Genomic DNA, 57671 nt, shown 5'->3' on the forward strand with positions numbered 1-57671 from the left:
AGCTGATCATCGGCGCCATGATGCGCAAGCTGGTGCACGTGGCATTCGGCGTGCTCAGGTCGGGAAAAATATTTGATCCGGCCTTGCACGCCGCTTGACGGGGATAACAGTATCTACCCTTTACGCCACCACCACCGCCGCCGCACCCGCCGTGACCGTCGCCGTCGTCACGCGCGCAATCACGTTGCCTGGCGCCGCCGTGCCGATCAGTTTATTCACCTGCTTGAACTGCGCCACCAGCTTGCCCGGCGTCAAGGTCACCACCGTGTAACCCTGCGCATCCGTGTTCAGATGCTTGATCCACGGGTTGTTGCCCAGGCCGGACAATTGCTGCGCCAGGCCCAGCAGGGTCGTATTGAAGTCAGCGCTCGCTTTCAAGCCAGCCTGCACGGCCGCCACCGTCGCGTCGAGCTGTGCTTCCGGCACGCCCTTGGCGGCCAGGGCGCCGCGCAGTTGCACGCGCAACTGTTCCAGCAGGCTGTCGACGGTGGGCGCCGCCTTGCCCATGGTGTAGTCGAGCAGGTTGACGTCCAGGTTGACCGTGCCCAGGCCCGTGACGGGAATAGCCAGCGGGTAGCTGACGAGGGTGCCGATATCGCCCATGCTGCCGGCGGCCGACTTCAGGTAGCTGAAGAAGGAATCGGAACTCACGCCGGCCGACACCAGGTCCACCATGACGGGCGTGCCGCCGCCGGCCGCGTCGAAATCATCGCTGACCGTGCCGGCAAAAAACGAGTGGATATCGCCGGTAATCGCCACCACATTGCCGATGGCGTTGTTTTTCAGGTGCGCCATCAGGTTCTTGCGTTCGCTGTTGTAGCCATCCCACTGGTCACAATTGAGCAGGAAGCGCGTGAAGAACGGCGCCAGCGCCGCTTGCTGGCCGGAAGCGGCGACAAAGCTGGACGCGGCGCCCTTGGCCTGCACGTCGGGCTTGATCCAGCCGAAGGCGATCACCTGCGCGGCGGCGGCCGGCGAAGCGCTGTTATAGGCGGCCACCGTGATGCCGGCCTGGGCCGCGCTCAAGCCCGCGCCCACGGCAGCGGCGCCCTGCGCGCCGGCGTTCGCTGCCGCGCCGGCAATGGCCATGGCGGCGGCCTGCGCCAGGGTCGAGGACGCGCCCGCCGTCGAGGCAGCGACGATGGCGGACGCCAGCGGCACGCTGCCGCCCACCAAAGGCAGGGTGCTGGCGATGGCCTGGCCTACGTTCGCCATCGCGCCCAGCGCCAGCAAGGTGGCGATCGCATCCGTGCCATTCAAGCCCATGCGCAGCAGCGACACTTCATTGCCCCACAGCTTCCAGGTGGACGTGGCCGCCTTCATCTTGCTTTTCCACCAGTCGCGCTGCGTGCTGCCCAGCATGCCGACGGCGGCCAGCGGATCCGCGCCGGCCTTGGTGGCGGCCGCCATTTTCTGCCCTTCCACGCTGTCGAACAGCGCTTGCGGCACCAGGTAGCGGCTGCCGATGCTGCCCAGCGGCTTGCCCGTGGCCGGGTTGACGGTCGATTCGGCGATCGCGTGGTCGGCGCGGTACAGGCGCTCGTCCGTCATCACCAGCTGCATCAGTTTGCCGAACTGGAAATCGCGGTAGATCTGGATGTTCTGGAACGTCGTCGCGCCCGCGTCAAAGGTGACGTCGGCCGGCATGTACTCGAACCACGCCTGGTTGGCGCTGCGGCGGCGGGCCGGCTGGTGCAGATCGCTGCCATCAAGCGCCACGATGCCCTCGTAGGTGGAGGCATCCTGCCAGGCGTCGTCCGTGAATTCATGGTCGTCCCAGATGGCGATGAAGGCAAAGCGCTCGTGCACGGCTTGCAGGCGCGTATCGGTGCGGTATTTCTTGTACAGGTAGCGGTAATCGGCCACCGTGGTCGCGTATTTCGCGCCGGACGTGCCGCTTTTATAGGTGCCGTCGGGCAATTTCAGCTGGTCGTGGCGGCTTTCCACGGCGCCGCTCTGGAAGGCCTCACCCACCGTTTCATAGATGTAATCGCCCAGGTGGACGATGAAATCGAGCGATTCGTTGGCGGCGATGTGCGACAGCGCGCCCCAGTGGTTGATGCTCCAGTCCTGGCACGTCAGGTAGGCGAATTGCAGCTGCGATACGTCAGCCGTGGCGGCGGGCGCCGTCTTGAAGCGGGCCACGTTCGAGCGCACGTCGCCGGCGATGAACTGGTAAAAGTACACTTGGCCAGGCTGCAAGCCCGTCACCTTGTGGCGCAGCGTGTTGTCGAAATCGGCCTTCAGCGGCAATTTCGCATCGACGATGGGCGTGCCGGCCAGGGCCGTATTGCCGCCCAGGGCGGCCGTATTGTCGCTGGCGCTGACGATCAGGCGCACGGCCACGTCCGACTTGCCGGCCACGGCGGGCGCGACGGCGTCGAAACTGGCGGGCACGACGCGCGTCCACAGCATGGCGCTGTCGGCGCGCGGGTCGCCCGAGGCCACGCTTTGCGGGAATTTCCAGTCGCTGCCCGACGCCAGGGGCACGCCAGGATCGCTGTGATCGGTGCTGCCGCAGGCGGCAAGGCCGACAGTAGCCACGGAGACGGTGATAAAGCCGCCCAATTTCAGAAATTGCCGCCTGTCCATTTGACTTGCCATGATGTCGCGCCCTCGATATGGTGAAAGCGCGTCACTTTAGCAACAGATTGTGTCATCCTGATGACGGGGCCATGCCGCTTCGCGGGGAGCCGATATGCTAAAATGTCGGCCACAATTGAACACCCGTCTAAGGAAGATTCGACATGGCAGGACATAGCAAATGGGCCAATATCAAGCATAAAAAGGCTGCCACCGATGCCAAGCGCGGCAAAATCTGGACGCGCCTGATCAAGGAAATCACGGTCGCGGCCCGCATGGGCGGCGCCGACGCCATCACCAATCCGCGCCTGCGCCTGGCCGTCGACAAGGCGGCTGACGCCAATATGCCGAAAGACAACGTCCAGCGCGCGATCAACCGCGGCAGCGGCGGCGTCGATGGCGCCAACTACGAAGAAGTGCGCTACGAAGGCTACGGCGTGGGCGGCGCGGCCGTCATCGTCGAATGCATGACCGACAATAAGGTGCGCACGGTAGCCGAAGTGCGCAACGCCTTCAACAAGAACGGCGGCAACATGGGCAACGAAGGCTCCGTCGCCTTCATGTTCCAGCATTGCGGCCAGTTGCTGTTCGCGCCGGGCACCGACGAAGACAAGCTGATGGAAGCGGCCCTGGAAGCGGGCGCCGACGACGTCATCGCCGATGAAGAAGGCGGCTTCGAAGTGGTCACGCCCGTGCACGATTTCGCCGCCGTCAAGGAAGCGCTGGAAGCGGCCGGCTTCAAGGCCGAAGTGGCCGAAGTCATCATGAAACCGGCGACGGAAACCGTGTACACAGGCGACGACGCCGTCAAGATGCAAAAACTGATCGATGCGCTGGAACTGCTGGACGATGTCCAGGAAGTGTTCACCAACGCCCTCATCGAGAATTAATCACTCTGCACACAAGGGCGGCACCGCCGCCCTGCAACCCACACTGAACGAACGGTCCCTATGAAAATTCTGGTAGTCGGCTCTGGCGGCCGCGAACACGCCCTGGCCTGGAAACTGGCCCAGTCCGAACGCATACAGATGGTGTATGTCGCACCGGGCAACGGCGGCACCGCGCGCGATGCGCGCCTGGTCAATCTCGACATCAGCGACCCGCAATTGCTGGCCGACTTCGTTCAGCAGGAACATATCGGCCTGACCGTCGTCGGCCCGGAAGTGCCGCTGGCGGCCGGCATCGTCAACCTGTTCCGCTCGCGCGGCCTGAAAATCTTCGGCCCGACCAAGGAAGCGGCACAGCTGGAGTCGTCGAAGGACTTCGCCAAGGCCTTCATGCAGCGCCACGGCATCCCGACGGCCGCCTACCAGACGTTTTCCGACGTCGCTCCCGCGCATGCCTACGTCGACGCCATGGGCGCGCCCATCGTCATCAAGGCCGACGGCCTGGCCGCCGGCAAGGGCGTGGTCGTTGCCATGACCCTGGAAGAAGCGCACCAGGCGGTCGACATGATGCTGTCCGATAACCAGTTCGGCGACGCCGGCGCGCGCATCGTCATCGAGGAATTCCTCGCCGGCGAAGAAGCGAGCTTCATCGTCATGTGCGACGGCAAGAACATTTTGCCGCTGGCCACCAGCCAGGATCATAAACGCCTGAAGGACCACGACCAGGGTCCGAACACGGGCGGCATGGGCGCGTATTCGCCGGCGCCCATCGTCACACCGGCCATGCATGCGCGCGTCATGCGCGAGATCATCGTGCCGACCATCCAGGGCATGGCCAAGGACGGCATCACGTTTACGGGCTTCCTGTATGCGGGCCTGATGATCGACGACAAGGGCACGCCGAAGACCTTGGAATTCAACTGCCGCATGGGCGACCCGGAAACGCAGCCCATCATGGCGCGCCTGAAAACCGACCTGGTCACCGTCATGGAACACGCCGTCAACGGCACGCTCGACGCCGTGGAACTGGAATGGGACCGCCGCACTGCCGTTGGCGTCGTCATGGCCGCCGCCGGCTACCCGGACGATCCAGTGAAAGGCACGGCGATCGGCGACATCCCGGCCGAAACGCCAGACGCCGTCACCTTCCATGCGGGCACCCGCATCGACGGCGAACGCCTGGTCACCAACGGCGGACGCGTGCTGTGCGTGGTCGGCCTGGGCGACAGCATCAAGATGGCGCAGAAGCAGGCGTATGAGACCGTGGAAAAAATCCATTTCGACGGCGCGCAGTACCGCCGCGACATCGGCTGGCGCGGTTTGAAGCACTAAGCACCCAGCACGCCGCTTTGCGGCAAACGGCGGGGCCGGCGCGGAAGTCATCCGCCCCGGCCCCGTTCATATTGGCGCACCGGGAAAACCGGCTTTGCGCTAAGATGCAGCCATGCCCAGTCCCAGCCAACTCCACCCCGCCCTCGCCCAGGTGCGCCAGCTCGGCCTGATCACGGACGATGAACTCGACGACGCCATCGCCGAACTGGACATTATCGAACTGCAACGCAGCCATAACGAAGACGAGGATATCGACGTGCCGGAGCTGGCCGCTGACGCGGGGCTAGCCGACACCCTGGCATGGCTGCTGCGCACGGACCTGCTGCCGCAGCACGGCTTCCTGCAGCGGGTGCGCGACCTGCCGCGCCAGCATGGCGGCGCGGCCCTGCTCGAGCGCCAGCAACTGGCCGCCGACGCGCTCAAGCTGGTCAACCGCCAGGCCATCGACACCCTGTACGACGTGGACCTGATCGACCAGTGGCAGCGCGACGCCGCGCACGCCAGCTTGCCCACTGACCGCCTGCTCGCCTCGCCGGTTGCCGCCCTGTGCGACATGCTCCGGCAAGGCACCTTGTCCGCGTCCCAATTCGAAGCGCTGCGCCTGCGCGCCCGCCAGCGCGGCTCGGAACTGGCCGTCGTCATCATCGACGCCGCCGCGCGCCAGGCCCGCCGCGAGCTGCCCGCCTATGCGCGCCCGGGAACGTGGCTGAAAGCCGCACTGCTACTGCTGGCATTGGCCTTTGCGGCCAGCGCCATGATCAGCAAGCAGGCGCCCTCTCCCGCCGCTATCGCCGGGCCGGGCGTCGAGCGCAGCGACCTGCAGCCGCGCGCCGCGCAGGCCGTGGAAAGTGCGCGCCTGCCTGGCGCCGGACCAGACCTGTCCGTCACTGTGGTGCAGGACAACGCCGCGCCGCCGGCGCGCTGAACCACAGCGCACTTCCCGCGCCGGCGGTCATGATGGCATACTGCCGTTTTGCCACCAATGCGGGGAAGCCATGGCCTGGAATGAAGGATACGTGTCGGATATCGAGTACACCAACGGTTTTTACAGCGACCTGAGTCCGCATCACCTCAATTTCAGCTGCATCCTCAACGGCATCGAACCGGTCCCCCTGGATCAACCCTACACCTACTTTGAACTGGGCTTCGGCCGCGGCCAGACGCTCAACGTGCTGGCGGCGGCCAATGCCAACGGCCGGTTCTACGGCAACGATTTCAATCCGGCCCATGTCGCCGGCGCACGCGCGCTGGCGGCAAAGGCCCAGTCCAGCAATCTGACCCTGCTGGAACACAGCTTTGAAGAATTGGCGCAGGGCCGCGTGCCCGATCTGCCGCAGTTCGACTTCATTACGCTGCATGGCATCTACACCTGGGTCAACCGGGAGAACCGCCAGCATATCGTCGACTTCATCGCGCGCTACCTGAAACCGGGCGGCATCGTTTCGCTCAGCTATAACGCCATGCCTGGATGGAGTTCCGCCCTGCCGCTGCAACGCCTGCTGCTGGAGTTTGCCGCCAGCTTTCCCGGCCGCAGCGACATGCAAATGCAAGCTGGCATCGCCTACGTGCAACAGCTGCAGAACCTGCAGGCTGGCTACATCGCGGACAATCCCGCACTCGCGCCGCGCCTCAATGCGCTCATCAACAGCGATCCCCATTACAGCGTGCATGAGTATCTGAACCAGGACTGGGAACCGCTGTACCACGCCGACGTGATGCGCGATGTGGCGCGCGCCAAGCTCGATTTTGCCGGCTCCTCCGACCTGCCTTTTGCCTTTCCCGAGCTGTATCTGAACGCCGACCAGCAAGCCACCATCGACTTGCTGCCCGACGCGGCCATGCGCGAAACGATGAAGGATTATTTTCTCAATACCAGCTTCCGCAAGGATGTGCTGGTACGGGGCGCGCGCCGCATGGGGGCCGTGCGCCAGGCCGAATGTTACGCCGAGGTGCACCTGGCCATGCTGGTACCGCGCGCAAAAATGACCTTTACCTTCCAGACCAAGGCGGGCGTAGTGACAGGTAACGAGCAGGTCTACGGCGCCGTCTGCGACGCGCTGGCCAACGGCCCGCATAGCCTGGCCGAATTGGCCGCACTGCCCTCCTTGCCCGGACAGAGCGTGCAAAGCCTGGCGGAGGTGGCGGCCATGCTCGTCACCGGCAGCCAGGTCGTGATGTATTTCCCGAGTCAGGCGCACGCCGGCAGCGGCGACGCAGCCGCGCGCCGCCTGAACCAGACCATCGGCGCGCAGCTGCGCTACGGCGACGATTACCGCATCCTGTGCTCGCCATTGACAGGCAGCGGTATCGATACGGAATTCATCGACCGGCTGCTGTTTTCGCTGCTGACCCAGGAGCGGGAGCAGCCGGACCTGGCCACCCTGCAGGCGCAGGCGGCCACCGCCATGGCGCGCTGCGGGCGCCGCCTGCTCAAGGATGGCGCTGCATGCGCCGACGAGGCGGCGCACCAGCAGCTGCTCAACGCGGCCATCGATGAATTCATGCGGGACACGCTGCCCGTGCTGCAGCAATTGCGCGTGCTGTAGAAGGCGCTGGCCGCGGATGGTGCGCGCGGCCAGCCCAAAACCACAGCGCAAGCGCCGCCCTATCACAAAAACGCGTAACAGGGTACAATCCGTCCTTACTTTTTTATTTCGGCCTCGTCGGCCCACGCGATGTCGTCAACTCCCTCTCCTTCGGCCGTCAAGGCTTATTTGCTCGATTTGCAAAGCCGTATCGTGCAGGCGCTCGAAGCGCAGGACGGCAAGCCCTTCCTGACCGATGCCTGGCAGCGCCCCGAGGGCGGCGGCGGCATTTCGCGGCTGATCGAGGAAGGCAATGTGTTCGAGCGTGGCGGCGTGAATTTTTCGCACGTCACCGGCGCCGCATTGCCGCCATCGGCCGCGGCCGCGCGCCCTGAACTCGGCGGCAAGGCATGGGAAGCGATGGGCGTGTCGCTGGTGCTGCATCCGCGCAATCCCTACGCGCCCACGGTGCACATGAATGTGCGCTTTTTCAGCACCGTGAATACCGATGGCGAACCCGTATGGTGGTTCGGCGGCGGCATGGACCTGACGCCGTACTACGGCGACGCGGGCGACGTGAAGCACTTCCACCAGGTGTGCCATGACGCGCTGGCGCCGTTCGGCGGCGAACTGCATCCGAAGTTCAAGCAGTGGTGCGACGATTATTTCTACCTGAAGCACCGGCGCGAAGCGCGCGGCGCAGGCGGGATCTTCTTCGACGATTTCAACGCCCTGGGCTTTGACGACAGCTTTGCCATGATGCGCAGTGCAGGCGACGCCTTCATCGACGCCTATGTGCCGATCCTGGCGCGCCGCAAGGACACGCCGTACGGCGAACGCGAACGCGATTTCCAGTGCTACCGGCGCGGACGCTATGTCGAGTTCAACCTGGTGTTCGACCGCGGCACCCTGTTCGGCCTGCAATCGGGCGGACGCACCGAGGCGATCCTGATGTCGATGCCGCCCGTGGTCAAGTGGCGCTACGACTGGCACCCGGAAGCGGGCAGTCCCGAAGCGGCGTTGTATACTGACTTCCTCGTGCATCGCGACTGGCTGCAGGCGTGACGGAAATCGGCACGGCGGGCAGTACGGCGCGCAATACCCCATGCGTGACGCTGTTGGGCGGCAGCTACGATCCGGTGCACATGGGCCACGTCGCGCTGGGCACGCATTTTTCCCGCCTGCTGCACGCCGACGAACTGCGCGTGATTCCGGCCGGCGCGCCCTGGCAAAAGAGCAAGCTGGGCGCCACCGGCCAGCAGCGCGCCGAGATGGCCAGCCTGGCCTTTGCCGGCCTGCCCCTGCCTGTGGTGATCGACCGCCAGGAAATCGAGCGCAGCGAACATGGCCAGGCCAGCTACACCATCGATACCTTGCGCCAGGTACGCGCCGAGCTGGGACCGCGCGCCTCCATCGTTTTCCTGATGGGCGCCGACCAGCTGCAGCGGCTCGCGACATGGCGCGAATGGCAGCAATTATTTGAATACGCGCATATCTGCGTCGCGGCCCGCCCCGGCTTCGCGCTGAATGACACAGCAGTACCGCAAGTGGTCGCCGACGAATTTTCGCGCCGCCTGGGGTCTCTGGAAAGCATCCGCAACACGCCGCACGGTCTGACTTATCTGGCACAGGACTTCGCGGTGGATATCTCCGCCACCGAAATACGTGCGGCATTACAACGGGGGAATCGGGCAAACTCGCTTCTTTCCCCGCTAGTGCTAGACTATATTGAACAACATAATTTATACAAAAGCTAAATGGACATCAAAAAACTGCAAACCCTCGTCGTTGACGCCCTGGAAGACGTCAAAGGCCAAGACATCGCCGTCTTCGAAACGAGTCATCTGACCAGCCTGTTCGACCGCATCGCGATCGTCTCCGGCACCTCGAACCGTCAAACCAAGGCGCTAGCCGCCTCGGTGCGCGACAAGGTCAAGGACGCCGGCGGCCAAATCATCGGCATGGAAGGCGAGGAAACCGGTGAATGGGTGCTGGTCGATCTGGGCGACATGATCGTCCACATCATGCAAGCGCCTATCCGCGCCTACTACCGCCTGGAAGAAATCTGGGGCGACACCCCGGTCAAGCTGGGTGCCGCCAAGCGCGCGCCGAAAAAAGCGGCCGGCGACGAGCCGAAAAAGGTCAGCGGCCATCTGGCGGCAAGCAAGGCCAATGTGGAAGCGACGCCCGTGATCGAGAAAAAGGCGCCTGCGAAGAAAGCTGCGGCAACCACCGCCGCCAAGAAAGCACCGGCGAAAAAAACCACCGCTTCCAAAGCTGTCGGCAAGACCGTGAAAGTCGCGCCTACGAAAACCGAAGCGGCTGCCGTGAAAGCCTTGAAAGCGCTGCCGGAGAAAAAAGTACGCGCCCCACGCGCGGCCAAGCCGGCAGCCGATGCTGCACCGGCAAAAACCGTGATCAAGCGTATCAAAAAAGTCGAAGCGTAAGCCTCGATGCAGCTCATCATCGCTGCGGTCGGCCATAAAATGCCGGCCTGGATAGAGACGGGCTTCGCGGAATACGCGAAGCGCATGCCGCCGGAATTGCGCATCGTGCTGAAAGAAATCAAGCCGGTGGAGCGCTCCGGCAGCAAGACCGCCGCCACGGCGATGGCGCTGGAACGCGAGCGCATCGAAGCCGTCCTGCCCAAGGGCGTGCGCATCATCGCCCTCGACGAACGCGGCAAGGACCTGACCAGCGTCGGCCTGTCGCAGCAATTGATGGCGTGGCAGCAGGATGGCCGCGACACGGCTTTCCTGATCGGCGGGGCCGACGGCCTCGATCCGCAACTCAAGGCGCGTGCCGAAGGCATGCTGCGCATTTCCAGCATGACCCTGCCGCACGGCGTGGTGCGCGTGATCCTCGCCGAGCAGCTCTATCGTGCCTGGTCGATCACGCAAAACCACCCTTACCACCGCGTCTGAACTCCCCCATGAAAACGGCTGATCACAAGATCTACCTCGCTTCCAAAAGCCCGCGCCGGCGCGAACTGCTGCGCCAGATCGGCATCGATTTCGAATTGCTGCTGCTGCGCAGCGATGGCCCGCGCGGCGCAGACGTCACCGAGGAAATCCTCCCCGGCGAGTCGGCGCTCGATTACGTGGCCCGCGTGTCGAATGAAAAAGCCGCCTTCGCGTGGGATCTGGTGCGCCGCCGCCACCTGACCCCGCGCCCCGTGCTGGCGGCCGACACCACCGTCACCATCGACGGCGTCATCCTCGGCAAGCCGGCCGACCGGGCGGAAGCTGTGGCGATGCTGCAGCAGCTGTCGGGCCGCACGCACGAGGTGCTGACCTCGATCGCCGTGCACTACAAGGATTTCGCCGAACAGCGCACGCAAGTGTCGCAAGTGCGCTTCGGCGTGCTTTCTCCCGCCTCGATCGCCGCCTATTGCGCCACGCCGGAACCCTACGACAAGGCCGGCGGCTACGGCATCCAGGGCAGCGCCGCGCTGTTCGTCGAGCATATCGAAGGCAGCCATTCCGGCATCATGGGCCTGCCCCTGTACGAAACCGCACAGTTGCTGCGACTGGCAGGTTTGCCCCTGCCCTGATCGGGTATGATGTCATTCGTTGCCTCCACTCCCGCGCCTCCATGAACGAAGACATCCTGATCAATATCACGCCGCAAGAAACGCGCGTCGCCCTCATCCTGCAGGGCGCCGTGCAGGAATTGCACATCGAGCGCACGCTCACGCGCGGCCTGGCCGGCAATGTGTATTCCGGCAAAGTGGTGCGGGTGTTGCCGGGCATGCAGTCGGCTTTCATCGACATCGGCCTCGAGCGCGCCGCCTTCCTGCACGTGGCCGACATCTGGGAAGCGCGCGGCCACGACGGCCAGAACGCGACACCGGCGCCGATCGAGAAAATCCTCTTCGACGGCCAGGTGCTGACGGTGCAAGTGATCAAGGACCCGATCGGCACCAAGGGTGCGCGCCTGTCGACGCAGATTTCCATTGCCGGGCGCATGCTGGTGTACCTGCCGCAAGACAAGCACATCGGCATCTCGCAGAAAATCGAAAAGGAAGCGGAACGCGAACAGCTGCGCGTGCGCCTGCAAAGCCTGCTGCCGCCCGATGAAAAAGGCGGCTACATCGTGCGCACCATGGCCGAGGACGCGTCCGACGCGGACCTGAAGGCGGACGTCGACTACCTGAGAAAAACCTGGAGCACGATCACGCACGGCGCGCGCACGCGCCCGGCCACCAGCCTGCTGCACCAGGACTTGAGCCTGGCGCAGCGCGTGCTGCGCGACTTCGTCGGCGATGAAACGGCCACCATCCAGGTCGATTCGCGCGAAAACTATGTGAAACTGCGCGAATTCGCGGAAATCTACACACCCAGCGAACTGACGCGCCTGCAGCACTACACGGGCGAGCGCCCCCTGTTCGACCTGTACGGCGTGGAAGAAGAGATCTTGCGCGCGCTGGGCCGCCGCGTCGACCTGAAATCGGGCGGCTACCTGATCGTCGACCAGACGGAAGCGATGACCACCATCGACGTCAACACGGGCGGCTTTGTCGGCGGGCGCAATTTCGCCGACACCATCTTCAAGACCAACCTGGAAGCGGCGCACGCCATCGCGCGCCAGCTGCGCCTGCGCAATCTGGGCGGCATCATCATCCTCGACTTCATCGACATGGACAACGCCGAGCACCGCAACGCCGTGCTGGCCGAGCTGAAACGTACCTTGTCGCGCGACCGCACCAAGGTGTCGGTGAGCAACTTCTCGCCGCTGGGCCTGGTGGAAATGACGCGCAAGCGCACGCGCGAATCGCTGGCCCACATCCTGTGCGAACCGTGCCCGGCCTGCGCCGGCAAGGGTCAGGTCAAGACCTCGCGCACGATCTGCTATGAAATCCTGCGCGAACTGCTGCGCGAGGCAAAACAGTTCAACCCGCGCGAATTCCGCATTCTCGCCTCGCAGGAAGTGGTCGATCTGTTTTTGGAAGAAGAATCGCAGCACCTGGCCATGCTGGGCGACTTCATCGGCAAGAAAATCTCGCTGCAGGTGGAGAACGCCTACCACCAGGAGCAGTACGACGTGATTCTGATGTAGCCATGCCGGGCACCACCGCCTTCTGGCGCGACCCGTTTCTCCCCCATGTGGAGAGCCGGCGCGCCTGCCACAGCCGGGCATGCTACAAGCCGCACAGCCACCCCACGTTTTCCATCGGCGCCGTCGATTCTGGCGGCAGCATCTTTACGGGCAGCAAAGAGGGCAAGGTGGCCCTCGGCAATGGCAGCCTGGTGCTGGTGCCGGCCGGCTGCGTGCACGCCTGCAATCCCCTGCCTGACGCCGTCTGGAGCTACCAGATGCTGCATCTCGATGCGCAGTGGCTGCAGACGCACGCGCCGGCGCTCGATGGCGACACGGCGACGGTATTGCAGTGCCCGCTGCTGTACGCGCAGTTTTGCGCCATGCATGCGCTGCTGTTTTCAACGGCCAGTGCGGCGGAGAAAAATGCGGCGCTGCTGGCGTTCCTGGGCGCCTGCGCCAGCGCCCAGGCAGACCTGCTGCCCTCGGAACGCAAGCCGCTGCCGCAGCAGCTGGCGCCCGTGCTCGCAACGCTGCAGGCGCAGCCCTCGGCCAGCCTGCGGCAACTGGCGCAAGCGGCAGGCCTGAGTCCTTATCAATTGATCCGCGCCTTTCGCGCCGCCACCGGCATGACGCCGCATGCCTACCAGCTGAACGCGCACGTCAACCGCGCGCGCAGCCGCTTGCAGGCGGGGACGGCGTTGGCGCAGCTGGCGCATGAGCTCGGCTTTGCGGACCAGAGCCATCTGCAGCGCGTGTTCAAGGCGCATGCGGGCATCACGCCGGGACGCTATCGCGGCCAAGGCGGCTAAAGCGCCTGCAATTTTCTTCAATACGGGCCGCCGCCAGCCCCTGCATACTCGCGCATCGCCATTGCCCGAGCCGAACCCCATGCAGGATTTCCTCTTCATCGCCGCCGCCCACTTTCTTTCCCTGCTGTCGCCCGGTCCCGATTTTTTCCTGATCGCGCGCACCTCGCTGGCCCACGGCTGGCGCGGCGCCGCCGGCACGTGCGTAGGCATTACCGTGGCCAATGCGGTGTTTATCGTGGCGGCGTTTGCGGGACTATCGGTGCTGAGGGCGGGCAGTACGGCATTCATGCTGGTGCGGCTGGCGGGATGCGCCTATCTGCTGTACCTGGGCTGGCTATTCCTGCGCCATGCGGGCAAGAGCAGCCTGGAGGCAAAGCCCGCCACCGGCAAGGCACGCTGGCGCGGCGGTGTCGCGATGGGGTTTGTCTCCGCCATCCTGAACCCGAAGAATGCGCTGTTCTATGTCAGCCTGGCCACCGTACTGGCCGCCAGGCAGACGAGCCCCGCTGCAATGGCGGCGTATGGCGCGTGGATGGTCTTTGCCGTGCTGGCGTGGGATATGGCGGTGGCGCTGGCCATCGGCAGCGCCGCCCTGCGGCAGCGCTTTGCGCGCGCGCTGCCGTCGCTGGAACGGCTGTCGGGCGTGGTGCTGATCGTGCTGGCGCTGGTGCTGCTTGCGGATCAGGCTGGCAGCGGATCCAGGTAAAACACGGCATACACTTTCAAGGGCGTGGTTTCCGTCGCCTTTTCCGAGCGCACGACAGAGCAGTCGTCGGCGGCCAGGCTGCGCCAGTTCTGGATGCCCGCCTTGGCGAACATCGCGTGCGCGGGGGCGTTGGCGGCCAGGTCCAGCACCAGGCAGGCGTTGCGCGGGCCGGCGCCGTAGTTGACGGCGCGGATCTCGATGCCGAAGGTCGTCATCCACGGTTCCCACAAGCCTTTTTCCTTGCCTGCGGCCATGCGCTCGAGCATCTCGCCGAACGTCAAACCTTTCTTGACGGTATCGCGCAATGCTTGCAACGACGGCGCCAGGCGCGGATCGGGCTGCTTGTTGCCGGCGCGGATCTCGGCGATCGCCTTCAATTCCTTGATGATGGCCGCATCGCGCTCCGTGTAATCGCGCATGCGCGCGTAAAACTCGGCGTCGAGGAAGGGATTGACGGTCAGCTTGGCGACGCCCTCTTCGCGGCGTTTCGGGGAAGGCGTGTTGGTTTTGGTCATGGCGGTAGAGGGCAAGAGAAACGATGAGGGGCGCCAGTTTAACATCATGGCGCGCCGGCGGCGCCGTTAGCGCCGCTTTAATGTTGCGCCTGGCGGGTGCGGGGCCGCCACTGCGGCGCGCGCACCAGGGCGCATGAAGTCGCGCCGCGGCCCGAACAGGAAAACGGCGCCCGCATACAGTCGCGCCAGGGGGAAGCGCACCTCCCTGAGCAACTGGTGGAAAATGGCGATCGACTGCGCGCGGGTGACGGGAATCTCGGCGCGCCACTGGCACAGCACGTCATGCACGAGGCTGGCATGGTAGGTGGCGGGCAAGCCCAGGTGCTGCGCGCCATCGGGCGTGCCCACATAAAACAGGCCGAGCACACTGATACAGGGCGAACAGCCATCCCAGGCATAGCCGGCGCGGATGCGGATCGCCGATTCGCGTATCGTCACCCACTCGTTCTCGAACTCTATGCCGTCAAGCAAGGGCGAGCAATAGCCATAGTCGCTATCCAGCGCATAGCGCCAGGCGCTGCCGGGCATGCCGAAGTTTTTCGGCATCAGCGGCCTCCCTGCTGTGCTTGCTTTGCTCTCGTCGCCATGACGTTGCCTTGATAATTATCAATATCAAGATTTAAACATACTCGGACGAAAGAAGGGCAAGAAGGTATCAGGCGCGCGGCGCGGCCGTCGATTCGCGCACCACCAGTTCCGGTTTCAGGCGCACGTCGATCACCGGGGAGTCGGGCGAGGCGATGGTTTGCAGGATCAGCCGGGCCGCCTCCGTGCCGATGCCATGGTGGCGGATGCGGATGGTGGTCAGGGGCGGACGGATCATGTCCATGTAGGGCATGTCGTTGTGGCCCACCACGGAAATATCTTCGGGACAGCTCAAACCCAGTTCGCGGATGGCGTCGTAGCAGCCGAGGGCCACCAGGTCGCTGCCCGTCACCACGGCCGTCGTGCGTGGCGACTGGCGCAGCAGTTCCAGCAGGGCCGCCTTGCCGCACTCGCGCGAATAGCCGCTGCTTTCAAACACGAACGCTTGCGAGCGGTCCAGTTCGCTGGCCTGGATGGCGGCCAGGAAACCGAGACGGCGCACATGGCCTGTGGACAGGTTTTCCGGGCCGGCAATGTGCGCGATATGGCGGTGGCCCAGCGCCAGCAAGTGTTCCACAGCCAGGCGCATGCCCACCACGTCGTCGCTGACGACGCAGGAAGCGACGCCCGTCTCGTCGCTGCGGTTGACGGTGACGACGGGCACATTCTGATCGATGCACATCTTGATGACGGGATCGTCGCGCCGTGCCGTGGCCAAAATCAGGCCGTCAACCTGCTGCCCCAGCAGGCGGTTGATGACGAACAGCTGCTCTTCCTCGTCGGCGCCCACGTTGGCGACGATGGCCAGGTAGCCGTGCTTGCGCAAGCCTTCCTCGATGCCCAGCAAAATCGGCGGGAAAACGGCGTTGGTGATGTCGGGCAAGACCACGCCGATGATGCGCGACTTGCGCGTGACGAGGGTCGAGGCGGCGCGGTTCGGCCGGTAGCCGAGGCGGCCCGCTTCGGCCAGCACGCGCGCGGCCACCTCGGCGCTGACCATTTGCCGCGTTGCCGGGTTCATCACGCGCGACACGGTGGAAAAGTGCACGCCGCTGGCCCGCGCAACGTCGCTTAAGGTGGGGTTCTTGTTTGTCATGGGCTTCCCGGATCGCAATACGGTGATTTTATCGTAAAAATTCCCCATTTCGTCAAAAACCGAGCAAACGCTTGCATTGAAATAAGGCCGTTCCCCAAAGCGGTTTTGGTACACTTAAGTACATTCCAGCCTTGACAGCGTGCAAACGCTTGCATACCATGGCTCGGACTTACCACTCGGGCCTGGTTGCCCCTCCCAGAATTCCTATGTCTACTTCGCACAGCAAGCATGCCGAACAGAACGGCGAAACCTTCAACCTGAAAGAAGCCGCCCTCGCCTATCACGCGGAACCCCGCGCAGGCAAGATTTCCGTCACGCCAACCAAACCCCTGGGCGACGCCCGCGCCCTGACCCTGGCGTACTCGCCGGGCGTGGCCTTCGCCTGCGAAGCCATCGTGGAAGATCCGCGCGCGGCCGGCACCTACACGTCGCGCAGCAACCTGGTGGCCGTGATCACGAATGGCACGGCCGTGCTGGGCCTTGGCGATATCGGCCCGCTGGCCAGCAAACCGGTCATGGAAGGCAAGGCCTGCCTGTTCAAGCAGTTCGCCGACGTCGACGTGTTCGACATCGAACTGGCCGAGAACGATCCCGACCTGTTCATCGACACCGTGGTGCGCATGGAGCCGACCTTCGGCGGCATCAACCTGGAAGACATCAAGGCGCCCGACTGCTTCTACATCGAACAGCAATTGCGCAAGCGCATGAACATTCCCGTCTTCCATGACGACCAGCACGGCACGGCCATCATCGTCGCGGCCGGCATCCTGAACGGCCTGGAACTGGTGGGCAAGGATATCGGCAACGTCAAGGTGGCCGTCTCGGGCGCGGGCGCGGCCTCGATCGCCTGCCTGGACCTGCTCGTCTCGCTGGGCCTGAACAAGTCGCTGCTGAAAGTGTGCGACAGCCAGGGCGTGATCTACCCGGGCCGCGATGCCAGCATGGAAGAGAACAAGGCGCGCTACGCGAACGATACGAGCGACCGCGACCTGGCCGAGGCCATGGTCGGCGCCGACATCTTCATCGGCGTGTCGAAGGGCGGCGTGGTCAGCGCGCAGATGGTCGAATCGATGGCCGCCAAGCCGTTGATCTTCGCCCTGGCCAATCCGCATCCGGAAATCGCCCCGGAAAAAGTGCACGCCGTGCGCGACGACGCCATCGTGGCCACGGGCCGCTCGGATTATCCGAACCAGATCAACAACGTGCTGTGCTTCCCCTACATCTTCCGCGGCGCGCTCGACGTGGGCGCCACCACCATCAACGAAGAAATGAAGCTGGCCTGCGTGCGCGCCATCGCCGCGCTGGCAAAAGAACCGTTGCCGGGCCACGAAACCAGCGCCTTGAGCCCGCTGCAACTGATACCGTCGCCGTTCGACGAGCGCCTGCGCAGCTGGGTCGCGCCTGCCGTGTCGCAAGCGGCCATCGCCACCGGCGTGGCCACGCGCGTGCCAGCGGGCGCCTGATCCACAAGGCAGGGACTTTCTGCCTTGCCAAAATAACAGCAAGTTACCATTGCTTACAAAAAAACCATGGGTCAAAACCATGGTTTTTTCGTTTATACCCTTGGGTTTGGCTAATTGCTTTCCAAAAAGCAATTTTTACGTCGGCGTTTTTGCATGAACCTTCGATTACAATGACGCCTGCTTTATGTTGCTACAGTTGCCATCATGGCGACGACGTGCGTTACCAAGGATATTCATGCTCGGCTTGACCTCTGTTTGTGTTTTTCTCTTTTCGGCATTGGCGTTGGCTGTCACCAGCGGATATTCCCTTGGCGCGCTGGTTCTGCTGCTGGCCAGCAGCTGGTTGCTATGGAAACGTCCCCGCCTGAACCTGCAGCGCCGCGATTATCTGATACTCGGTACCCTGCTGCTGTACTTCGCCGTCTTTACCGCCAATATGCTGTATCACGGCGATCCGGCACGCGAACTCGACATGCCCCTGCGGGCACTGCTGGCCGTGCCCGTGCTGCTACTGCTGCTCGCCTATCCGCCGCGGCCCGCAGCCTGGTGGGGCGGTGTCGCCATTGGCGCCATTGCCGGAGCAGCATTGGCTTTTTGGCAATTCTTTGCCAATGATATTAGCCGCCCCCAAGCGGCAACGAGCAACGCCATCCATTATGGCAATGTAAGCATGCTGCTGGGTATGCTATCGCTGTGCGGCGTCACGTGGGCACGCGCTCAAGCGCACCAGCGCCTGTGGACAGTGCTGATGCTGTGCGGTTGCATCGCTGGAATTGCAGGTTCGATCATCAGCGGTAGCCGAGGTGGCTGGCTGGCGTTGCCGATCTGTGTGTGCATCATCACACTGCATCATGCTAAAAAACACGGCAATCGCTATCTTTTCAGCATCGCCGCCATTTTTGTGGTGCTGGGAACGCTGGTCTATACCCTGCCCAACTCGCCGGTGCGGGAGCGCAGCGTAGCCGCCATCAACGAACTCAACAGTTTTAAGGATTCCGGCAATATATACTCTTCAGTTGGCCAGCGCGTTGAAATGTGGCGTTCCGCGCTGCGCATGTCGGACGAAAACCTTTTGCTGGGCATCGGCCGTAATGGCTATCTGGAGCAAAAACAAGAGTTGGCAGCGGAAGGCAAGATGAATGCCGTGGCGCGCGATTTCACGAATGCTCACAACGACTATATCGATTCACTGGTCAAACGCGGCCTGCTTGGCCTGGCAGCATTGCTGGCGTTATTTTTCCTCCCACTGAAGCTATTTGGTCAGGCACTGAACAATACAGGGAGTGGAGAAACGGCTCAGCCCTATGCACTGGCCGGTGTCATTTTACTTTCCTGCTATATCACGTTCGGCTTGACGACGAACTCGCTCACCCTGAATATCGGCATCATCATGCTGGTGTTCCCGATGGTGATATTGTGGACCCTGTTGCGCCAGCAAGAGCGTACCGCTTGAGCTCGTTTTTCGCCTGACCGTTTTTGCTGCCCCCTGCAAGGAACCATACTGATGCTGACGCCCGACCTGAAGCGCCTCACCGCGCTGCACGCGCCGTATAAAAAACACCTGGCTCTGGCCCTGCTGGCGATGGTCGTCACGGCGGGCACGGAACCGCTGCTGCCGTATGCGCTCAAGTTGCTGCTCGACAATGGTTTTGGCGGCAAGGTGAGTTTTTCCTTCTGGCTGGTGCCACTGATCGTCATCGGCATCTTTGCCATCCGCGGCGCCTCGACGTTTGCCAGCAGCTACCTGATGAGCTATGTCTCCACGCGCATCCTCAACGAATTGCGGCGCCGGATGTTTGCCAGCATGCTGAACTTGCCCATCGACTTCTACAACACGCACACGGTGGGCAAGGTCATCAACTCCATCATGTTCGAGGTGCAGCAGATCATCGAGATGGTGACCAAGGTGTTTACCTCGATCGTGCGCTCCTCGCTGACCGTGCTGGGCTTGCTGGCATGGCTGCTGTACCTGAACTGGGCACTGACCCTGGTCACCCTGGTGCTGCTGCCCGTGCTGACCATCGTCGTGCGCACCACGGGCAAGCGCCTGAAAAAACTCAACCGCGACTCGCTGGCCGTCAATGCCGAGCTGACCCAAGTCATCGAGGAAACCACGCGCGCGCAGCAAGTGATCAAGATCTTCGGCGGCCAGGCCTACGAGAAAGCGCGCTTCGAAGAACGCGCCGAACAATTGCGCCGCTACAGCATGCGCATGACCACGACCTTTTCCGCCACCGTACCCATCACGCAGGTGATCACGGCCGCCGCCGTGGCCCTGGTCATCGTGATGGCACTGTTCCAGTCGGAGCAGGGACAGATCACGGTCGGCGGCTTTGTCTCCTTCATCACGGCCATGCTGATGCTGCTGACGCCCTTGAAGCAACTGGCCGAAGTCAACGGTCCCCTGCAGCGCGGCATGGCCGCCGCCGAGGAAGTCTTTTTGCTGATCGACAAAACGCCGGAACGCACGGGCGGCAAGCCGCTCGCTGGCCGCAGCAAAGGCTGCATCGAGTTCAAGGACGTGAGCTTTGCCTACCCCGGACATCCGGAACCGGCCCTGCGACACATCGACCTGCACATCGCGCCAGGACAAACGGTCGCCTTTGTCGGCATGTCCGGCGGCGGCAAATCGACCCTGGTCAGCCTGCTGCCCGGCTTTTACTCGGCCAGCAGCGGTGAAATCTTGCTCGATGGACAGAATATCGATGCCATCGCCCTGACCAGCCTGCGCAGCCAGATCGCCATGGTCAGCCAGCAGGTGGTGCTGTTCGACGATACCCTGGCCGCCAATATCGCGTATGGCGATGCGGTCCCGGACCGGCAGCGCATTGAGGCGGCCGCCGCGGCCGCCTTCTTGTCGGACGTCATCGACGGCTTGCCCGACGGCCTGGAAACGCGCCTGGGCGACAATGGCTCGCGCCTGTCCGGCGGCCAGCGCCAGCGCGTGGCCATTGCCCGCGCGATCTACAAGGATGCGCCCATCCTGATTCTCGATGAAGCCACCTCGGCACTGGATACGGAGGCGGAACGGGCCGTGCAAGCGGCACTGGAACACCTGATGCAAGGAAAAACCACCTTGGTTATTGCTCATCGCTTATCAACAATTGAACGTGCGGACCGTATCGTGGTATTGTCACATGGGAAAATAATGGAAACCGGCAGTCACCAGCAATTATTGGACGCCAACGGCGCCTATGCCAATCTGCATCGCCTGCAATTTTCCCAGCAAGTGGCATGACACCATTCCACCCAGTGGTATGACACCATCGAATGAATACCTGAAATCGTACTGATACATGACGCCCTTGATTCCCGCCGAACTGCTACAAAAGTCGGACAAAATTCTGTTCATCGCCCATCTGGCGCTGGGAGACTTCACCTACCTGCAAAACGGCTTCCGCGCCTTTGCCGTGGCCTACCCGCATATCCAGATCCACCTGTGGGTGGACGAAGTCCGACGCACGTCCGACGCCAAACAATGGGAAAGCTTGCGCACCTATTCGCTGTACGACTGGGTGGAACAGTCGGGCCTGTTCGCCAAGGTCTACCGCAAGACGTACAGCCCCGCGCTGTACGAAGAGTCGCTGCGCGAAGCCAAGGCGGAGCGCTATCCTGTCGTCGTGTCGCTGGCCCACGTACGGCCGCAACAATATGCGGACCTTGCCCGCGCGATCAGCCCGCACGGGCTGGTGATCGGCACGCGCAAGCCGTTCAGCCCCTTGCGCCCCTGGCATTACCTGGCCTACCGCAAGATCGATGCCGTGCTGGCCTCGTATGCGGGACAGGATGCCGGCGAACACCATATCAGCAGCGTGTATGCGGACTGGTTCCATCAATTGACGGGACTCGACATTCCCGTGGCCGAACGCTATCCCTTCGTGCACATTCCCGAACACGCATTGCAGCAGGCGCAGGCGCAGCTGGCCGCCTGGGGCTTTGCCCCGCGCCAGGGTCCGCTCGTGCTATTGAACCCGTTTGCCAAGTCGCACAAGCGCGGCTGGCCCCTGGAGCGCATTGCCGAGTTGATCATGCGCATGCAAGCGATGCCGAAATGGCAGCATGCCTGCTTCCTGATCAATGCCATGCCGCAGGAACTGGCCAAGGTGGATGCCGTCGTGCAGGCGCACAGCCTGCCACGCACGCAAGCCTTCAGTGCCGTCGACAACTTTTTCCAACTGCCGGCCATGCTGGCGCAATGCGACCTGATTATTTCGGTGGAAACATCGATCATGCATCTGGCGAACGCCGTGCATGTGCCCGTAGTGGCATTGATGCGCAAGAAGAATCCTGAATGGGCCCCCTTCGACAGCGCCAACAGCACCGTCATCACGGTGGCGCGGCGCAGCGACTGGGTCAAGGCGATTTCAAGCGATCAGGTATTGAAGGCCATCGCCTAGGGAACGCGTCAGCGGCTAGCCGGTGCCCAGCATGCTGATGCGCACCAGGTCGGCCACATTATCGACGCCCAGCTTGTCCATCAGGCGCGCCTTGTGCACTTCCACCGTGCGCACGGAAATACCGAGCGCCGGGGCGATATCGCGGTTGTGCTGGCCCGTCACCACCAACTGCATCACTTCGCGCTCGCGCGGCGTCAAGGCGCGCAGCAAGGCGAGCCCTTCCACCTGGCGCTGCAACTGGCCGCGCGCATGCGCCTCGCGCGAAAACGCTTCGTCGATGGCGGCCAGCAGCTTGTCGTGGTCAAATGGTTTTTCCAGGAAATCGCTGGCCTGCGCCTTGAATGCCTGGCGTGCCAGGGCCACGTCGCCGTGCCCCGTGATGATGATGATGGGCAGCATGCACTCAAGCTCCAGCAAGCGGCGCTGCAGGCTCAGGCCATCCATGCCCGACATGCGGATATCGATCAGCAGACAGCCGGCCCACTCGGTCCGCCAGCTGTGCAGGAAATCCTCGCCGCAGGAAAACAGCGCCGTGCGGTAGCCGCGTATGCCCAACAGCAAACCCAGCGCATCGCGCACGGCGGGATCGTCGTCCACGATAAACACCGTCAAATTACTTGTCACCATACTCTCCCTTGGCGCCTGCACTGGCGTGCGCCAGGGGCAGGATAAAACGAAAAATACCATGCTTGCCCACTTCGGCCCATAGCTGGCCGCCATGCGCTTCGACGATGCTGCGGCTCAGTACCAGCCCCAGCCCCAGGCCGCTGGCCTTGGTCGAGACGAACGGTTCGAACAGGCGCGCGGCCAGGCTGTTGGAAATACCGGGCCCGCTGTCTTCCACGGACAGGCGCAGCCGCCCGCCCTCGAGCGGCTCGGCCGACACCGTGATGCGGCGCTGGCCGCGCGGCTGTCCCATCACCGCATCCTGTGCATTGGCCAGCAAGTTACGCAATACCAATTCGATTTGCAGGCGGTCCGCATTGACGGCCAGCGGCGACGGCGGCGCCAGTGCCAGCTCGATGCCATGCTCATGGAACAGCGGCGCGAACTGGCGCGCCAGGCTCTCGATCAAGGCGCTCGCCTGCACCGCCTCGAGCTGCATCGCCCCCGTGCGGAAAAAATCGCGCAGGCGGCGCACCACGTCCGCGGCGCGTCCCGACTCAACGATCATGTGCCCGATGGCGTTTTGCAGCAAAGCACCGTTCTCGCCCCGTTCCAGCAGGTATTCGCACGCCTTGCCATAGGTCGACAAGGCCGTCAGCGGCTGGTTCAGCTCGTGCGCCAGCGCGGCCGCCATTTCGCCGGCGGCCGCCAGGCGCATCGTGTGCTTCAGTTCGTCGGCCACCTGTCGCATTTCATCGACGACGATGCCGATAAAAAAGCCCACCAGCGCCAGCACGGCGTCGAGCAGTTGCAATTCATAAAACTGGATATCGACCGCATGCGTCCATTTCACCAAGGTAATGATGCATAACTGCAATACAAACACGGCCAGCACGGCGCCATGCAAGCCCTGGCGCGAGGCGGCCCAGATGACGGGGAGAAACAGGAAATAGAAATGCTTGTATTCGGAACGCACGATGGAACCGAAGACGCTCCACAGCACGAAGCAGGCCAGGGCCAGGTACGCCAGGGTTTCCCAGCGCCAGACGGCGGCATGCAGGCGCTCACGCCCGCGTTCGCTGAACAGTACCCAGATCAGCGGCATCGACACCAGCATGCCGACCGTGTCGCCGATGCCGAAACGCCAGACGGCCGTGGCCCATTCGGCGGACGGTATGCGCCCCGTGAGCGACAGTAATGAAATATAGCCGATTGCATTGAGCGCGGTGCCTAGCAGCACGATGAGAACCCAGGCGCTCAGGCGGCGCCGGTTGTCGAAGATGTCGCTGCTGCTGAAACTGCGGCGCAAGACTACGCCGATACCGCCATAGCCGAGCACCAGCCACGCCGAACAGAGCAAGGTCAGGGGCAGGCCAGCCGGCATGCCGCGCACCAGCACCTCGCCGGCCACCAGGGCGATGAACCATGGCAGCGCCGCCTTGCGGCCGTGGATCAGCCAGAATACCAGGCCCAGCGCGGGATCTGGATTCCACGGGGTGATGTTCAGTCCGTACATCGGGTCGATATACGTGGCCCAGTCAAACAGCAGGTACAGGCCGACAAAGGCAGGATACGGCAGGTAGCGGGACAGGAAGGGGCGCATAACGGTGTTTTTTAAAACTGTTCCGCATTATGCATCGCAAGCGTGCGCCATGCCATGCCATCTTGCGTTATATGCACATGAAATAATTTTCAGGCAATATCGCATGGCCTGCCAGCGCGGTCAGGCTACGGCCAAGGGCAAGCGCACCTCCACCAGCAAACCCTGGCCACCGTTACCGCTGTGCAACTGAATCGTGCCGCCATGCTGGCGCACGACGGAAGCGACGATGGACAAGCCCAGGCCGCTGCCTGGCTGCGCCTGCTGCGGCGCGCGGAAGAAGCGGTCGAACACGCGGTCATACAGCGCCGGCGCGATGCCCGGTCCCTGATCGGCCACATGCAACACGGCCTGGCCCCGCTCCGCATGCAGCGACACCGTCACGCTGCTGCCGCGCGGGCTGTACTTGATGGCGTTTTCCACTAGGTTGTCGATCAGCGACACCAGACTCTCGCGCTGTCCGGGCACGCTGAGCGAGACGCCGGCTTGCAATTCAAGCTCGATATCGCCCGCCTGGGCCAGGCCGGACAGCGCCGCCAGACGATCTTGCAGCAAGGTATCGAGCGCCTGCCGCTGCGGCAACTCGCCCGCGCCCGCCTGCACTTCACTGCGCGTCAGCTGCAGCAGCTGGCCCACCAGACGCGCGGCCCGGTTGCCGCTGTTCAAGATACCGTCCAGCAGCTCTTGCTGGCGCGCATCATGTACCTGGCCCTGCAAGGCCTCGACATTCACGCGCATGGCCGCCAGCGGCGTGCGCAGCTCATGCGTGGCATCGGCGATGAAGCTGCGTTCGCGCGCAGCGCTGGCATCAACCCGCTGCAGCAGCGCATTGATATTGTCGACCAGTGCCGCCAGTTCGCCGTGCGGCGGCTTGAACGCCAGCGGACGCAAATCCTGCGGCCCGCGCGCCGCTACCTCCTGCGCCAGCTTGCGCCATGGGCGCATGGCAAGGCGGATCGACAGCCAGGCCGGCACCAGCAGGAACGGCAAGCTGATCAGCAACGGCAGCAGATAGTAACCGCGTGAATTGATAGTGATGAACAATTGCCAGGCGCCTCCAGCTTCCAGTACCGTCACGCGCGTGCCGCCCTCGGCCAGGCTGCGGCTGCGCCAGGCCTGGCCCTTGATATACACGACTTCCATCTGTTCCGGGCCGGCGCTGCGGATACCGCTGGGCGCATCGGGCGACTTGTAGACCAGCTTGCCTTCGCGCCAGACCAGGATGCGCGGCGCCAGTTCCGGCACCTGCCCCGTTTCAAACTCCTCGCGCAAGGCTTCGTCGATGGCGCGCAAGCTTTGTTCCTGACGCTGCGGCTGCTCGGCCAGGTTATCGGCCACGCTGATAATGGCGCGCAGCACGCCGCGGCTCACATTGCTCGCTTCATCCGCGCCCTCGACCAGCACATACGCCACGGCCAGGCTCCACACCATGGTCAGCATCAGCATTTGCGCCATCATCAGGCGGCGTACCAGGGTCGGCCGGCGCAGCATGGCCCAGAAACGCCCCATCATGCGCCGGCACCCGATTGGCTGGATGATTCGCCCTGCTGGTCGATGACATAGCCGACGCCGCGCACAGTACGGATATAGCCTTCGCCTATCTTGCGGCGCAGGTTGCCCATATGCACGTCAAGGGTATTGCTGGCATTGGCCAGCCCGCCGGGCAGGATATGTTCTTCCAGCACGCGGCGCGTGATGACCCGGTTGGCGCGCATCAGCAAGGTCTTCAGCAGGGCATATTCACTGGCCGTGAGCTCCACGGGCCGGCCATGCACGCTGACACGGCGGGTGGGCACCTGCAGCAGCAGGCCGCGCAACTCGATGGTGTCGCCATCGAAGCCATAGCTGCGGCGCGCCAGGGCGCGCACGCGCGACAGCAGCTCGGCCAGCACGAAGGGCTTCACCAGGTAATCGTCGGCGCCGCCGTCCAGGCCCCGCAAGCGCTGTTCCAGCGTGTCGCGGGCGCTGAGGATCAGCACCGGCAAGCGGGCCGCGCGCAGCCGGGCCAGCAAATCGAGGCCATCGCCATCGGGCAAGCCCAGGTCCAGCAGCACCAGCTCGCAACTGTCGTGCTCGATGCTGCGCGCCGCATCCTCCAGGCTGCGCACCCAGACCACTTGCATGCCCTGGTCGCGCAAGGCGATCCGCACGCCGTTGCCCAGGTCCATATCATCTTCAATCAGCAATATCTTCATGGTGAGTATTAAACCACCGCAAGCTGAAGAAAGGGTAAAGAAGCGCTCTTCATGCAATCTTAATAAAAGGCTCATTTTTCCTTCATGGCAAGCACAGATACTACCGGCAGTCAATCGAGCCACTCCGGACTCGGTTCTCCACCTGACGGAAAACTCCATGCACGCACCCACAACCCTGCTGACCTCGCTGGCACTCGCCAGCGGCATGATCCTCAACCCGCTGGCCGCCGCGGCGGCCGAACCGCCGGCAGAAAATGTCTTCACCATCGGCGGCGGCGTCGCCGCCGTGTCCAGCTATTCCGGCGCCGACAAGCTGTCGGCCTCGCCGCTGATCATCCTCGACTACGCCATGGCCAATGGCCTGTTCTTCAGCACGTCGCGCGGCATCGGCTATGGCGGCCAGGCCGGCCCCTTCAGCTACAGCGCCGCGCTGGGCTACCGCGGCAACCGCGAAGACCACAAGCGCAATGGCGCCAATGGCTGGGGCGGCAGCGATTACCTGAAGGGCATGGGCGAAGTCAAGGGCAATGCCAGCGCCCTGCTCAGTGCGGGTTATTCGCCCTTGCCGGGCCTGTCGCTGAGCGTCTCGAGCGACATCCCCTTGTCGAACCGTGAAAATGGCGCGAACGTGCATTTCGGCGCCACAGGACAGATCTATGGCCGGGCAGATGCCAAGGGCGTGCAGCAAGACAGCGTGACCATCGGCGGCCAGTTGGGCTGGGGCGAGCGCAAGTACGTGCAGACCATGTATGGCGTGACGGCCACCCAGGCCGCCAATACCTCGTTCAAGCAATACACGCCCAAGGGCGGTTTCTACGAAGCGCAAGCCACCGTCAACTGGGAACACCGCTTCGATGCACGCTGGGGCATCAACACGCTGGTGGGCGTCGAGAGCCGCCTGGGCGACGCGGCCAAGAGCCCCATCGTGCAGCGCAAGACATCGCCGATCGGCGCCGTGTATGTCACTTACCGCTATTAAAAACACGCGAACATAAGGGAAACCCGTACGCTGTTTCGCCAATTTACAGCGGATACGGGCATGGATAAGATGAGCTGGTTTTTCCACCATAGCCATCTTTTCCATGCATGCATCGCGCCTTGCCCCGCAAAGCCCCCGCGCCCCGGACAGCGCCGCGGGCGCCTGCGGCAAGCCGGGTCAGGATGTATTGCTGCTGCTCTTGCCCGTCAAGCGCGCCAGCGACATCATCTACGGCGCGCGCTACGCCAGGCGCCTGCAGGAATGGGGCATCAAAGTGTGCGTCAGCCTGTTGCACGTGACACCGGCGCCGCGACGCTGCGCCGATGGCCTGCCCCGGCAAAGCGCCAACGAATGCGATGCCCTTGACCTGGCCACGCAGCAAATGATGCACGAGGCGGGACTCTACCTGAGCCGCTCTCATATCGATTTCAGCACCCACATTTTCGCCGGCGAGCTGCTGTTTACGATCCTCGATACGGCTGAGCTATTGGGTTGCCACGAAGTGGTCTTGCCAGCGCATAAGCAAGGCGGCTGGCCGCGCCGTTTTTCCGGCGGACTGGCCGGCAAGCTGGCGCGCGGCAGCCGCGGCACCACCATCCTGCTGGCAAACCACGAGGGCGTCAGCAGCCCGGTACCCGTCTGAGCCGGAACGGCTTCGACGCTCCCCCCTTTATCATGGACATGCGCACGATGATGCCAACTATTACCCTGTCTGACGGCTTGATGGCGATGCCGAGCGGCATGCGCCGCTGGCGCGAACTGCTCAAGCTGCATCTGCGCGCCCGCGTGCAACAGCGCCAAACCCGGCTATGGCTGCAACTGCTGAACTCGCATCCGGTGTTTCATGATCTGGTACACGCCTATCCGCACATGATCCACAAGGTCTACCGGCCTTACCTGAGCCTGACCTTGAATTGCCACCAGCGCGTGGAATTGCTGGCCGAACACTATCATTTCGTCTTGCAGCAAGGCTGGGGCAAGCTGATGAGCCAAGCGGCGCACGGGCCCGTACGCCTGGGCACAGTGGCGGGCAAGTCGGGTGCGTCCTACCACCTGCAACTGTGTTCGCTGCATCCGATGGACCGCGAAGGCGAGATGGTGCTGCAACTGATGGATGACGACGACGTGCTCTATTCGATCGCCTTTTCCTTCTTCGGCAGCCAGCTGCGCGCCACCCTGGGCATGCGCATCGGCTGCCTGCAAGGCCCGAAGGGCGAGGAAAGCGCGCACCGCGTGCGCGAGGCAACGCGCGACTTGCACGGCATGCGTCCCAAGACCCTGATGGTGCGCCTGGTGCGCCAGCTGGGATACGAACACGGCTGCCGCAAGATGCTTCTTGTCGGCAATATCAACCGCGCCGTGCACCATTCCGCCAAGAAAGGTCGTTTGTTCGCCGACTACAATGCGCTATGGCAAGAACTGGGCGCGCAAGTGCGCCAGGATGGCGATTTTGAGTTAGCGTGCGAAAACCTGCCCTTGCCGGCGCTGCAAGAAATTCCTTCCAAAAAACGCTCGGAAGCACGCAAGCGCCACGAACTAACGCTGGCCATGATCGCCAGCCTGCTCAGCGGCCTCGACGCCCATCGCAGCCCGGTGCAAGCCGCCACGGCAGGTGCTGCGGCCGCCGCCAGCGAGGTGCGGCAAGCGGCCATGCTCGATGACGACGACTACGCTTCCGTTGTCGCCTGAGCGCCGCCCCCACCTGCGGCACACGCTACAACCCGTGCACGGCGCAATCCTGTTACGCTAGCGCTATCGGTACGCATTACGGTGCGCCGGTTTCCCCAACGCTTACTAGGAGGCATTCATGCGCGTAGACATCTACCGCCGGGCCGAGCACGACGGCATTTTTTCCTACCTCGCCGTGCCGGAAGGAAAACTCATTCCGGAAGAAGTGACCAATACCGACTGGCAGCTCGAAGTGCGCGCCAGCGAAGTGGCCGACGATGCCCAGATCTTGCCCGACTACCATATCGAACAGCCGCACCAGCAGATCGCCGCCAAGGGCTATGCGATCACGGGCCTGAAAGACATGTAAACGTAAAAAAAGCCAAACCAGCATGTCTGCGGTTTGGCTTTGTTGTCTGCGCCGGGCGGTGCCGGTCAGTATTCGACCGCCACCTCTTGCGCGCCCAGTACCTGCTCCAGCGCCATCTGCAATTCATCCGACGGCGCCACTTTCCACTCATCACCAAACTGCAGCACGCAACTGACGCCTTGCGGGCTGACCCGCGCGGCGATCGGCAAGCCCGTCTCGGCCCGGTGCGGCATGATCACATCACGGATGCGCTTGGCGTCCAGGGTGGCCGGCAAGGTCAGGCCCAGCTGGCGGCCATATTGCACGCGCGCGGCGATGATGTCGAAGGCGCTCTCGGCCGTGATCCGCAAGCCGCCCGAAAAACGGTCTTCCGACACCTTGCCCACGACGGCGAGAAACTCGTCTTCCTTGAAGATTTTCCGGTTGGCGTCGAACAGTTCGCCATACACCGTCACTTCCACCGTGCCGCTCTTGTCGTCGAGGGTGACGATGAGGATCTTGCCGCGCTGCGTCATCTGCGTGCGCAAGCCCGTGATGACGCCGGCCATCATGCGCGGCTCGCGCGACGGCGACAGTTCCGACAATTTCGTGCGCGCGAAACGGCGCGCCTCGGGCGCATACGAATCGAACAGGTGGCCGGACAGGTAAAAGCCCAGCGCGATCTTTTCTTCCGTCAGACGCTGTTTATCTGTCCACACGGGCACCTTGACGTACTCGGGCGGCGCCACCATGTCGCTGTCGTCGCCGCCGAACAGGCTCACCTGGTTGGCTGCCTTGGCGGCCTGGTCGGCGCATTCCATGGCGAACGCCACGGATGCGAGCAGGATGGCGCGGTCGACCTTCAGGCAGTCGAACGCGCCGCTGCGGATCAGCGACTCGATGGTGCGGCGGTTGATCTGCTTTTTATCCACGCGCTTGCAGAAATCGAACAGGCTCGTGAACGGCCCGCCCGCCTCGCGCGCGGCGATGATGGCTTCGATGGCGTTCTGGCCCGAGCCCTTTACGGCGCCCAGGCCGTAACGGATCTGCGTGACTTTCTTGCCGCTCACGGACGGCGGCGCGCCGCTCGGCGTGAAGCGGTAGTCCGATTCGTTGATATCGGGCGGCAACAAGGTCAGCTTGCAGATTTCCAGCGAGTCTTCCACAAGGATCTTGATCTTGTCCGTGTCGTCCATGGCCAGCGACAAGTTGGCGGCCATAAAGGCGGCCGTGTGGTGCGCTTTTAAATATGCCGTGTGGTAGGACAGCAAGGCGTAGGCGGCGGCGTGCGATTTGTTGAAACCGTAGCCGGCGAACTTTTCCATCAAGTCGAAGATCTCGTCGGCCTTTTCCGCCGTCAAGCCGTCTTTCGCCGCACCGGCGCGGAAGATCTCGCGGTGCTCGGCCATCTCTTCGGCCTTCTTTTTACCCATGGCGCGTCGCAGCATATCGGCGCCGCCCAGCGAGTAGCCGCCGACGATCTGCGCCATCTGCATCACCTGCTCCTGATACACCATGATGCCGTAGGTTTCGGACAGAATCGATTCCGTGCGCGGATCGGGATAGTCGAAGCGTTCGCCGTGCTTGCGCTTGCAGAAATCGGGGATCAGGTCCATCGGGCCTGGACGATACAGCGCCACGAGCGCGATAATGTCTTCGAAGCGGTCGGGACGCGCATCTTTCAGCATGCCCTGCATGCCGCGCGACTCGAGCTGGAACACGGCCACGGTCTTGGCCTTGGTCAGCAAGTCGTAGGACGGCTTGTCGTTCAACGGCAAGGTCGCCAGGTCGAAGTTCGCCTGCGCCGGGTCGAGCTGCTTGATGTAGCGTACGGCGCGGTCGAGAATCGTCAGCGTCGTCAAGCCCAAAAAGTCGAACTTCACGAGGCCGACGGCCTCCACGTCATCCTTGTCGTACTGCGACACGACGCCCGAGTCGCCGCCCTGCGTGTACAGCGGGCAGAAATCCGTCAGCTTGCCCGGGGCGATCAAGACGCCCCCCGCGTGCATGCCGATATTGCGCGTGATGCCTTCGACTTGCTGCGCCAGGTCCAGCAGCTGCTTGACCTCTTCCTCGTTTTCCAGGCGCTCCTTGAGCAGCGGTTCCTCTTCGATGGCGTCGGCGATCGACACGGGTTTACCGGGCTTGAACGGAATCAGCTTCGAGATGCCGTCGCAGAAGTTGTAGCCGAAGTCCATCACGCGGCCCACGTCGCGGATCGCGCCCTTGGCCGCCATGGTACCGAAGGTGGCAATCTGCGAGACTGCCTCCTTGCCATACAAATCCTTGACGTGCTGGATGACGCGGTCGCGCCCTTCCTGGCAAAAGTCGATATCGAAGTCGGGCATCGAGACGCGTTCGGGATTCAGGAAACGCTCGAACAGCAGGTTGTATTGCAATGGATCGAGGTCGGTAATGAGCAGCGAATACGCCACCAGCGAACCGGCGCCCGAGCCGCGGCCCGGACCGACGGGCACACCGTTTTCCTTGGCCCACTGGATAAACTCAGCCACGATCAGGAAGTAGCCGGGGAACTTCATGTTGCAAATCGTGTCCGTCTCGAACTTCAAGCGCGACTCGTAGCGCGGACGCTCCTTTTCGCGGCGCTCCGGGTCCGGATACAACTGGATCAAACGCTTTTCCAGGCCGGCCTGCGATTCGGCCACGAGGAACTGGTCGATCGTCATGCCGGGCGGCGTGGGGAAGTTCGGCAGTTGCGGCTTGCCCAGGGTCAAAGTCAGGTTGCAGCGCTTGGCGATTTCCACGGAATTGGCCAGCGCGGCCGGCAAGTCGGCAAACAGTTCGGCCATGTCGGCCTGCGACAGGAAGCGCTGGCTGTCATTGAAGCGCTTGACGCGCTTGGCGTTGGCCAGCATTTCGCCTTCGGCGATACAGGTGCGCGCTTCGTGGGCAATGAATTCCTCAGGAGAAATAAATTGCACGGGATGCGTGGCGACGACAGGCAAACCCAGCTTGGCCGCCAGCGCCACCGCATGGCGTACCTGCGCTTCCTGGTTGGCTTGGCCGCCGCGCTGGATCTCGATATAGAAATGGCCGGGGAAAATCTCGGCCCAGCGCTGCGCATTGCGTTCGGCCAGGGCCAGGTTGCCGTTCTCGATGGCGATACCGACGTCGCCGAAATGCGCGCCCGACAGCACGATCAGGCCATCGGCCGCGCTTTCGCCCGGGTACAGCTCGTAGGTATTCGTCGCCAGTGCCTGCAACCACTCGATGCGCAGCTCGGCGCGGCCCTTGTACTGGTTCGTCAGCCAGGCCGTCGACAACAGTTCGCACAGTTGCAGATAGCCCATGCGGTTCTTCGCCAGCAACAGCAGCCGCGACGGCTTTTCGCGGTTGTCGTCATTCGTGATCCACACATCGACGCCGACGATGGGTTTGATGCCCTTGCCGCGCGCTTCCTTGTAGAACTTGACCATGCCAAACAGGTTCGACAGGTCGGTGACGGCCAGCGCCACCTGCTTGTCCTTCGCGGCCGCCTTGACCACGTCGTCGATGCGCACCAGGCCATCGACGATCGAGTACTCCGAGTGCACGCGCAAGTGGACGAAAGCCGGACCGGGCTGCATCGCTTGCTGTGAACCTGCCGGAGCGCCGGCCTCTTGCATTACCATTTCCATCCTGTGTACCGTTTCGTGCAAAATTCAATGGGGTCTATTCTACCGCGTCGCGGGTGCGGACCGGGTATCCTGCCTGGCCTGTCGGGCTTATAATATCGGCTGTTCAGTCTAAACCGATCGCCATCATGCAAGCCATCACCCCAGCAACATCCGCCATTTCCGAAGCCGTCAGCCCGCCCGCCGCCACCTTTGTCAATATCGCCGCGTATAAATTCATCACGCTAGCCGATACGGAAGCCATGCGTCCCTTGTATCAGGAGCAATGCCTGGCGCTGGGCCTGAAAGGCACGATCCTGCTGACGCCGGAAGGCATCAACATGTTCCTGTCGGGCACGCGCGAGCATATCGACAGCTTCCTCGCCTGGGTGCGCAGCGATGAGCGTCTGGCGGACCTGGAATGGAAGGAAAGCTTATCAAATGAGCAATCGCACAAGCGCATGCTGGTCAAGCTGAAAAAAGAAATCATCACCATGCGCATGCCGCTGATCAAGCCGGAACTGGGCCGCGCCCCGTCCGTTGATGCACGCACGCTCAAGCGCTGGCTCGATGCCGGTGTCGACGATGCTGGCAAGCCCGTGGTCATGATGGAAACGCGCAACGCATTCGAGGTGGACGTGGGGACGTTCAACAACACGCTCGATTACCGCATCGACAAGTTTACGGAATTCCCGGCCGTCGCCGCCGCCCACAAGGACGAGCTGGAAGGCAAGACCGTCGTCACCTTCTGCACGGGCGGCATCCGCTGCGAGAAGGCCGCCATCCACATGAAGGAAATCGGCTACGAGAGCGTGTACCAGCTCGACGGCGGCATCCTCAAGTATTTCGAGGAAGTGGGCGGCGAGCACTACACGGGCGACTGCTTCGTCTTCGATTACCGCACGGCGCTGAACCCGAAACTGGAACCGACGGAAACCGTGCAATGTTTCGTCTGCCGCGCCGTCGTCACGCCGCGCCAGCAACTGGCGCCGGAATATGTGTATGAGGTGTCTTGCCCGCATTGTTTTGGGAATAAGGACTAGGTAGCGCCAGTACGCGCCGCCAGGACCGGGGCACCGTTGCCCGCCTGGCGGCATGCGACAGAGCCATGCCATCACACTGCTGGCGCCACGCCCCCCTTCAGCGTGGCCATTCCCGCTGTTCATTTCCCAGCCGGAGCCTGCTCGCTGAGGCGCCACCCCGGCATGTCATAATATTGGCGCATCCGGGAGACGCCAACTTGAATAGAAAAGACCGTAAATAATAAAATGACAATCCAAGCAACCGCCATTGCGGTCGTCATACCAAGTTACAAGGTAGACAAGCACATCCTTTCGGTGCTCGGTCAGATTGGCAACGAGGTGAGTCGCATTTATGTCGTCGACGACTGCTGTCCGAACCAGTCGGGTGAGCTGGTGGAGCGCCACTGCAGCGACAAGCGCGTGGTGGTGCTGCGCCACGCCGAAAACCAGGGCGTCGGCGGTGCCGTCATGACTGGCTATCGGGCCGCAATTGACGATGGCATGGATATCATTGTCAAGATAGACGGCGATGGGCAAATGGATCCCTCTCGCATTTCCGACTTCATTGCGCCCATCTTGGCCGGCGAAGCGGACTACACCAAAGGTAACCGCTTTTACGATCTGGAAAGTGTGCGCTGCATGCCGAAGGCGCGCCTGTTTGGCAATGCCATCCTGTCCTTCATGAGCAAGCTCTCCTCCGGCTATTGGGACATCTTCGATCCGACCAACGGTTACACGGCCATCCACTGCGATGTGGTGCGCTATCTGCCGCTGCAAAAAATCAGCCGTCGCTATTTTTTTGAAACCGATATCCTGTTTCGCCTGAATACCTTGCGCGCCGTCGTCGTCGATATTCCCATGGATGCGAAATATGGCGATGAAGTCAGCAACCTGAAGATTACCCAGATTGTGGGCGAGTTTTTTGTCAAGCATATGCGCAATTTTTTCAAGCGCATTTTCTACAACTATTATTTGCGGGATATGTCGATAGCGTCGATCGAGCTTCCCCTTGGCGTGCTGATGGTCGCCTTTGGCTGCATCTTCGGCTCCACGCAATGGCTCCATTCCATGCACGACGCGACGCCTGCCTCGGCAGGCACCGTCATGCTGTCCGGTTTGCCGGTAATTGTGGGGCTGCAATTGATACTGGCTTTTCTTGGACACGACATCAGTTCGCTCCCCAAAAAACCATTCCATCGCATCCGGCGCGGCATGAAGATGAAGACAATACAGACAGAAACTGGGGGACACGATGCAGCAAGGTGAAGACAAGGCATGGCTTGAATGGCGCGCGCAATTTTCGGACGTTTATGATCATGCCAACTACTCCAGCGCGCTGCAGGCCTGGGTCATGCGATCAAGTCACCGCCTGGCAGAAAAGCCTTTTGCGGCCGATGCATACTTTGACCGCGTGCTGGAAATCGGTGCAGGCACGGGTGAGCATCTGCCTTTCGTGCGCCATGGCTTCGGCGAATATATCCTCACTGATCAAGATCCCAAAACGCTTGAAGTCGCCAAGGCCAAACTGACCGGCCTGCATGACGGCAAACTGGGCTACGAAGCGCATTCAGGGGCCACGCTGACCTATCCCGACAATTGCTTTGATCGTGTGGTCGCCACGCACGTGCTTGAACATATCTTTCCGCCACATCTGGCAATCAAGGAATGGGTACGCGTACTGAAGGATCAGGGCACGCTGTCCATCCTCATCCCCACCGATCCCGGACTTGCCTGGCGCCTGGGCCGTCATCTGGGGCCACGCAAAAGCGCCTTGGCCCAAGGTTTGGCCTACGACTACATTATGGCCAGGGAGCATGTGAATGCCTGCAACAATCTGATCGCCATCCTGCGCCACTACTTTCCGGTCAGGGAAGAGGCATGGTGGCCCCTGCCGTTGCCGTCTATCGACCTCAATTTATTTTTTGCTTTCCATGTCAAGGTCAGCAAACAGGAAAGCAAGCAATGATGGCCTATTTCGTCGCATTTCTATGCGTATTGGGCATGGCCATCGGCCAAATCCTTTTTAAAATCAGCGCCAATGGCCTGCATGAAAGCGGCAGCCTTTTTTCAGCCAAAACCCTGATGGCGCTGTCGGCTGCCATCTGCCTGTATGGTCTGACATCGCTGGCCTGGGTCTGGGTACTGCAGCGCACCGAGCTGGGGAAGGTCTACCCGTTCATGGCTTTCGCCTTTGTGCTGGTGCCAATTGGCAGCTATTTTATGTTTGGCGAACGTTTTCAAACCCAATACCTGGTAGGTGTCGCGCTGATCGTCGCCGGCATCGTGGTCGCCACGAAGGCTTAAGCGTCCAGTCACCTCCAGCGCCCCCAACGCTGGCCCCTATTCCAACTCGAATTTGAAGTTTCCCATGAAAAATCAGGTTTTCACTCCCCTAGTCATTGCACTGACCGCCATGGTGCTGGCTATCATCTGGTACTGCTTCGCTCCTGGCTTCATGTCTTATGATTCCATGGTGCAATACCAGACCGCACTGGACCAGCATTACACGGATAGCCATCCGGCCATCATGTCCTATCTGTGGCATCTGTGCCTGTTCGTCGTCGCGGGCCCGCAAAGTCTGCTGATAGTGCACCTGCTATTGCTCGCCGCAGGCATCCTGATCTGGTGCAGCAATTTGCCGCACCGTCGATGGGCGTTGCTGATCCCTGCCATGTTCCTGCTGCCATGGATCATCAACTTTGCAGGCGTGCTGTGGAAGGACGTGGGCATGGCCTTTGCCCTGCTCGTGGCAACAGGATTGCTGTACACAAAAACAAAGAACTGGCGCGTAGCCGCCGTTGCGATTCCCTTCATTTTCTATGCGTCCGCCGTCAGGCACAACGCCATCCTGGCCATCGTGCCGCTGATCTACTTCGCACTGCGTTACTTCTGGCCAGCGCGCTCGGTGGTACAAGCCGTCATCATGAGCGTGGTACTGTCCGCCACCTTGCCGTTGGCCACGTCTGTACTCAGCTATAACGTCCTGCATGCGGAGAGAAAACACTTTGAAACATTGTTGATGGGTGATGAGGTAGCCAAGATTTCGCTGATGACTGGAGAGAATCTGATGCCATGGGTAAAGCCCGAAGACAACGCCTTCTGCTCACCCATGCCTATCTTGTATGAAAGGGCGATGTGCTTTGTACGCAAGGGCTACGACCCTAACGGCAGCCTGTTTGCCGGTATGCCGCATACGACGGCCCATGCCTTGTGGAAAAAAACAGTACTCGAGCATCCATTGCCGTACCTGCAGATCAAAGGCGAAGCGTTCCTGTATTTCCTGCGTTCGCCCACGCTGGAACCTTACTATGCCTGGCACCCGGGCATCATGCAAAACGAGCTGGGAATCAAACTGGACAATCCAAAACTGGCGCACCTGATGCAAGCCTACGTCGAAGCTGGCCAGGTGACACCACTTGGCGAGTTCTTCAAGCCCTATCTCTGGTTGTTGCTGGCAATTGCCATGACCGTGCTTGGCTGCCGCATGCGCGCGTCGCTGGAGAAAACCCAGATACTAGCATTGAACGCTTCGTCGCTCGGCTACTTCCTCGGCTACCTGGCTAGCGTGCCATCTGCCGACTTCCGCTATATTTACTGGTGCATTATTGCCACCAGCCTGTCCACCATCATCTGGCTGGCCGCGCGGGCGAATGCGCGCGCGGCCTTGACGAAGAACTAGCGGCCCAGTTCCACCGTATTGATTCCCAGTGTCTGGCAGACGCCGGGAGCATCCAGATCGAGACGCAGGCCGGCGATGTTGCCGGCTTGCTGCCATGCCGGCAACAGTGCGAGATCGACGGAATTACTGCCGGGCGTGGCCATGAAACGCACGCTGCTGGCCTCGCTCGCATGGCTGCCCTCGGCATACCAGAACAGCTGCATCGGGACGGCAACGGACTTGTCGCCACAATCGAGCTTGAACGTCAATCGGGAAGCATCGGCGGCGCGTACCGCTGGTGCAAGCTTGAAGGCAATGAAGGCATCGCCGCCGGCGACACGGTAAGCCGAGCTGCCAGGTATCGCCGCTACGTCATTTGCCGACGACTCCGTGCCGCGTGCCATGACCAGGAAATTGGCTGGCTTGGCAGAAACGAGCAGTGGCGGCACCTGCTCAAACCGCAGCGCTCTCGCATCGCGCTCCACAACCGTGACAAACACATAGTCCGGACGATACTTCTCCACCAGTTTCACCACCATGGCGGCATCCGTGACGCCATAATGAATCTGCAGGGTTTCACTGAATGTGGCCGCCATATACGGCGACATGGCCGTGCCGAAGGAATCGCGCAGCCACAAGACTTTCTTCTGATTCAAGGCATTTGGCGATTTGACGAGTACCGGCGTGCGCGGCGCACCGACTTCCGGATTGCCGCCCGACTCCAGCAAGCGGCCAGTGTCAAAATCATATTTTGCCGTCTCCACAGGGCGGCCTATATCGATCACCACCGGCACTTCGCTGTCATGCAGCATATGGCTCATCTTGAGGAAGTTTGCCAGGTCGCCACCGTAGCGCTGGCTGGCCGTGCCGGGGCGTACCTGTTGTTCGGAGAGCCAGTGCAGGCCTGATGCGGCCTGTGCCATATCCGCACCCAGCGCACGGACAGCAACCCATCCACCGAGTTGATTCCAATGCGTATCTGTCTTGTAGTACAACGGCTGCGCAAACTCAGTCCTGGCCTTCCGCATGGCGGGCTGGACATCAACATACTGGCCAGGCTTCATGCTGGCGATGAGGGTATCGGTAGCCGATGGCAGCAGCGGCTGCGCCCAGGCAGGTGCCATGTCGGCATACACGGTATTTTTATTTGGCCCCACAACCACGCGAAAAGCCTGCACACCCTGCGATGCCAACCATTGTTCCCAGCCAGCGGTAGCCAGGGCAATCCTCTTGCCCGTTTCCACATCTACCGGCTGGCTGCCGCGCCGAGTCACCGTCAGCGTCTGTTCGTATTGGTCGCCCAGATACAACCAGCCATCACGGCCAATAGTCACCTGGCTGGGGCTCGTGGAAATACCGAAGCTATACAAAGCCCGGCTCCAGTACGGCAAGGCAAAATCAAGGTTGTATAGCACGGCACGGTGCCACCAGGCCTCGCCCGGTTTCTTTTGTACGTGGCCCCACTTCAGGTTAATCAGTGGAACAACCGACAGCGCCAGCAATGCCAGGCCGATAAAGGTAAGAATCCTTTTTTTCATGATGATACCGCTTAGAAATTGAAGTAAAGGAAGACAGACGTCGTCGTCACCAGCACGGAATACATTGCAAAACAGAACAGGACCAGTGCGCCTGCCATTTTTGCTCGGCTTAAACCACTCTGCATCAAGTCAAAGGAATTTTTCTGCCGGATAATCACGAACGCCACCACCACTGCGCAGAAGCACAGGAAGTTCGCCACCAGGCCCGTAGGCAGCCAGCGCAGCAGATAATCCGTCAACCAGCCGCCCCATGCCAGCTGGTTGCTGGGAACGGCGGCAAGCGACATATGTTGGATAGAGGCGAAATCGACCATGCCGCCCAGAATGCGACGGGCGGCGTCCATGTCCTTGGCGCGGAAGAAGACCCAAGTGACATTAATGAAGAGGAAAGTCACCAGCCAGGCCAGCGGTTTCGGCATGCTCCATCCACGTCCGCTCCAGAAACGGTGCAGCACCAGTGCGGCGCCGTGCAACGCGCCCCAGATGATGAACATCCAGCTGGCACCATGCCATAAGCCACCCAGGACAAACGTGGTCATCAAATTGAAATACACGCGCCATGGCGAGCAGCGATTGCCGCCCAGCGGAATATACAGGTAGTCACGCAAGTAACGGCTCAGCGTCATGTGCCAACGGCGCCAGAAGTCCTGGATATCGAGCGCCTTGTATGGCGAATTGAAGTTGATCGGCAACCAGATATTGAATAGCAGCGACGCGCCGATCGCCATGTCGCAATAACCGCTGAAATCAAAATACAGCTGGAAAGTGTATGACAGGCTGGTCAGCCAAGCACTGAAGAAATCCAGCTGCCCGGTACCGTCAAAACCCGTATTGGCCCAGATGGCGAACGTGTCCGCGATGACGGCTTTCTTGAACAGGCCTATACTGAAAATAAACAATCCCAACAAGATGTTGCGATGGCGGATAGATAAATTGCGGCGCGACTCGAACTGCGACATCATCTCGCGGTGATGAAGAATCGGGCCGGCGATCAGGTGTGGAAAGAAGGTGACGAACAGCGCATAGTTAAGGAAATCGTATTCCTTGGCCTCGCCGCGATAGCTGTCGACCAGATAGGCAATTTGCGTAAACGTAAAGAAACTGATCCCCAGCGGCAGCAATATCTGCGGCACCACATAGGCAGCGCCCGTCACGGCATTGATATTGTCCACCAGGAAATTGGTGTACTTAAAGTAAGCGAGTAAAGCCAGATTCAATGCAATGCTTAGCGCCAGTACCGTACGGCGCGACAGGGGAAAGCGCCGCGAACGAAAATCGGACGCGAGGTGGCTGCCGATCGAAAAATTGAACAGAATCGAGCCCAGCAAAAGATGGATGTAGGCAGGATTCCAGTAGGCGTAAAAGAACAGACTGACCGCCACCAACCATGCCTTGCCGAGGACAACCAACCGTATGCGGTTAAGGAAAAAATATCCGAAGAACGAGACCGGCAGGAATAACAGAATGAACTGAGCAGAACTAAAAATCATCGGTTCAACCTTTTTTCTTGAAGTTGTGCCCGTGCTTGTCGACAGACGGTTTGCATCGCGGCGATGTGGAAATATGTAACAGTTTATGGACCAGGCGGCGGGCTATGACAGGCATACATAAAAAGAAAGACCGGCAGTGATCGCGTCACTAACGGTCTATTACGGCCAGCACCCACGCGGTGCGGCTGCCCATGCCTGTCTTCCTCGGTACCTGCCCCTGCAGAAAGTGCCAGAATCGCCGCGATTATATCAGGATAATTTCTTTTCTTTAACTATTCAGCGCTTGAAGATACGGCAAAACCAGCACGCATTTCCACGCCATCCGGCCTTCCTGCCCCAGGGCGCCGGGTGGCAAAACGCTGTTTTTACCCTGTATAATAAATAGCAGAGCTCGTTAAAAGCACCTGGCCAATATGCCACACTCTTGTCCGATATCGGCTGGCCAGTGTTCTCGCGTCGGCACTGTTAACTGGTAGCGACAACCATCCCCCCATGCCCGTCCTGCCTGTTAGTCAGTTTTCCATCATTCCCATACACCTGTCTTATTTAGAAACTCCCATTTCTTCCCAATAAAACAATAAACGTCAACGTCCCTGAATTTTTCAGCGACATCACACAGGAGAGCATCGCCCATGAGTCAATTTATCGTAGTTGGTGAAGGCAAAGTTGAAGTGGCGGCAAGTGCGAAGATCGCGCCAACCGCCCAGATAATCTTCCATGCCCCCGGCACCGTCACCATAGGCGACTATTGCGTTATCGGCCCTGGCGTCAAATTCATTTGCGCGGGCGGCGATGTAACGCTCGGCGACTGGAGCACGCTGCATGAGAACTGCCTGGTCCTGAGCGGCCAGGGCGCGCAGATCGGTGCGCATTGCTGGTTTGGGCAAAACAGCATTATCGACGGCACGGGCGGCATCACCATCGGCCGCGGCGTACGGGTCGGCATGTACTCGCAACTATGGTCGCACGTCGCCGCTGGCGAACAGATCGAAGGCTGCACCCTGTATGGCGAACGTCCGGTTGTGATCGAAGACAATGTATGGCTGGTCGGTTCCTGCATCGTCGCCTCCGGTGTGACGATAGGTGCGCGCACGGTCGCCCTCATCGGCTCCAACATCACCAAATCATGCGGCGCGAACATGGTCATCGCCGGTTCGCCTGCCACGCACAAGCCGAATCTGTCGTTTTACCAGGACATCACGCTGGATGAGAAATGGACGCTGCTGCTTGGCTGGCTAGATGAAGTGGCCGCAGACCAGCATCTGCACTATGAACGCGATGACGCGGTCGGCATCGCCACCTTGCAAGATGCTGGTGCCGCCGCTGCGGATAGCATTGTGTTTGTGCGTGAGAGCGCCACCGCTGCCACCCAACGCCTTGCCCACCCGCATTCCACTGTATGTTGCGTGGAAGACAAAACCTATACCAAGACCCGCAGCGGCATTGAATACAAGGTACTCAAGGCACTGGCTGGCAACAAGGCCCGGTTCGACGCCGTGCCTGCCGCGTAAACGCCGCGCACGCGCCGCCTGGTGCCACCGGCATCTCGCCTGATGTAAAAATCCCGCGCTGGCATGTCTGCTGGCGCGGGATTTTTTTTAGTCTGCAATGTCGCAGCGGGGACTACAGGTTCTCACGCCACCATTTGCGCAGCAAGACGATTACGGAGGACAGGAAGAAGCCCGCAAGCAAGCTCAGCAGAAGTACCGAGGACATGCGGATATTGCGTTTTTCCGGCAGGGTCGGACCTGCGATGAAACGGCTTTTCTCCAGATACAAGTTGACCGAGCGCTGATTGTCAATCGTGATCATGTTATACACTTCCTTGACCACTTCATCGTTCAGATTCTTGCTCTTGAAGACGCGCTCCTTGACGGCCTCGAGACCACGCAACAGCGCTTCGCCCGACTGGTTCGTATCGAGCAGGCTCTTCGCCTGGTCATAGTACTCGCGCAACAGAATATTCTGGGCCTGGGCGCGCTTGAGGCGAATGATGGTCTCGCTCGTGCTCAATGCTTCCACTTCACCGGACATCAGGTGAGTAATCGGGGACAGATAACGCGCGCTGTCCTCCGTCACTGAAATCACCGAAGTGGCCGACTTGTTCGCCGCTTCCGGGTAGTTACCGACTATACGCTTGAGTACCACGCCTTTGCGCTGATACATCTCCAACCGTTCATTCATGTTGATGATGTCATTGTCGAGCTTGGTGATCATCGCTGACAGTTCAATATGCTTGAAACGCAGTACATCCGAATAGGTCGAATAGATGATGCTGTCTATCGTATAGCGTCCCAACAAATCCACCATGCGCTGGGCATTCTCGGCAGTGCCTGCCGCATAGGAAATGCGCAAACCAATGACATTATTGCTGCCTTCCTTCGGTTGCTCCATCAACTCCTTGGCGTCTATCTTGGTGAACGGGAAAACCGGCTCCACCATTTTGTTAAAGCCGTCGCCGGTGGCCATGGCCTTGCGCAAGCCGGCGATCCCTTCCACCGCCTGCAGCTTGTTCGCCTGGACAAAAGCATCGAAGCGTCCGCTGGTGCTAAAGGTGGCCGCATAGCGTTTGTAGTCTGCCAGCACAATCCCTGGATTCAAGTCTTTTTTCGGTTCCCGGTCGTTCTCCAGCGTTTCCTGCGGCAAGGGAATAGCGCCGCCAAACTGCAGGAAACCCTCGCTACGGTACTGTGCCAGATACAGGGCGCCAACCACGCTGATCACCATGACGGAAATAGTGGCGGCGGCAATCCACTTGCGCGCGTCGCGCAAGGCGCCCACATAATCAGCCACGTTGATGCCATTTTGCTTGTTAAGCTGGTCTAGATTGTCCATGTTTCTTCTTTAGAAAGTAAATACATCAATTCATCGGTACATCGAGGCGGCACGCGCTGCTGCCTCTCTTGCTCACCTAGGCCTGCAGAGATACCGCATCGCCACGCGCGCACCAGATCAAATCCTCGATACCGCATTGTGGCGCATATTCGGTCACCGCCTGCAAGAGCAAGGCGCGTACCGCCTCGTGATCAAAGCGTTCGCACGCATGCGTCAAATCGTTCAGTAACGCCTCTAGCTGAACCCACGGCAGTTCCGCTTCCTGGGCGCGCATGATCAAAGGATGATCAGTTCCCTCAACGTTATCGCCAATCAGTAATTCTTCGTACAGTTTCTCGCCTGGCCGCAATCCCACATGCTGGATTTCAATGGTGCCGTTCGGCGTCTGCTCACTGCGCACCTCAAGGCCACTCAGATGCACCATGCGCTTGGCCAGATCGACGATTTTAACGGGGTCCCCCATGTCAAGCACGAAGACATCCCCCCCTTCGCCCATGGCGCCAGCCTGCAGCACCAACTGCGCGGCTTCCGGGATGGTCATGAAGTAGCGCGTGATTTCCGGATGGGTAATGGTGATGGGACCACCAGCCATGATCTGCTTGCGGAACAGGGGCACGACGGAACCGGAGGAACCCAGTACATTGCCAAAGCGCACCATGCAGAAACGCGTCTTGTCCTGTTCGCGCGCAAATGCCTGCAAAATCAATTCCGCCAGGCGCTTGGTCGATCCCATGACATTGGTTGGTCGCACGGCCTTGTCCGTCGAAATCAAGACAAACCGCTTGACGCCGGCAGCAATGGCGGCACGCGCCATGCTCATGGTACCCAATACATTATTACGGATTCCCTCTATCGGATTGTGCTCCACCAGCGGCACATGCTTGTATGCCGCTGCGTGATACACAGTTTCCACATTAAACGTGCGCAGGATCTTTTCGCATTTCTCCGTTTCCAGCACGGAGCCCAGGAATGGCAGCAACTCCAGTTCCATATGCAGCGCCTTGCACAAACCCTGCAATTCCTGTTCGATCGTATACAGCGCAAATTCCGACATTTCCAGCAAAATCAGGCGAGCAGGCCTCTGGCGCAGAATCTGCCGGCACAACTCTGAACCGATGGAGCCACCAGCCCCGGTCACCATGACGGTCTTGTCGGTGATGCACATGGCCATCAGATCATGATCCGGTTCGACCGCATCGCGGCCCAGCAAATCCTCGATCTCGATTTCACGCAAGTCCTGTAGGCGAACGGGGCCGCTGATCAGACTCTTGATCGGCGGTGTCACCAGTGTCTTGATCTTCAATGGCTCCAGCTTGTCAAGAATGCGGCGCTGCTGCGCACGCGAAAGGGACGGCAGGGCCACCAGGATCTTTGTGATCCCTTTTTCCGCGATAAGTTCCGGCAAGTCTTCGGGCGCATACACGCGAATGCCGGCAATAATGGCGCCATGTAATTCTTTTTTCTCATCGATCAGGGCCATCGGGCGATATTCGGCGCCATAGCTCAAGGTCTGCGCCAACTGGCTGCCAGAAACGCCGGCGCCATAAATGGCAACACGGATCCCTCCTGAAATGCCCGATGCATGAGAAAAGTAACCACGCGCAATAAACCGGCTGGCAGTCACATACATGATCGCACTGACCCAGTAAATGCCGAACACTCCGCGCGACAAGCCAATCATGTGCGTGGAGAAGGCCGCCATCGCCAGCAAGACAGCAACCGACAGCGTCACGCCCAGCACCACCACGTAGACGATCTTGTAATCGATAAAGCGGATCACGGCACGGTACAGTCCCAATTTGATAAAAATTGGAATGGAAATCACTGGTGCCAGGACAATGATCCAGACATACGGACGGAATACTGCAAGGCTGACGCCGTCAAAACGCAGCAATATCGCCACGCAGAAGGTCAGAGGCAAAAAGAGCATATCTGCCGAAGCGGCGATCAGCTGTTTTTGCAAACGCGGAAAATTCGATAAAGGAGTCATCAATTCATACCAATCTCAATATGCAGGCTCAACCTGGTTATCAGTGCGTAATACCATCGCGACGCACCACTTTCAGGAAAGTCAGGAAGATAATCTTCAAGTCGAGAAAAAACGACTGTATCCGCAAATACTCGGCGTCCAGCCGGACTTTGTCCGGTATCGGCAATTCATCGCGGCCGTTGATCTGTGCCCAGCCGGTCAGGCCTGGCAATACCTTGTCGACACCGTATTCGGTACGCAAGGCAATCAAGTCGTCCTGATTGAACAGGGCCGGACGCGGGCCGACAAAACTCATGTCGCCGACAAGGATGCTCCACAACTGCGGCAACTCATCCAGGCTCGATTTGCGCAGGAACGGCCCCACCGGTGTCAGAAATTTCTTGGCATCGGTCAGCAAATGGGTCGCTACGGCGGGCGTGTCGACACGCATGGTACGGAATTTGGGCATCCGGAAGATACGATTATGGCGCCCTACGCGATCCGACCAGTACACAACAGGCCCGGACGACGTCAGTTTCACCATCAGGGCCACCACGAGCAGCGGCACGGACAGCAATACTACGGCCAGCAAGGCGACACTTACATCAAACAAACGTTTCATTTAATTTCCCCGCGCCGCACGACGCAAACCTTCATCCACACTCAGCGGCGGTACCCAGCCTAGTACCTGCCGCGCCTTTGAAATATCCACTTGCAGCGAGCCGCACAAACGCTGTGCGAACCCACGCTTGCCAATCGCCGCGCATGCCGCTTCCAGCATCCATGCCGGCACGGGCAGCAGCCGCGCCGGCTTGCCCAGCGCCTGGCCCATACGAAGCAGCAACTGACTGGTCGACAGATCCTCGCCGTCTCCCGCCAACCAGACTTGGCCGGCAGCCGCAGGGTGCTCCGCGCACACGGCCACCAGATCGGCCAGATTCTCCAGGGCAACCAGGCTGCGCCGGTTTTTGATTGCGCCCAGCGGCAATGGTATGCCGCGTCGCAGCCAGCGCATCATGCTGAGGAAATTGGCGCCGACGCCAGGTCCGTAGACAAGCGGCGGCCGTATCACCACCACTTCCATGCCAGTTTCGCGAGACAGCGCAAACAAGCCCTGCTCGGCTTCCAGCTTGGAAATACCATACGGATCAGACGGCGCCGGAATATCGCTTTCAGAGAATGCCTGCCCAGGCTGCGTCGCTTCACCATTCACCTTGATGGAACTGATGAATACAAAACGCGACACACCCGCCCGTGCAGCGCAGCGCGCCAGGTGCAGGGTTCCTTCAACATTCACACGGCGGAATTCCTGCAACGGATCGGCTGCCGTCTCGTTCATCACGTGCACCCGAGCCGCAGCATGCACGACGACATTTACCTTGTCAAAGGCATGATCCCAGCACGTCTGCTTAGACAGACCATCGATGACGAACGTTTCTACCGCGCCAGGAAACTTGGCGGTGGCGTCGCGCGTGCAGGCACGAATACGTCGGTCCCCTATACGGGCCAGCCGTTCAATCAATGCTGCGCCGACAAATCCGGTCGCTCCAGTCAATAACAGCACAATACAATCCTAGTAAAAATATCGGGGAAGGATGGCTAGAAGGCATCCCGCTAGCCACACTGGCGGCTTATCCTGTATTAACGCACCTGCCGTGGCGCGTCGAACAAGGCGGCATACTTCGCCGAAATGGTGTTCCATGTATAATTTTCTTCCGCAATGCGCTTCATGCTACGTCCGATGACCTGCAATTCCTCCGGTTGCACCGTATTCAGAATCTCCAGCAAGCCAGCTTCGTCGTCGAAATAGATGGCATGGTTTTGCGTTGTTTCGCGGTTATAGTTCACGCCAAATGCCAGAATGGGCAAGCCGAGATACATCGCTTCCACCAGCGATGGGTTTGTGCCACCAGCGCTGTGGCCATGCACATATATACGGCAATTGCTGCGGAGCTGGTTCAAGATGCTCTGGTCATAAATCGGATCGAGCAGGTGCACATGATCGACATTGCCGTATTTTTTTCTTAACTCCTGTCCATACGCGCTATTGTCCCAGTTACCGACAATAACCAGCGGCATCCGCTTTTGCGCAGCGAAGACATCGATGATCAGGTGCACATTATTTTCCGGCTCGATGCGGCACACCTTGAACGCATAATCGTGCTGCAAGAATGGAAAACGCTGCAATACCTCACCGTTGATCGGCTGCTGTGTGACATGGTCGGCACCGTAGGCAATCAGCTCGCTGGGGCGGTCATATTGCGCACTGACGTATTGCTGAATCGCCTTGTTATCGGCAATCGTCACATCGGCAAAACGCACCGCCGTCGCTTCGGACAATTTCAAGAACCATTTGGCAAAACGGCTCCACTTGGCGCGGCGCCATTCCATGCCGTCGATATTGACGATAACTTTCTTTTTGCTCAGCAATTTAAGTACTGGCAAGAAAATGCAACCCGACACCCCCAGGATCAACAGCACGTCGGCATAACGCAGCGCGGACAACATGGACACGATATCGTATGGAATACTCTGCACGCCATTCGCATCAAGATTCACATATTTCAGCTTGACGCCCTTGTATGTCGCCGGCTGCTGCTCATATTTTTTGCCACTGCAGTATACGGTGATATCAAATTTATCGCACAAATTATCCGTCAGATGATCAGTCAGCGTTTCCCATCCACCGTATTTTGCTGGCAAGCCCACCGTTCCAATAATCGCAATTTTCATTTACAAAACCTTAACTTTCAACTTTTTATTCAACAAAAGCGGCCTGACGCCACTTCAAACATTTTGCACACCGCGCATAGCACGATGAATCGCCTGGCAGTGCGTGCAATTACTTTCGGAAGTACCTCAATTTCAGCACATCCGACAAAATTCTCAGGCAACCGAATGTGCCGGAAATGAGCAAGCAGCCTATGCCGTAAAAGCGCCAGTGGCGCAACATCACCCTCTTGGCACGAAATTCGTTCATGCGCATCCGGAACAGCGCCGAAGAAAGGCCGCCCGTACTGCCAGGCGCGCGCGACAACGTCGTCATCGCGGCGGGAACGAAATGCACGGCTTTGGCCCTGGCGCTGATATTGAATAAATACGCATAATCTTCGCAATAGCGCATCAGCGGCACCCCCAGACCCAAATTACGCCTGACCGTCAGGCATGGGGTATAGACCGGGTTGAGAGCAGCCAGCAGGTATTTGAACGGCAAGTGGCGCAAGTAGCCGCCATACCAGCGCGCATTGATCGCATTGATATTGGTCGGGGTATCGACTGGATGATAGACGATGTCGCAGCTTCCCTCTTTTAAGTAGCCGAGTAGAAAATCAATTTTCTCGGAAGAAAATTTATCATCCGAGTCAAGAAACGCGACATAACTGAATCGCGCGCGACGCACACCAAGATTGCGCGCCGACTGAGGGCCGCTGTTGTTTGCCAGGCGGTAGACACGTACCGGTATGCCAGCACTATTACATGCAGGCAGCTTATCGGCCAGTATGACATTTGGCGAACAATCGTCAACGACCACAATTTCAACCTGTTTGATTGCCGCAGTCGTGACCGATTCGATAGCATCCAGCAACGCGTCATAGCGCGCATAGGCGGGAACGACCACCGAAATACCGAATTCTTTTCCAATGCTCATAATTTAAAAAAAGCTGACCGAGTTAATGGAAGACGAGCCAAGCAGAAAACTGATGGTCAGGCCAAATGAAGCAAGTACATAGCAATACACATATGGGTAGATATTCACGTCACGCGTGCGCTCCAGTTCATACGCAAAGCACCAGACAAAGATCGGAAAAATCGAATACACGAAGCGATAACTAAAGTACGGCAAGGGGAACAACAAGACGCTGGCGCCGAACAGCAGCCATAGAAAGTTGGCATAGGGCTTGAGGTCGATATATTTTCGCTTGTCCAGGTAACGCATGAATAAATACAGGCACAAAAAACTCGCATAAATGCTGATGCGGGCAAGAATCTCGTCGTTATCATGTGCCAGATACTTGGTGACCTCATACAAAAAACCGTTCACCGGTGCATACAGGATGCTGTCCGCCGGTACGAAAAACAGGCAGAGCAGGGCCAGCAAGCCACCTTGCACCAGGCGTCGCAGGTCACAGCAGGAAAGCAGGTAAATTACCAGCAGCAGGAACGAGCTTTTATGCAGCATCAATGACAGCAGCAAAAAGGCCAGACCGAACTTGCTTTTGAAACCGTGCGAGACGGCCACGCAGAACAGAATGGCCGATGCAGATTGCCTGAAAGCATTTGTAAAAAACTCGGTACCGACCGGGGAGAGGAGCAGGAAGAACAGCATGAAGAACTTGACCCGGATATTTCCCTTCATGCATAAGATCGGCAGCACGATGAACAGGATCCAGATACTTGCAAAGGCGTCGCGGTTGCAGAGCGCCCCCGGCACCAGCGAAAAGAAGAAATCCATGACGAAGAAGGAATAGTCATCCGCTTCTATGGTGCTGCCGTCGGCCTGGCAGGCCGACAGGAAGTAATGCAAATAGGTCGAGGAATCTGTGCCGAACTCGGGCGAACGGAATGCGTACACGCACAAGGCGATCAGGCCGCACATCGCGATCTGAAAAGACAGGCGCGACTTATCTTGGGTGAACATCCCGAGTATCAAAACAGGTAAAAAAACTATAATGTAAACTAGACCGATTGGCATTTTTCTTATTTCATGTGATGCAGTACCGTACGTACGCTACCGGAATTTCTCGCGGTGGCGGGGATGCCTTGCCCGGTTCTTGTAGGCGATGTTTCAGCGTTTGAATTCCTTCATCGCCGACTGCAGCAAACGCACGCTCGGTTGCACATGCGTCAGCAAATGGGCATAGGCCTCGCCGATATTGTTCAATTTTTCCTGCGCATACACCTGACTATCAATCGCCGGCCTGAATTTGATTTGCATGAAGCGGTAGGAACGGCGCAAGAACTCACGTGCCAGTTCCCAGACAAAGAGCAGACAGCCCGGGCTATAACGCTCGCGTTTGACATACGCACACAAAGAAGCCTTGGTTTCCCGCCAGTATTTTGGATGGTGCAGACAGCATTTGGCGTACAGCCGCGGCAGATTAGGGCGATAAGCTGCCTTGCCGATCTTGTCGATCGCCGCCTTGAACGAGTAGGACCAGACCGTCGGCACGCTGTAAAACTCGGGAATCAACGGGTCCCACACCAGATTGGTAAAGGCGCCGATATGCGCATTGTCGCGCAAGCCGCCCTTATGCCCGCCTTCGGCACTTTGCCCTGAAGTACTGCCGCCGGAACTGCCGGCAATAATGAAGGGAAAGTCGATACGGACGGAACTGCGCGACTCCTCGGCAATCAGGGCCGCACTGTAAATATCAGGGCTGACACCACCAAATAGCGCACCGTATTTTTGCTCAATGCGTTCGGCTAACGCGCGCGACATCATGCCCAGATAAGCGCGCGGCATCGACATCACGCCCGTTCCCAGATTTTTCAGTGCCTGCTGCAGCACCTGCGGCCCGTCGAGACGGGTAATGGTTGAACTGAATGGCGCAGCAGTCAACTTGGCAGTAAAGTCGGCCCCGAAATACAGCGACTTGAAATCCGGCCAGAAATAATTGGCACCCAGCGAACAGGCGGCCGCTTCGACGCCCGTATCGCGCGCCCAACGCGCCAGGTCTTCCGCGCCAGGTCCCAGGCAATCATCGTCACCGAGAAAGATCAGATAATCTCCTGTGGCCAGGTGTAATGCATTCTGAAAATTGGTCACCACATCCATCGGACGTTGTGGATGGTTGTAGATCAGCCGTCCAGAGTCAATCCAGTGCGCCAGGTCTTCCGCAATTTGCATGGTATCGCTGGTATCGGATACGACCACTTCCGTATCCGGGAAATTTTCCAGGATGGTGGTGATGGCGTTGATCGCATAGCGCTGGCGATTGTGCGTGGGAATGATGGCGGACAGAAGAGGCATTATAAGTATCGTGTATAAGTAATCGGTAAACGGCGGGAACGCTGGTGATGCATTCAGCTTCCGCTACGGCTCGGTTTCAGTCCAGACAGTTTTCGCGTGGTGATCCAACGCCGGATTTCCGGCGCGGTCAGCGCACTGCAGATGATGGACAGTCCCGCCGTCACGGCGATCATCAGCAGGCGCAGCCAGCGATTGTCGACCATGGACAGGCACCAGTAGCCTAGCAATAAACATGGCAAACTAGCAATAACCGGCAAAGCCAAACTGCGCCAGAACCAACGGCCCAGTTGGCCTGGCAAAAAATTTCGATGCAAAAAATACATATATGGCGGCATCGTGCACAGGTTCATAATCAACCACGAGAGACCCGCGCCGGCCAAGCCATGATGGATGACGAGGTAAATCATCATTGGCGTCACCAGGACAACCGAAACAATACCGATTTGTAGATTCAAGCGGATATTGCCATGGGCTAACGCCAAGTAATACGGCACTACCGTCAACGCTTGCAACAACTGCCCGCCCAGCAGCAGCGAAGCGGCCAGACTGGCTGCTTGCGCACTGGTAGCCGAACCGGTCCACAAATAAATCACATCATGTGAAAACAGCGCGACTGCCAAGCCGCCCGGGACGATCGCAATGGACACAAACTCGCAGGTACGGTGATACAGCGCGACCAGCTGTTCCCGGTCATTCCGTGCCACCAGCTCCGTGAAGCGGGGAAAAATTGCCGAGGCAATCGGACTCGCCAGGATTAACGGCACGGACGCCAGCGAACCCGCAAGCGTATAAAAGCCCAGCATGTCGAGCGACAACAGCTTGCTGACCGTCAACTTATCCACCTGTGTCAGCAAAATCGACAGCAAGGCCATGCCAGCCATGCCCGATGCATAGCGCCACGTACCATGAAATACCTGCCAGCGGAAAAAGCCCGCCGCACGCACGCCGTCAACCCGCAAGGCATGCCACAAACCGTGCCGCACCGATATGCAATAAATCGCATTGGCAACCAGCTGCCAGATGGCAAAAGTCACGATAGTCGGCGAAAAAAACCACAACACGAGTACCGTGCCAAAACCGCGATAAGCGCTCCAGGCAATTTGCAGGGCATTAGCGCGCACCTGCTGCTGTAAGCCCATCAAGCCGCCGATATACAGCCCAGACGGCAACTGAAACGCTATCGCGACGCCCATCAGCCGGATTGCCAGCGTAATGTCATCCGAACGCAAGGTACTGGCCTTCAGCCAGCGTTCGGCAATCAGGGGGGCAGCCAGACAAATCGATATGGCCAGCACGCAGCAAATAAGAAGATAGCTGAGTTCATATGTGCGCAGAAGGTCGCGCCGCTCCTGCTCCGCAATGGCACTCACCGACAGGCGCGCCATCTCCCGATTCAGGGTTGCCGAAAAACCCATATCCGCAAAGGCCAGCACGCCCAGCAGCATTGAATAGAAACCGACTAGGCCATATGCCTCCGCACCCAGCATGTGCAGATACAGGGGCACAAACAGATATACTGAAATGAAGCCCCATGCACGTCCCACGATATTGGCGGTGATATTCCGCTTAATCATGAATAGCCAAGCAAACGCGTAGCAAAATCGGAGATTTCATTTTTTATTACAATTCTTGGTGAGACTACACGCGACACTCATGAATGCCGCGCCAATGCCACTGGCGATCAGCGGTTTTTCAATTCCTGTTGAACGTACTCGAGCGAAAGCAGCAATTCCTTCACACCGGCGACATCCAGGCGTTGCGTGTTATGCGAGGTGTAGTCTTGGGTCTGGTTGACTTCGAGTTGGCCGTCAAGAATGAACTTGTCATAGTTTAAATCGCGATTATCTGCCGGCACACGGTAATATCCGCCCATGTCTTCCGCCTTGGCGATCTCTTCGCGAGAAACCAGCGACTCGTACAGTTTTTCGCCATGACGTGTACCGATGACCTTGATAGGCACATTGCTGGAAAAGAGCTCTTGGATGGCCTGCGCCAGCACATCAAGCGTGCTCGCCGGCGCCTTTTGCACGAAGATATCGCCTTGCTGGCCATGTTCGAAGGCATGAATGACCAAATCGACCGAGTCCTCCAGGGACATCAGGAAGCGCGTCATTTCCGGATCGGTCACCGTCAGCGGCATGCCAGCCTTGAGCTTTTCAATAAAAAGCGGGATTACCGAACCGCGCGATGCCATGACATTGCCATAACGCGTGGCGCACATCACCGGGCCACCAGCACGCACCATACGCGATTTAGCCACCAGCACTTTTTCGGCCATGGCTTTAGAAATACCCATGGCATTGATTGGATAGACAGCCTTATCCGTACTCAGCAAAATGACTTTTTTAACGTTATTGGCGATTGCCGCGTTCAATACGTTTTCCGTACCCAGCACATTGGTACGTACCGCTTCCATGGGGTAAAACTCACACGACGGCACTTGCTTCAACGCCGCCGCGTGAAAAACATAATCAACACCAACCATTGCCTGGGCAATGCTTTGATAATCGCGCGTATCGCCAATATAAAACTTCACCTTATCGTTGTTCAGCGCGATCCGCATGTCTTCCTGCTTCTTCTCATCGCGGCTAAAAACAATGATTTCCTTGACATTGGTGTTTAAGAATCTGTTCAGCACGGTATTACCGAAGGAGCCAGTGCCGCCAGTAATCATTAAAATTTTGTTATCAAACATGTCAGTCCAAGTAAAGATAGATATTAAAAATAGCGTGTCCGCAAAGTTCAGCCGGCCGTCTCGCGCAGCGCACTCTTCACGGAAGCGACTAGGTGCTCGATATCCTGTGCGGAGAGCCACCAGCCGCACGGTAGGGCAATCATGCTACGTTGTAATAGGTCGGTCTGCGGCAAATCACGATGACATGGTATAAAACCAGAGTAGATATCGTTGCGTTGATGCAACACTGATGCTGCCACGCCACGCGCTTTCAAGTCCTCCAGGACAACGTCACGTTGCTCCACGGAAATTAAAACAGCCCAATACGACGGTACAGCACCCGCAGTGGGTGCCAGTAGCGTCAGGCCCTCACAGCTGGCCAGCTCCGCCATGATACGCTGTGCATTGTCACGTGTTTTCTGTATGTTCTGCCCGACACTCTGCAATTGTACAGAGCCAAGCGCAGCGCACAAATTATTCATTGGCATTGACCAGCCGATCACGGGAATATCGGACTGTGGATTAATCTCGCCGCGGGTATCGCGGAAGCTGCTGGTATCGATACCGAAGCGGCGCAATTTCCGTGCACGGACGGCAGCCTCAGCCTCCCGGCATGCCAGCGCACCGCCTTCGGTGGTATTGATTTGCCGGTTAGGATAAAACGAATAAACGGCGAAATCGCCGAAAGTACCCACTTGCTTGTCATCAACTTTCGCCAGCAGAGCATTGTCGCAATCTTCGATCAGGACAATGCCGCGCGCGCGGCAAATATCCGCGATCTCGCGCGCCGGCCCAGGATAACCAGCCAGATGATACAAAATCACGGCACGTGTGGCAGGCGTGATCGCCCGTTCGAAGTCGGCCACATCCATGCATGCAGAGGCAGGTGCCAGGTCCACCCAGACGGGACGCGCACCGCATGTGGCGATCGCCGAGTTGGTCGACATACAGGCAAAGGCCGTGGTCAGAACATCATCGCCGGCGCGCACACCAGCCAGATAGAGCGCCAGGTGCAGCGCGCTGGTCATGTCGGCGGTGGTAACGATGTGGGCCTGCCCCAGCAGTTCAGCCAGACCACTCTCGAACTGCGCGACATGCGGTCCCGAGGCAATGCGCCCCGAGCGCAGCACGGCCAGTGCCGCCGTTTCCATTTCCGGAGTATTGACCACGCCAAACAAGGACAGTTGTGACATTGACACTATCCTTTTTTCAAGGCGTCAACGATACGCTCGCGGTCTTCCACACTCAGCCACCAGCCGCATGGGATGTGCACCATGCGGCGATAGTAGGTGTCCAGCTGGGGCATCGGACCGGCCAGTTCCTTGAAGATGCTGTGCAGATGGTTGGGGCGGTGCAGCTTGGACGCCGAGACACCAATGGCAGCCAGACGCCGCTCAACATCATCTGAGTCGTCCGACAACACCGTATACAGCCAATAGCTAGGCTCGGCCTGCTCATCAAATGCAGCCACGGCAAGGCCAGGGATGGCACCGATGGTCTGGTCAAAATAACGACCGTTTTCCTTGTGAGGATTGAGCACGCGGGCATCGATATCGAGCAGCTGCGCGAGACCGAACGTAGCCGTAACATTGTTCATATTATACTTGTAGCCGATCGAGGTAATATCGACTTCAGTACGGGGCACCCCTTTTTCCAGACCAAACCAGCGGAATTTCTTCGCCTCGCGGATCAGCGATGCATCGTGCATGGTCAGGATGCCGCCATCGACAGTGGTCATGTGCTTGATCGCCTGCAGCGAGAAAATGGCAAAGTCACCGATCGTGCCTATCGCCGCGCCAGCGTAGCGCGCGCCCATGGCATGCGCGCAGTCTTCAATCAGCGCAATACCATGACGACGCGCGATGGCGGCGATTTCCGCCAGCCGCACCGGCATACCGGCATAGTGCACGATCAAGATGGCCTTGGTCTTGCTGGTGATGCCTGCTTCAATCGCGGCAGGATCCAGATTGCCGGAACGCGCATCGACATCGGCAAACACGGGAACCGCGCCCATTTGCAAGATAACCACGTTGGTCGGTTCGGCCGTCATGCTGGTGGAAATGACCTCGTCGCCAGGCGTTACGCCTGCCAGGTGCAATGCCGCGTGCAGCGCCGCGGTACCACTGCTCATGCCCAACGCAAACGGCAGGCCAAAATGTTCCGCAAAGCGGCGCTCGAATTCGTAAACCTGCTCACCTTCGCCCACCTGGCCGCTGTACAGCACTTCTTCAAGTGCAGGCATCAGCACCTGCTTGGCGGGAAAGCCAACTTTCACTAATGGAATCATTTATATCTCTCGGTTGCCCAAAGGCGTTAAACAATACGATGGCCCCGCATGCGCGGTGCCTAAATTTCGCCACCATCACGCCACGGCTTGGCATATGGCCGTCAAGTCATGCAAAGCTTGAGTGCATCTTGCCAGGCGGGCAAACCGCAAAATGCCTGTGTCAGCCGTTCACAAGACAGGATCGAGGAACTTGGCCGCTTGGCGGGCAGAGGATATTCGGCAGTCGTGATCGCGGTGACGCGCGGCATTGCAGGCAGCTGAGCATTCTGCAAAATCTGTTGCGTGAATCCCGCCCAGGATGTGCTCCCTCCAGCGCTGAGGTGATACACGCCGCCATGATGGCTCCACCAGCTATGCGGATCACTATCGGCGAGCGCGCGTGCCAGAATATGCGCGGTCGTGTCGGCAATGGTACGGCACCAGGTGGGCGCGCCATGCTGGTCGCCAACAATACGCAATTCCGGGCGTTCCTGCGCCAGGCGCAGCACGGTCAGCAGAAAATTCTTGCCGCGCATGCCATACACCCAACTCGTACGCAGAATCAGATGATCGATGCCGGCCGCCTGAATGGCTTGCTCGCCAGCAAGCTTGCTGCGCCCGTACACATTGATCGGGCCCGTCGGATCGTCTTCCGTGTACGGACTGGTTTTCTCGCCGTCGAATACATAGTCGGTCGAATAATGAATCATGGCTGCGCCCAGCTTGCGGGCCTCTTCAGCCATCAGCTCAGGCGCCCGGGCATTGATCAGCATCGCCAATTCGGGTTCCCGTTCAGCCTGATCCACAGCCGTATAGGCTGCAGGATTGACAATCAAGCCAGGCTTGACGGCACGGATCACGTCACGCAGCTGATCCAGGTTCGACAAATCCATCTGTGCACGGCCAGGCGCGACGATCTCGCCCAACCCCTGCACGCTGCGGGCCAGCTCGTAACCGACTTGCCCCGTACTGCCGGTGAGCAGGATTTTCATGCAAACACCTCGGCATCGGCCAGCAATACCCCGGCAGCATCCTTACTTGACAGCAAGGGACTGCCCTCAAGCGGCCACTCGATGCCAATGGCCGGATCATTCCACTGGAGAGTGCGCTCAAATTGCTGCGCCCAATAGTCGGTGGTTTTATACAAGAATTCGGCCGAGTCGCTGGTCACCATGAAGCCGTGGGCAAAGCCAGGCGGTACCCACAACTGGCGCTTATTCTCCGCCGACAGAACCACGCCAACCCAATGGCCAAAAGTAGGGGAACTCTTGCGCAAATCGACCGCGACATCAAAGACGG

At 59.9% G+C, this 57671-nt stretch carries 50 protein-coding genes and 1 pseudogene (1 of these 51 running past the window's edge); 26 read left to right on the plus strand and 25 right to left on the minus strand.

What is annotated here, in order from left to right:
* Positions 1-120: 120 nt before the first annotated feature.
* The gene (locus ACQ4W4_RS23340; RefSeq protein ID WP_436543976.1) at positions 121-2604 is read right to left on the minus strand and encodes an alkaline phosphatase D family protein; all 2484 of its coding nucleotides are present in this window, start codon (positions 2602-2604) and stop codon (positions 121-123) included.
* 143 nt (positions 2605-2747) lie between these two features.
* On the opposite strand from ACQ4W4_RS23340, the gene ACQ4W4_RS23345 reads away from it, so the two are divergent.
* The 12 genes from ACQ4W4_RS23345 to ACQ4W4_RS23400 all read left to right on the plus strand — a co-directional run bounded on the left by ACQ4W4_RS23345 (position 2748) and on the right by ACQ4W4_RS23400 (position 13882).
* Positions 2748-3473 carry a YebC/PmpR family DNA-binding transcriptional regulator gene (locus ACQ4W4_RS23345; protein ID WP_152250440.1) on the plus strand — a complete coding sequence of 242 codons (726 nt, stop codon included), beginning with the start codon at positions 2748-2750 and terminating at the stop codon, positions 3471-3473.
* A 60-nt stretch (positions 3474-3533) separates the two neighbouring features.
* Complete coding sequence (gene purD, locus ACQ4W4_RS23350; RefSeq protein WP_436543977.1) at positions 3534-4802, plus strand: phosphoribosylamine--glycine ligase; 1269 nt, start codon at positions 3534-3536, stop codon at positions 4800-4802.
* Positions 4803-4914: 112 nt separating this feature from the next.
* Positions 4915-5727, plus strand: coding sequence for a hypothetical protein (locus ACQ4W4_RS23355; protein WP_436543978.1), 813 nt, complete (start codon positions 4915-4917; stop codon positions 5725-5727).
* A 70-nt stretch (positions 5728-5797) separates the two neighbouring features.
* Positions 5798-7348: a class I SAM-dependent methyltransferase gene (locus ACQ4W4_RS23360; RefSeq protein ID WP_436543979.1), complete on the plus strand. Its 1551-nt coding sequence runs from the start codon at positions 5798-5800 to the stop codon at positions 7346-7348.
* Between the two features lie 129 nt (positions 7349-7477).
* Positions 7478-8392: an oxygen-dependent coproporphyrinogen oxidase gene (hemF, locus tag ACQ4W4_RS23365; protein WP_436543980.1), complete on the plus strand. Its 915-nt coding sequence runs from the start codon at positions 7478-7480 to the stop codon at positions 8390-8392.
* Positions 8393-8397: 5 nt separating this feature from the next.
* Positions 8398-9084 carry a nicotinate-nucleotide adenylyltransferase gene (locus ACQ4W4_RS23370; protein ID WP_436544085.1) on the plus strand — a complete coding sequence of 229 codons (687 nt, stop codon included), beginning with the start codon at positions 8398-8400 and terminating at the stop codon, positions 9082-9084.
* Entirely contained in the window at positions 9085-9774 is a 690-nt protein-coding gene (rsfS, locus tag ACQ4W4_RS23375) for a ribosome silencing factor (protein ID WP_436543981.1), read from the plus strand.
* Positions 9775-9780: 6 nt separating this feature from the next.
* Positions 9781-10251, plus strand: a complete 471-nt coding sequence (gene rlmH / locus ACQ4W4_RS23380) for a 23S rRNA (pseudouridine(1915)-N(3))-methyltransferase RlmH (protein ID WP_034747108.1) — start codon at positions 9781-9783, stop codon at positions 10249-10251.
* 8 nt (positions 10252-10259) lie between these two features.
* A complete protein-coding gene (locus ACQ4W4_RS23385; protein WP_436543982.1) occupies positions 10260-10880 on the plus strand; it encodes a Maf family protein in 621 nt (206 codons plus the stop codon).
* 41 nt (positions 10881-10921) lie between these two features.
* Positions 10922-12385 carry a ribonuclease G gene (gene rng, locus ACQ4W4_RS23390; protein WP_034747098.1) on the plus strand — a complete coding sequence of 488 codons (1464 nt, stop codon included), beginning with the start codon at positions 10922-10924 and terminating at the stop codon, positions 12383-12385.
* A gap of 2 nt (positions 12386-12387) precedes the next feature.
* On the plus strand, positions 12388-13176 hold the full coding sequence (locus ACQ4W4_RS23395) for an AraC family transcriptional regulator (RefSeq protein ID WP_436543983.1): 789 nt from the start codon (positions 12388-12390) through the stop codon (positions 13174-13176).
* 79 nt (positions 13177-13255) lie between these two features.
* Positions 13256-13882 (plus strand): LysE family translocator, encoded by a 627-nt coding sequence (locus ACQ4W4_RS23400; protein ID WP_436543984.1) that lies wholly within the window; start codon positions 13256-13258, stop codon positions 13880-13882.
* Here ACQ4W4_RS23400 and ACQ4W4_RS23405 read toward each other — a convergent pair.
* The 3 genes from ACQ4W4_RS23405 to ACQ4W4_RS23415 form a co-directional block, all read right to left on the minus strand.
* Complete coding sequence (locus tag ACQ4W4_RS23405; protein WP_226939445.1) at positions 13858-14397, minus strand: hypothetical protein; 540 nt, start codon at positions 14395-14397, stop codon at positions 13858-13860. The two genes, ACQ4W4_RS23400 and ACQ4W4_RS23405, sit on opposite strands and share 25 nt — an antisense overlap.
* Positions 14398-14463: 66 nt before the next feature.
* Entirely contained in the window at positions 14464-14943 is a 480-nt protein-coding gene (locus tag ACQ4W4_RS23410) for a hypothetical protein (protein WP_436543985.1), read from the minus strand.
* 109 nt (positions 14944-15052) lie between these two features.
* Entirely contained in the window at positions 15053-16078 is a 1026-nt protein-coding gene (locus ACQ4W4_RS23415) for a LacI family DNA-binding transcriptional regulator (protein ID WP_436543986.1), read from the minus strand.
* 206 nt (positions 16079-16284) lie between these two features.
* Here ACQ4W4_RS23415 and ACQ4W4_RS23420 point away from each other — a divergent pair.
* The 4 genes and pseudogenes from ACQ4W4_RS23420 to ACQ4W4_RS23435 form a co-directional block, all read left to right on the plus strand.
* Positions 16285-17523, plus strand: a pseudogene (locus ACQ4W4_RS23420) (malic enzyme-like NAD(P)-binding protein); the annotation flags it as partial.
* A 253-nt stretch (positions 17524-17776) separates the two neighbouring features.
* On the plus strand, positions 17777-18994 hold the full coding sequence (locus ACQ4W4_RS23425) for an O-antigen ligase family protein (RefSeq protein WP_436543987.1): 1218 nt from the start codon (positions 17777-17779) through the stop codon (positions 18992-18994).
* A 51-nt stretch (positions 18995-19045) separates the two neighbouring features.
* Positions 19046-20779: a lipid A export permease/ATP-binding protein MsbA gene (gene msbA / locus ACQ4W4_RS23430; RefSeq protein WP_436543988.1), complete on the plus strand. Its 1734-nt coding sequence runs from the start codon at positions 19046-19048 to the stop codon at positions 20777-20779.
* Positions 20780-20837: 58 nt separating this feature from the next.
* Positions 20838-21938, plus strand: a complete 1101-nt coding sequence (locus ACQ4W4_RS23435) for a glycosyltransferase family 9 protein (RefSeq protein ID WP_436543989.1) — start codon at positions 20838-20840, stop codon at positions 21936-21938.
* Between the two features lie 15 nt (positions 21939-21953).
* Here ACQ4W4_RS23435 and ACQ4W4_RS23440 read toward each other — a convergent pair whose 3' ends face one another.
* The 4 genes from ACQ4W4_RS23440 to ACQ4W4_RS23455 form a co-directional block, all read right to left on the minus strand.
* A complete protein-coding gene (locus ACQ4W4_RS23440) occupies positions 21954-22562 on the minus strand; it encodes a response regulator transcription factor (protein ID WP_436543990.1) in 609 nt (202 codons plus the stop codon).
* On the minus strand, positions 22552-24147 hold the full coding sequence (locus tag ACQ4W4_RS23445) for an ATP-binding protein (RefSeq protein ID WP_436543991.1): 1596 nt from the start codon (positions 24145-24147) through the stop codon (positions 22552-22554). Before ACQ4W4_RS23445 ends, ACQ4W4_RS23440 begins: the two co-directional genes overlap by 11 nt.
* 120 nt (positions 24148-24267) lie before the next feature.
* Entirely contained in the window at positions 24268-25656 is a 1389-nt protein-coding gene (locus ACQ4W4_RS23450) for an ATP-binding protein (RefSeq protein WP_436543992.1), read from the minus strand.
* Positions 25653-26339 carry a response regulator gene (locus tag ACQ4W4_RS23455; RefSeq protein WP_436543993.1) on the minus strand — a complete coding sequence of 229 codons (687 nt, stop codon included), beginning with the start codon at positions 26337-26339 and terminating at the stop codon, positions 25653-25655. The genes ACQ4W4_RS23450 and ACQ4W4_RS23455 overlap by 4 nt, the downstream gene beginning before the upstream one ends.
* 157 nt (positions 26340-26496) lie before the next feature.
* Between ACQ4W4_RS23455 and ACQ4W4_RS23460 the strand changes: the two genes are divergently transcribed.
* The 4 genes from ACQ4W4_RS23460 to ACQ4W4_RS23475 all read left to right on the plus strand — a co-directional run bounded on the left by ACQ4W4_RS23460 (position 26497) and on the right by ACQ4W4_RS23475 (position 29356).
* Positions 26497-27318 (plus strand): MipA/OmpV family protein, encoded by an 822-nt coding sequence (locus tag ACQ4W4_RS23460; RefSeq protein WP_436543994.1) that lies wholly within the window; start codon positions 26497-26499, stop codon positions 27316-27318.
* 103 nt (positions 27319-27421) lie between these two features.
* A complete protein-coding gene (locus ACQ4W4_RS23465) occupies positions 27422-27961 on the plus strand; it encodes a universal stress protein (RefSeq protein ID WP_436543995.1) in 540 nt (179 codons plus the stop codon).
* A gap of 47 nt (positions 27962-28008) precedes the next feature.
* Complete coding sequence (locus ACQ4W4_RS23470; protein WP_436543996.1) at positions 28009-29007, plus strand: VirK/YbjX family protein; 999 nt, start codon at positions 28009-28011, stop codon at positions 29005-29007.
* Between the two features lie 118 nt (positions 29008-29125).
* Positions 29126-29356, plus strand: a complete 231-nt coding sequence (locus ACQ4W4_RS23475; RefSeq protein ID WP_070224376.1) for a DUF6139 family protein — start codon at positions 29126-29128, stop codon at positions 29354-29356.
* A gap of 65 nt (positions 29357-29421) precedes the next feature.
* On the opposite strand, the gene dnaE is transcribed toward ACQ4W4_RS23475, so the two are convergent.
* Positions 29422-32961, minus strand: coding sequence for a DNA polymerase III subunit alpha (gene dnaE, locus ACQ4W4_RS23480; protein ID WP_436543997.1), 3540 nt, complete (start codon positions 32959-32961; stop codon positions 29422-29424).
* A 137-nt stretch (positions 32962-33098) separates the two neighbouring features.
* On the opposite strand from dnaE, the gene ACQ4W4_RS23485 reads away from it, so the two are divergent.
* The 5 genes from ACQ4W4_RS23485 to ACQ4W4_RS23505 all read left to right on the plus strand — a co-directional run bounded on the left by ACQ4W4_RS23485 (position 33099) and on the right by ACQ4W4_RS23505 (position 37650).
* The gene (locus ACQ4W4_RS23485; protein ID WP_436543998.1) at positions 33099-33992 is read left to right on the plus strand and encodes a sulfurtransferase; all 894 of its coding nucleotides are present in this window, start codon (positions 33099-33101) and stop codon (positions 33990-33992) included.
* A 225-nt stretch (positions 33993-34217) separates the two neighbouring features.
* Positions 34218-35237, plus strand: coding sequence for a glycosyltransferase family 2 protein (locus ACQ4W4_RS23490; protein WP_436543999.1), 1020 nt, complete (start codon positions 34218-34220; stop codon positions 35235-35237).
* Positions 35224-35937: a class I SAM-dependent methyltransferase gene (locus ACQ4W4_RS23495; protein WP_436544000.1), complete on the plus strand. Its 714-nt coding sequence runs from the start codon at positions 35224-35226 to the stop codon at positions 35935-35937. Before ACQ4W4_RS23490 ends, ACQ4W4_RS23495 begins: the two co-directional genes overlap by 14 nt.
* On the plus strand, positions 35934-36275 hold the full coding sequence (locus ACQ4W4_RS23500; protein ID WP_436544001.1) for a DMT family transporter: 342 nt from the start codon (positions 35934-35936) through the stop codon (positions 36273-36275). The genes ACQ4W4_RS23495 and ACQ4W4_RS23500 overlap by 4 nt, the downstream gene beginning before the upstream one ends.
* Positions 36276-36339: 64 nt before the next feature.
* Positions 36340-37650: a hypothetical protein gene (locus ACQ4W4_RS23505; RefSeq protein WP_436544002.1), complete on the plus strand. Its 1311-nt coding sequence runs from the start codon at positions 36340-36342 to the stop codon at positions 37648-37650.
* Here ACQ4W4_RS23505 and ACQ4W4_RS23510 read toward each other — a convergent pair.
* Both ACQ4W4_RS23510 and ACQ4W4_RS23515 read right to left on the minus strand, forming a co-directional pair.
* Positions 37647-39167: an alginate O-acetyltransferase AlgX-related protein gene (locus tag ACQ4W4_RS23510; RefSeq protein ID WP_436544003.1), complete on the minus strand. Its 1521-nt coding sequence runs from the start codon at positions 39165-39167 to the stop codon at positions 37647-37649. The genes ACQ4W4_RS23505 and ACQ4W4_RS23510 overlap by 4 nt on opposite strands.
* Before the next feature lie 11 nt (positions 39168-39178).
* Positions 39179-40657: an MBOAT family O-acyltransferase gene (locus ACQ4W4_RS23515; RefSeq protein ID WP_436544004.1), complete on the minus strand. Its 1479-nt coding sequence runs from the start codon at positions 40655-40657 to the stop codon at positions 39179-39181.
* A 632-nt stretch (positions 40658-41289) separates the two neighbouring features.
* On the opposite strand from ACQ4W4_RS23515, the gene ACQ4W4_RS23520 reads away from it, so the two are divergent.
* On the plus strand, positions 41290-42168 hold the full coding sequence (locus tag ACQ4W4_RS23520) for an acyltransferase (RefSeq protein WP_436544005.1): 879 nt from the start codon (positions 41290-41292) through the stop codon (positions 42166-42168).
* A gap of 112 nt (positions 42169-42280) precedes the next feature.
* On the opposite strand, the gene ACQ4W4_RS23525 is transcribed toward ACQ4W4_RS23520, so the two are convergent.
* The 14 genes from ACQ4W4_RS23525 to rfbC all read right to left on the minus strand — a co-directional run.
* Positions 42281-43492 carry a molybdopterin-binding domain-containing protein gene (locus ACQ4W4_RS23525; RefSeq protein ID WP_436544006.1) on the minus strand — a complete coding sequence of 404 codons (1212 nt, stop codon included), beginning with the start codon at positions 43490-43492 and terminating at the stop codon, positions 42281-42283.
* 76 nt (positions 43493-43568) lie between these two features.
* A complete protein-coding gene (locus tag ACQ4W4_RS23530; RefSeq protein WP_436544007.1) occupies positions 43569-45482 on the minus strand; it encodes a polysaccharide biosynthesis protein in 1914 nt (637 codons plus the stop codon).
* Between the two features lie 40 nt (positions 45483-45522).
* Positions 45523-46083 (minus strand): sugar transferase, encoded by a 561-nt coding sequence (locus ACQ4W4_RS23535; RefSeq protein ID WP_436544008.1) that lies wholly within the window; start codon positions 46081-46083, stop codon positions 45523-45525.
* Positions 46084-47028 carry a UDP-glucose 4-epimerase family protein gene (locus ACQ4W4_RS23540; protein ID WP_436544086.1) on the minus strand — a complete coding sequence of 315 codons (945 nt, stop codon included), beginning with the start codon at positions 47026-47028 and terminating at the stop codon, positions 46084-46086. It abuts the gene before it with no gap.
* 74 nt (positions 47029-47102) lie between these two features.
* Positions 47103-48194, minus strand: a complete 1092-nt coding sequence (locus tag ACQ4W4_RS23545) for a DUF1972 domain-containing protein (protein ID WP_436544009.1) — start codon at positions 48192-48194, stop codon at positions 47103-47105.
* A gap of 109 nt (positions 48195-48303) precedes the next feature.
* Entirely contained in the window at positions 48304-49110 is an 807-nt protein-coding gene (locus ACQ4W4_RS23550; protein ID WP_436544010.1) for a glycosyltransferase family 2 protein, read from the minus strand.
* 3 nt (positions 49111-49113) lie between these two features.
* Positions 49114-50100 (minus strand): EpsG family protein, encoded by a 987-nt coding sequence (locus tag ACQ4W4_RS23555; RefSeq protein ID WP_436544011.1) that lies wholly within the window; start codon positions 50098-50100, stop codon positions 49114-49116.
* A gap of 147 nt (positions 50101-50247) precedes the next feature.
* Complete coding sequence (locus ACQ4W4_RS23560) at positions 50248-51432, minus strand: glycosyltransferase family 2 protein (protein WP_436544012.1); 1185 nt, start codon at positions 51430-51432, stop codon at positions 50248-50250.
* A gap of 53 nt (positions 51433-51485) precedes the next feature.
* Positions 51486-53006 carry a lipopolysaccharide biosynthesis protein gene (locus ACQ4W4_RS23565; protein ID WP_436544013.1) on the minus strand — a complete coding sequence of 507 codons (1521 nt, stop codon included), beginning with the start codon at positions 53004-53006 and terminating at the stop codon, positions 51486-51488.
* 107 nt (positions 53007-53113) lie between these two features.
* Complete coding sequence (locus ACQ4W4_RS23570) at positions 53114-54127, minus strand: polysaccharide biosynthesis protein (RefSeq protein WP_436544014.1); 1014 nt, start codon at positions 54125-54127, stop codon at positions 53114-53116.
* 47 nt (positions 54128-54174) lie between these two features.
* Positions 54175-55299, minus strand: coding sequence for a DegT/DnrJ/EryC1/StrS family aminotransferase (locus ACQ4W4_RS23575; RefSeq protein ID WP_436544015.1), 1125 nt, complete (start codon positions 55297-55299; stop codon positions 54175-54177).
* Between the two features lie 5 nt (positions 55300-55304).
* Entirely contained in the window at positions 55305-56393 is a 1089-nt protein-coding gene (locus tag ACQ4W4_RS23580; RefSeq protein WP_436544016.1) for a DegT/DnrJ/EryC1/StrS family aminotransferase, read from the minus strand.
* A 101-nt stretch (positions 56394-56494) separates the two neighbouring features.
* Positions 56495-57364 (minus strand): dTDP-4-dehydrorhamnose reductase, encoded by an 870-nt coding sequence (rfbD, locus tag ACQ4W4_RS23585; protein ID WP_436544017.1) that lies wholly within the window; start codon positions 57362-57364, stop codon positions 56495-56497.
* Positions 57361-57671 carry the 3' portion of a dTDP-4-dehydrorhamnose 3,5-epimerase gene (gene rfbC / locus ACQ4W4_RS23590; RefSeq protein WP_436544018.1) on the minus strand. Its footprint extends 235 nt past the window's final position, so the window shows 311 of its 546 coding nt (coding positions 236-546); its start codon lies beyond the right edge, outside the window; its stop codon occupies positions 57361-57363. The genes rfbD and rfbC overlap by 4 nt, the downstream gene beginning before the upstream one ends.

This window comes from Janthinobacterium glycogeni, assembly GCF_051380725.1.
GTDB lineage: Bacteria > Pseudomonadota > Gammaproteobacteria > Burkholderiales > Burkholderiaceae_D > Janthinobacterium.

Bases quoted from the DNA above. Each gene is read 5' to 3' on its own strand.
- dnaE (WP_436543997.1), bottom strand. From the start codon at position 32,961: ATGCAAGAGGCCGGCGCTCCGGCAGGTTCACAGCAAGCGATGCAGCCC.
- rsfS (WP_436543981.1), top strand. From the start codon at position 9,085: ATGGACATCAAAAAACTGCAAACCCTCGTCGTTGACGCCCTGGAAGAC.
- ACQ4W4_RS23575 (WP_436544015.1), bottom strand. From the start codon at position 55,299: ATGTCACAACTGTCCTTGTTTGGCGTGGTCAATACTCCGGAAATGGAA.
- ACQ4W4_RS23410 (WP_436543985.1), bottom strand. From the start codon at position 14,943: ATGCCGAAAAACTTCGGCATGCCCGGCAGCGCCTGGCGCTATGCGCTG.
- ACQ4W4_RS23345 (WP_152250440.1), top strand. From the start codon at position 2,748: ATGGCAGGACATAGCAAATGGGCCAATATCAAGCATAAAAAGGCTGCC.
- rfbD (WP_436544017.1), bottom strand. From the start codon at position 57,364: ATGAAAATCCTGCTCACCGGCAGTACGGGGCAAGTCGGTTACGAGCTG.
- ACQ4W4_RS23495 (WP_436544000.1), top strand. From the start codon at position 35,224: ATGCAGCAAGGTGAAGACAAGGCATGGCTTGAATGGCGCGCGCAATTT.
- ACQ4W4_RS23445 (WP_436543991.1), bottom strand. From the start codon at position 24,147: ATGCGCCCCTTCCTGTCCCGCTACCTGCCGTATCCTGCCTTTGTCGGC.
- ACQ4W4_RS23405 (WP_226939445.1), bottom strand. From the start codon at position 14,397: ATGACCAAAACCAACACGCCTTCCCCGAAACGCCGCGAAGAGGGCGTC.
- ACQ4W4_RS23570 (WP_436544014.1), bottom strand. From the start codon at position 54,127: ATGTTTGATAACAAAATTTTAATGATTACTGGCGGCACTGGCTCCTTC.
- ACQ4W4_RS23505 (WP_436544002.1), top strand. From the start codon at position 36,340: ATGAAAAATCAGGTTTTCACTCCCCTAGTCATTGCACTGACCGCCATG.
- ACQ4W4_RS23460 (WP_436543994.1), top strand. From the start codon at position 26,497: ATGCACGCACCCACAACCCTGCTGACCTCGCTGGCACTCGCCAGCGGC.
- hemF (WP_436543980.1), top strand. From the start codon at position 7,478: ATGTCGTCAACTCCCTCTCCTTCGGCCGTCAAGGCTTATTTGCTCGAT.
- ACQ4W4_RS23450 (WP_436543992.1), bottom strand. From the start codon at position 25,656: ATGATGGGGCGTTTCTGGGCCATGCTGCGCCGGCCGACCCTGGTACGC.
- ACQ4W4_RS23535 (WP_436544008.1), bottom strand. From the start codon at position 46,083: ATGAAACGTTTGTTTGATGTAAGTGTCGCCTTGCTGGCCGTAGTATTG.
- ACQ4W4_RS23555 (WP_436544011.1), bottom strand. From the start codon at position 50,100: ATGTTCACCCAAGATAAGTCGCGCCTGTCTTTTCAGATCGCGATGTGC.
- ACQ4W4_RS23385 (WP_436543982.1), top strand. From the start codon at position 10,260: ATGAAAACGGCTGATCACAAGATCTACCTCGCTTCCAAAAGCCCGCGC.
- ACQ4W4_RS23435 (WP_436543989.1), top strand. From the start codon at position 20,838: ATGACGCCCTTGATTCCCGCCGAACTGCTACAAAAGTCGGACAAAATT.
- ACQ4W4_RS23475 (WP_070224376.1), top strand. From the start codon at position 29,126: ATGCGCGTAGACATCTACCGCCGGGCCGAGCACGACGGCATTTTTTCC.
- ACQ4W4_RS23490 (WP_436543999.1), top strand. From the start codon at position 34,218: ATGACAATCCAAGCAACCGCCATTGCGGTCGTCATACCAAGTTACAAG.
- ACQ4W4_RS23415 (WP_436543986.1), bottom strand. From the start codon at position 16,078: ATGACAAACAAGAACCCCACCTTAAGCGACGTTGCGCGGGCCAGCGGC.
- ACQ4W4_RS23530 (WP_436544007.1), bottom strand. From the start codon at position 45,482: ATGACTCCTTTATCGAATTTTCCGCGTTTGCAAAAACAGCTGATCGCC.
- ACQ4W4_RS23355 (WP_436543978.1), top strand. From the start codon at position 4,915: ATGCCCAGTCCCAGCCAACTCCACCCCGCCCTCGCCCAGGTGCGCCAG.
- ACQ4W4_RS23545 (WP_436544009.1), bottom strand. From the start codon at position 48,194: ATGAAAATTGCGATTATTGGAACGGTGGGCTTGCCAGCAAAATACGGT.
- ACQ4W4_RS23470 (WP_436543996.1), top strand. From the start codon at position 28,009: ATGATGCCAACTATTACCCTGTCTGACGGCTTGATGGCGATGCCGAGC.
- ACQ4W4_RS23580 (WP_436544016.1), bottom strand. From the start codon at position 56,393: ATGATTCCATTAGTGAAAGTTGGCTTTCCCGCCAAGCAGGTGCTGATG.
- ACQ4W4_RS23395 (WP_436543983.1), top strand. From the start codon at position 12,388: ATGCCGGGCACCACCGCCTTCTGGCGCGACCCGTTTCTCCCCCATGTG.
- ACQ4W4_RS23550 (WP_436544010.1), bottom strand. From the start codon at position 49,110: ATGAGCATTGGAAAAGAATTCGGTATTTCGGTGGTCGTTCCCGCCTAT.
- ACQ4W4_RS23510 (WP_436544003.1), bottom strand. From the start codon at position 39,167: ATGAAAAAAAGGATTCTTACCTTTATCGGCCTGGCATTGCTGGCGCTG.
- ACQ4W4_RS23515 (WP_436544004.1), bottom strand. From the start codon at position 40,657: ATGATTTTTAGTTCTGCTCAGTTCATTCTGTTATTCCTGCCGGTCTCG.
- purD (WP_436543977.1), top strand. From the start codon at position 3,534: ATGAAAATTCTGGTAGTCGGCTCTGGCGGCCGCGAACACGCCCTGGCC.
- ACQ4W4_RS23425 (WP_436543987.1), top strand. From the start codon at position 17,777: ATGCTCGGCTTGACCTCTGTTTGTGTTTTTCTCTTTTCGGCATTGGCG.
- ACQ4W4_RS23520 (WP_436544005.1), top strand. From the start codon at position 41,290: ATGAGTCAATTTATCGTAGTTGGTGAAGGCAAAGTTGAAGTGGCGGCA.
- rng (WP_034747098.1), top strand. From the start codon at position 10,922: ATGAACGAAGACATCCTGATCAATATCACGCCGCAAGAAACGCGCGTC.
- ACQ4W4_RS23500 (WP_436544001.1), top strand. From the start codon at position 35,934: ATGATGGCCTATTTCGTCGCATTTCTATGCGTATTGGGCATGGCCATC.
- rlmH (WP_034747108.1), top strand. From the start codon at position 9,781: ATGCAGCTCATCATCGCTGCGGTCGGCCATAAAATGCCGGCCTGGATA.
- ACQ4W4_RS23565 (WP_436544013.1), bottom strand. From the start codon at position 53,006: ATGATTAAGCGGAATATCACCGCCAATATCGTGGGACGTGCATGGGGC.
- msbA (WP_436543988.1), top strand. From the start codon at position 19,046: ATGCTGACGCCCGACCTGAAGCGCCTCACCGCGCTGCACGCGCCGTAT.
- ACQ4W4_RS23400 (WP_436543984.1), top strand. From the start codon at position 13,256: ATGCAGGATTTCCTCTTCATCGCCGCCGCCCACTTTCTTTCCCTGCTG.
- ACQ4W4_RS23485 (WP_436543998.1), top strand. From the start codon at position 33,099: ATGCAAGCCATCACCCCAGCAACATCCGCCATTTCCGAAGCCGTCAGC.
- ACQ4W4_RS23340 (WP_436543976.1), bottom strand. From the start codon at position 2,604: ATGGCAAGTCAAATGGACAGGCGGCAATTTCTGAAATTGGGCGGCTTT.
- ACQ4W4_RS23455 (WP_436543993.1), bottom strand. From the start codon at position 26,339: ATGAAGATATTGCTGATTGAAGATGATATGGACCTGGGCAACGGCGTG.
- ACQ4W4_RS23465 (WP_436543995.1), top strand. From the start codon at position 27,422: ATGCATGCATCGCGCCTTGCCCCGCAAAGCCCCCGCGCCCCGGACAGC.
- ACQ4W4_RS23560 (WP_436544012.1), bottom strand. From the start codon at position 51,432: ATGCCTCTTCTGTCCGCCATCATTCCCACGCACAATCGCCAGCGCTAT.
- ACQ4W4_RS23360 (WP_436543979.1), top strand. From the start codon at position 5,798: ATGGCCTGGAATGAAGGATACGTGTCGGATATCGAGTACACCAACGGT.
- ACQ4W4_RS23525 (WP_436544006.1), bottom strand. From the start codon at position 43,492: ATGGACAATCTAGACCAGCTTAACAAGCAAAATGGCATCAACGTGGCT.